The sequence below is a fragment of the Nesterenkonia aerolata genome, assembly GCF_031470965.1.
GTDB classification, from domain to species: Bacteria; Actinomycetota; Actinomycetes; order Actinomycetales; family Micrococcaceae; genus Nesterenkonia; species Nesterenkonia aerolata.
On record NZ_JAVKGR010000015.1, the window covers coordinates 1 to 56,598 of the forward strand.

Consider the following 56,598-nt stretch of genomic DNA (forward strand, 5'->3'; position numbering starts at 1 on the left):
ATTCTCAGTTGAGGCACCGAAGGCGTTTCGCGGGCATCTTCCGTGAGTCTCGTCGACCTCTTGAATTCTACGTGTGTAGAGAATACTGTGAGCGGCACCACAGATGGATCTCGGAGGACACCGCCATGCGCCCCACCCCTTATGCCCAGCAGAGACCAGAAGAGATCGACCGCGTCCGCGAACTGCTTGCTGAGGCCGGTCATTTCTCCACCACCACCCGCATGGCCTACCTCGGCCTGATAGACCCGCCCCGCGGCACCACACCTGAGGCCGAGATCCCCCGCCGTTTTCGCGTCTTCCTGCTCGACATCGCCGGAGCAGCACCGCAGGACGTCGTCGTCGACCTCACCGCAGAGGCGGTCGAATCGGTCATCGAGCTCGACACCACCGCCACCGGGGAGCTGCCGGTCATGGAGGAGGAGTTCGAAGCCGTCGAAGAGATCCTCTCCACTGACCCGGACTGGCTCGCCGCCCTGGACAGGCGCGGCCTCGACGTCGCCGCCGTGCGCGTCGCCCCGCTCTCCGCCGGAGTCTTCGAATACCCCGAGGAGAAGGGCCGCCGCATCCTGCGCGGACTCGCCTTCCTCCAGAAACACGAGGCAGACAGCGCCTGGGCCCACCCGATCGACGGGCTCGTCGCCTATGTGGACATCACCCATCGCGCCGTCGACCAGGTCCTGGACCTCGGCATCGTCCCGATCCCCGAAGAGCACGGCAACTACACCGATCCGGAGCTCACCGGACCGATCCGCACCACCCAGCGGCCCATTGAGATCACCCAGCCGCAGGGGCCCTCCTTCACCGTCACCGACGGCAACCACATCGAATGGGAGCGCTGGAGCCTCGACGTCGGCTTCGACATGCGCGAAGGCCTCGTCCTGCACAACATCTCCTTCGACGACGGCGAGCGCCGTCGCCGCATCCTCGACCGGGCCGCCATCGCCGAGATGGTGGTGCCCTATGGTGATCCCTCCCCGGTGCGGTCCTGGCAGAACTACTTCGACACCGGCGAATACCTCGTCGGTCAGTGGGCCAACTCCCTGGAACTGGGCTGTGACTGTCTCGGGGAGATCACCTACCTCTCTCCCTGGGTGGTCACCAACACCGGGCAACCCCGGCAGATCCGCAACGGCATCTGCATGCACGAGGAGGACTGGTCGGTGCTCTCCAAGCACACCGATCTCTGGTCCGGTGTGGCCTACACGCGCCGCAACCGTCGCCTGGTGATCAGCTTCTTCACCACTGTGGGCAACTACGACTACGGCTTCTACTGGTACCTCTACCTCGACGGCACCATCGAGTTCGAAGCCAAAGCCACCGGTATCGTCTTCACCTCCGCGATCCCGGACGGCCCCACCGACTTCGCCTCCGAAATGGCCCCAGGCCTCGGAGCCCCCTTCCATCAGCACCTGTTCTCCGCGCGGCTGGACTTCGCGCTCGACGGCGGCCCGGGCCGCGTCGAAGAGGAGGACGCAGTGCGGCTGCCCATCTCTGAGACCAACCCGCGGGGCAACGCCTTCACCCGGACACGGACCCTGCTGGCCACCGAACAGCAGGCAGTGCGTGATGCGGACCAGTCCGTCGGCCGTACCTGGGTGGTCTCCAACCCGGAGTCGACCAACCGGCTGGGTGAACCGGTCGGCTATAAGCTGCACCCGGTGGGGCTGCCCACGCTGCTCGCGGCTGAAGGCTCCTCCATCCACCGGCGGGCCACGTTCGCGTCCAAGGCGCTGTGGGTCACCCAGCACCGTGAGGACGAGCGCTACCCCACCGGTGACTTCCCGAACCAGCACTCCGGCGGCGCAGGGATCCCGGAGTGGATCCAGCAGGACCGCAGCGTCGACGGCGAGCAGCTGGTGCTGTGGCACACCTTCGGACTGACGCATTTCCCCCGGGTGGAGGACTGGCCGATCATGCCGGTGGACACTGTCGGGTTCAAGCTGCGGCCCGAAGGGTTCTTCGACCGCTCGCCGGTGCTCGATGTGCCCGCACCGGCCCGCCACGCCGGCGATGACTGCTGCGCCGGGGAGTCCACCGGATCCGGGGGATGCTGCTCCTGACCGTGGGATTCCCCCGCCGCCTCCGGCCGGGCCACGTCCAGGCCCTGCCGGAGTCCGACCTGCGGAGAACTTCCCGGATTCCGATCCCCCAGAGCTGTGCCTGCGGTAACTTGGACCCGTGAATGCTTACCTGGGAGTCATCGGAGAGTGCCTGGTCGACGTCGTCCACTCAGAGACCCAGGCGCCCAAGGCGCACGTCGGCGGCAGCCCGCTCAACGTCGCCGTCGGCCTGGCCCGGTTGGAGCATGACGTGCTGTTCACAGGACGCCGCGGCGACGACGAATACGGCCGGATGATCGCCCGCAGCCTGCGCGCCCAGGGCGTCACCTCGGTGCTGGAGCCTGATGAGACCCCCACTTCCGTGGCCAAAGCGATTCTCGATCCCACCGGTCAGGCCAGCTACGAATTCACCCTGGACTGGACGCTTCCCGCCGCCGATGACCTCGAAGAGCAGATCAGCGAACGCACCGAACAGCGCGGACTCGACCTGCTCCACGCCGGTTCCATCGGCGCGATGATGCACCCCGGGGCGCAGACGGTCCGCGACCTCATGACCCGGCGGCGCGAGGGCGCCACCATCAGCTACGACCCCAACTACCGGCCCTCCATCATCCCCAACCGGGAGGAGGCGCGCGGACAGGTGGAGGAGTGCGTGGCGCTCGCCGACGTCGTCCAGGCCTCCTCCGACGACATCGACCTGCTCTACCCCGAGCGCAGCCACGCGGAGACGATGCGTGCCTGGGCTGACCTGGGCCCCTCGCTGATTATCCTCACCCGCGGGGCCGCCGGGGCACTGGCCCTGGCCGACTCCGGGGCGGTGGAGGTCCCGGCGGTGGGCGTCGACGTCGCGGATACCGTCGGTGCGGGTGATTCCTTCATGGCCGCCGCGCTGTCCACGCTTCGCGGCCTGGGGCTGCTGGGGGCGGAGCGCCGGGCGGGGCTGCGCGCCATCTCCTCTGAGGACGTGCACACTGTGCTCACGACGGCGGCTCAGGCGGCAGCGATCACCTCCTCGCGGTTCGGTGCGCAGCCGCCCACGGCGGTGGAACTCCGGACGGCCCTGGGAGCGGGGGAGTCCGGAGCTGCTGGGGAGGCCGGCCCTGTCTGAGCAGCGCAGCCGAGAGCCGGGTGGGTCGATGCTCGGCGGTACGCGGCTGGTGGCCAGTGACATCGACGGCACGATCCTCAGCTATGCGCTGACCGAGTCCGGGCGGATCACCGAGCGGACCGTACGCGCGTTCTCGCGTGTCCGTGAGCTGGGGCTGGAGGTGGTGCTGGTCACCGGGCGGCCGGTGCGCTGGTTGGGTCCGGTGGCTGATGCGCTCGGCGAGATCGGTCCGGTGATCTGCTCCAACGGTGCGGTGGTCTACGATCTCGCGGAGCAACGGCTGCTGCGCCAGGATCCGATGGCCGCGGAGGCGCTCTTCGAAGCGGTGGAGCGGATCCGGCGCATCGACCCTGAGGTGACTTTCGCTGCTGAGACGTTGGAGCGGGTCCACGCCGATGTGACGTTCATGGAGGGCTCGCTGTTCTTCGAGGAGGAGCGTCGGCGTGCCGCCGGGATCACTGAGGACATGCTCCGGCTGGGGCCGGTGGAGCAGACCCTGTGCGACGAGGGAGTGGGGTTGGATGCCACCGCCGAGGGCGGTGACTCCCGGGCCGCTGATCACGTGGTGAAGCTGCTGGCTAAGACCACCGCCGCGGACCCTGACGCCTTCTTGGAGCGGGTGCACGGTTCCGTCGGTGACCTGCTCAAGGTGACCCATTCGGCCCCGGGGGTGAGTCTGTTGGAGCTCTCCGCCCGCGGGGTGGATAAGGCCGCTGCGCTGCGACGATTCGCCGATGACCGCGCCATCGCCCGGGATCAGGTCATTGCCTTCGGGGATATGCCCAATGACATCGAGATGCTGCAATGGGCGGGGCGCTCCTGGGCGGTGGGTTCGGCGCACCCGATGGCACGATCAGCCGCCGATCACCTCACCGGTTCCTGCGACGACGACGGCGTCGCTGCCGTGCTGGAGAACCTGCTCGCCGGAGGGGATGGGCTGATCGATGGGTGAGGCGGGCTATGGGTGAGGCGGGCTATGTCTGAGCGTTCGGCCGAGGTGCCGCGTCGGTTCCGTCCTCGTGTGCCGTACCTGGTCAACACCCATCCTGGGCCGCTGCACGGCCGACCCCTGGGGCTCGCGCATCGAGGTGGGGCGATCGAGGTCCAGAACACGATGGCGGCCTTCACCCGTGCCGTCGAACTGGGTTTCGGGTATCTGGAGATCGATGTGCGCGCCGCCGCCTGCGGGACGCTGGTGGTCTTCCATGATGAACGCCTTGAGCCCACCACTGATGCCGAAGGGCCGCTGGCCGAGTGGACCTGGGAGCAGCTGAGTCAGGTGCACCTCGGTGGCGAACCCCTGGTCCGCTTCGAAGACCTGCTCACGGCCTGGGGCGATGTGCGGCTCAATGTGGACCTCAAGGAGGAGGCCGCGGTGCGGCCTTTCGTGGAGCTGGTCGATGAGCACGGTGCGCATGAGCGTGTGCTGGTGACGAGCTTCTCGGATGCGCGCCGACGTCGTGCCCAGCGTCTGCTGAGCCGTCCGGTGGCGAGCTCGGCCGGGGTGCGCGGTACGGCCCTCTCGGTGCTGGCGGGCCCGGCGGCCGGTGTGCTGGGGCGGGTGAGTGCGGGTGCGTCCTCGCGTCTGCTGCGGCGGCTGGCCGGCGACGTCGACTGTCTGCAGGTGCCCCGCCGGCAGGGCCCGATCACCGTGGTGACCCCCGGGTTCCTGGCACGCTGCCATGCGGCGGGGCTGCAGGTGCATGTCTGGACCGTCAATGAGGCCGAGGAGATGCGCGAGCTGCTGGGGATGGGGGTCGACGGCATCGTCAGCGATGAGGCGGAGGTTCTGGCCGAAGTGCTCGCCGAGTACGATGCCTGGCCCCAGTGGTGACTCTCCCCGCGCCTCACCCCTTCTGTCTCCCCACCCCTCCCCTCCCTGCTTCGCAACCTCCCCTCCCGGTTGACTCTGGAGTTCGTGCCCTTTTCAGCCCGATTTCCCGCTCAAAAAGGCACCAACTCCAGAGTCACCGTGGTGGGGAGGGGCGTTGTCGAGCTTTCAGGGGCTGCGGGCATCGAGTGCCGAGGCGAGACGGTCGATGACGTGGCGGAAGTCTTCTCGCAGATCCTCAACATTGACCAGGATCACCAGCCAGCCGTCATGTGCAAAGGCATGATTCCGGCGTTGGTCTCTGGCCTGCTGCTGGGCGGTGAAATGTGTGCCGCCGTCGTACTGGAGCACGATCTTCGCGTCCTCGTACCCGAGATCACCGGTATAGACGCTCCGCGGTGACGGTCTGACCTGCAGCGTCGGCTCCGGGAGCCCGGCATCCTCGATGGCCAGGCGCAGCATGGTCTCCGGGTGGGAATCTGCACCGATCCGCACCCGAGCTGCGGCGCGTCGACCGGTGACGATGCCGCGTGTCTTGCGGTGTGAGCCGACCACTTCGGCCAGTGAGGCCGGAGTCTCCCACGGTGTGGTGTGCGCATCGAGCCCCGGTCGTGGGTGTCTGACAAGCTGATCACCGAGCGCGACGAGCTCCCGTTCGTTCAGCCGATCCATCAGATCGAAGAAGATGCGCGCTGGTCGACTGACGTGGAGGCCGAGATGCGTCACCACTTCGCCGTCGTTGACGACGACGGCGTGGCTGCGTAGCTCGGGTGCCCTAGTGACTGTCGTCGAGATGAGCAGCCGACTGATGTGGATGGTCTCGTCGTGCTGCCACCGTGAGGGGAGTCGAAGCCCGAAGAGCTGGGCGGCGGTGGTGTGACTGAACCAGCTGTCCTGATAGCCGTCCTGGAGCGCACGGAGGTGGCGCAGATCTGGCGTCGACGTCGTCCCGGGGCGCGTCGTTCCGGGATGCGTCGTGCCGGGGTGTGTCGATTCGGAATCCTCGGCATGTGCCCAGAGGTAGAGGCCGCGCGCGACGGGGATGATGTCGCGGGCGCGCAGACGCTTGGGTGGGACTCCGTACTCCTGGGCCTGGCGGCGGGAGAACACCCCTCGGCGCAGTGGAACGGGCAGCGGTCGGGGAGTCTTCATGACATCCACTCTGAGGGAACCGGAACCGGCCTCGCAGAATCTATCCACAGCCTGTGAATAAACCTGGAGGTTTCCACTTCCTGTCCACATCACCCCGCCTCGGTGTTGACTCTGGAGTTGGTGCCCTTTTCGGCGCGATTTCCGGCTCAAAAGGGCACCAACTCCAGAGTCAACGGGTGTGGGTGGTGCGGGGTGAGGGCCGGTAGAGTGTCGCTCGTGTCTGACGCGGCGGTGATCTGGTTCTGGGCGGTGAGCGCCCTCGCCCTCGTGTCCCTGGTGTGGTCACTCATCGTGCTGCTGCGCGATCGTGAGATGCCGCCGATCCGCGGCGCCGTCTGGACGGTGCTGATCTTCCTCATCCCGGTGTTCGTGCCGGTCGGATTCCTCGTCTGGACATATGCGGTGCGTGCGCAGAATAGGCGCCGGGCGAATGACAGGGCCTCCGTCCGCTGCAGACCTGCGGCTGATCCTCAGCATCGCAGGCATCGACCTGCTCTGTGATACTGCCCACGTTCGGCCATCCCGTTCAATCAGTTCTTCTACACGCTGTAGAATTCCAAGCGGAGGCCCCGCCACCGCGCGGAGTCCGACCGCCGCGCGCACCCCGCCGCGACTCCCACCACTGACCAGGAAGTGCCCGTGGAAGAGCTCTTCGATCCCCTATCCCTGGCCCGCTGGCAGTTCGGGCTGACCACGCTGTACCACTTCATCTTCGTCCCCCTGACCATCGGCATGGCCCTGATGGCCGCGATCATGCAGACCGCCTGGTACCGCACCGGCAAGGTCGAGTACCTCAAGCTGACCAAGCTGTTCGGCAAGATCTTCCTCATCAACTTCGCCATGGGTGTCGTCACCGGCATCGTCCAGGAGTTCCAGTTCGGCATGAACTGGTCGGAGTACTCGCGCTTCGTCGGTGATGTCTTCGGCGCCCCGCTGGCCATCGAAGGTCTCGCCGCCTTCTTCCTCGAGGCCACGTTCATCGGGCTATGGATCTTCGGCTGGAACCGGCTGCCCCGCCTGGCGCACCTGATCTGCATCTGGATGGTCTCCATCGCCTCGATGCTCTCGGCCTATTTCATCCTCGCCGCCAACGCATTCATGCAGAACCCGGTCGGCTTCGAGATGAACCTGGAACGCGGCCGCGCCGAGCTCACCAGCCTCTGGGAGGTCCTGGTCAACCCGGTCGTGCTCGCGGCCTTCCCGCACACCATCTTCGGGGCGATCATGTTCGCCGCGACGGTGATGATCGCCGTCTCCGCCTACCACCTGCGCCGCGGCCAGCACGTCACCACGATGCGCAAGGGTCTGCGCGCCGGGCTCTGGACCAACCTGCTGGCCTTCCTCGGCGTCGGGCTCTCCGGCGACCAGCTTTCGCTTGCGATGGTCGATGCCCAGCCCATGAAGATGGCCGCAGCAGAGGGGCTGTATCAGACCACCAGCGCGGCCAGCTTTTCCATCTTCACCCTCGGCACCCCCGACGGCGCCTCCGAGCTGTTCTCCATCCGCATCCCCTACCTGCTCTCGCTGCTCTCGACGCATACGCTCGACGGCGAGGTCGAGGGCATCGACAACCTGCAGGCCCAGTACGTGGAGCAGTTCGGCCCCGGCGACTATGCCCCGCTGATCTGGATCACCTACTGGTCCTTCCGCTGGATGATCGGCCTGGGCGCACTCTCGGCGCTGATCTCGGTGATCGCCCTGTGGTTCACCCGGGCGAAGTCCACGCGCGTCATCAGTGACCGTATGTGGCGGGTGCTGATCTGGACCGCTCCGCTGCCGCTGCTGGCCTCGCTGATCGGGTGGGTCTTCACCGAGATGGGCCGTCAGCCGTGGATCGTCTTCGGGCTGATGAAGACCGAGGCCGCCGTGTCCCCGAACGTCGCTGGGTGGCAGGTTGCACTCTCGCTGGCCGCATTCACCCTGATCTACGGCGCGTTGGCGGTCGTGGAGTTCAAGCTCATTGTGAAGGCGGCCAAGGAGGGCCCGCCGGAGATCGATGAGAACGAAGACATCGACGACGACGATCTCGCGATCGTCTACTGAGGCAGGACGCACATCATGGATCTCCCCCAGCTCTGGTTCATCCTCGTCGCCTTCTTCTTCGTCGGCTATTTCGTGCTCGACGGCTTCGACTTCGGTGTGGGCATGTCCCTGCCGCTGATCGGCCGCGATGACACGGATCGCCGCGTCATGATCAACACCATCGGCCCGATCTGGGATCTCAACGAGACCTGGGTGATCGTTGCCGGCGCGGTGCTCTTCGCCGCGTTCCCCGAGTGGTACGCCTCCCTGTTCTCGGGCTTCTACCTGCCGCTGCTGCTGATCCTGTTAGCCCTGATCCTGCGCGGTGTCAGCTTTGAGTACCGGCATCAGCGTGACGATGACACCTGGCGGCGCCGCTTCGACCTGATGATCATCATCGGCTCGGTGGCCCCGGCCTTCCTCTGGGGCGTGGCGTTCGCGAACATCGTCCGCGGGGTGCCGATGGATGAGGCGCATAACGTCACCTCCGGGCTGTTCCACCTGCTCAATCCCTACGGTCTGCTGGGCGGGGTCACCCTGACCCTGCTCTGCCTGATCCACGGCCTGGTGTTCATCGCGCTCAAGACCGACGGTGAGATCCGGTCCCGCGCCCGCCGTGCCGCCGGCATCGCCGCGATCCCCGGTGCGCTGTGTGCGGTGGGCTTCCTCGGCTGGACGATCCTGATGCACCTGGACATCGGCCACATCGGTGCGGTGGTGGCCTTGGCCATCGGCGCGGCGGTGATGATGGTCGCTGCGACCCTGGCCAACCAGTTCGGCCGTGAGGGGTGGGCTTTCGCCGCGATGGCGGTGACGATAGCGCTGGCCGTGGCCACGCTGTTCACGGCACTGTACCCGAATGTACTGCCCTCCACCTCGGGCGTCGGCGGTCTCGATATCCGCAACGCCAGCTCCACCGACTACACGCTGACGGTGATGGCCTGGGTGGCCGTGGTGATCACTCCGCTGGTGATCGGCTATCAGGGCTGGACGTATTGGGTGTTCCGTCGCCGCGTCTCCAGGAAGCACATTCCGAGCGCTGCGCACTGATGCGCCCCATCGATCCGCGTCTGCTGCGCCGAGCCACAGCTGCTCAGGGGTTTCTTGCCCTGACGGTGGTGCTGGGGTTGCTGCAGATCCTGCTCATCATCGCCTTCTGCGCGTTGGTGGCGATGGTGGTCGTCACAGCCGTGGAGGGGGTCGGTGTGCAGCCCGGGGAGTGGGTGCTCGATGACGTCGTCGTCGATCGTGTGGTTCCCGGGGCGGACCTCTTGGCCCGTGTGGCACCGTTGCTTGCCGGGCTGCTGGCTGTGGTCGGTGCCCGCGGGGTGGTGGCGTGGGCCATGGAGGCGGCTGCGGTGCGGGCGGCGGCGCGGGTGAAGTCCCAGCTGCGCCGGGCCACCGCGCAGGCGCTGGTCACGACGGCCCAGACGCAGGAGCCGGTGTCGCAGGCGCATGCGGTCACGGTGCTGGGGTCCGGTCTGGATGCGCTGGATGCCTGGTTCTCCCGTTATCTGCCGCAGCTGGTGCTCACAGTGCTGGCGATCCCGATCCTGCTCACTGTGCTCGCTGTGGCGGATCTGACGACGGCGGTAATCGTGGCGATCACGATGCCGCTGGTGCCGCTGTTCATGGTGCTGATCGGCTGGGCCACGCAGTCTGCCCAGCAGGCTCAGTGGAGGCGGTTGGACCGGCTGGGGGCGGCCTATCTGGACGTGGTCGAGGGGCTGTCCACGTTGAAGATCTTCAACCGGCAGCACCGCCAGCGGCAGAATCTTCGGCGGCTGACCGACCAGCATCGTGCCTCGACGATGAAGGTGCTGCGGGTCAGTTTCCTCTCCGGGTTCGCCCTGGAGCTGGCGGCCAGCTTGTCAGTGGCTCTGGTGGCGGTATCCATCGGGGTGCGTCTGATCGACGGTGAACTGGGCCTGTTCGTCGGGCTGTTCGTGCTGATGGTCGTTCCCGAGGCGTACAATCCGTTGCGGCAGGTGGGGGCGCAGTACCATGCCGCCGCGGATGGGGTGGCCGCGTCCGAGGATGTCTTCGAGATCGTGGAGCGGGCGGAGTCTGAAACGGAGTCTGGTGCGGAGCACTGGGCAGGATTCGGGGCTGACCCCGGAACGGAATCCAGAACAGAACCCAGAACAGAGCTGAGAGGCGACGACGGGCCGGGCTGTGCAGATCTGCAGATCCGCGGGATGACGGTCCACCGTGGCGGGCGAGCGGTGTTGGCTGACCTGGACCTCACCGCCGGCGCGGGGGAGCTGACCGTGCTCACCGGACCCTCCGGTGCCGGGAAGTCCACCGTGTTCGCCGCCTTGTTGGGGTTGCTGCCTCACGGCGGTGAAGCCCTTTGCGGAGAGCGGCGGGTCGGCCGCGAGGACATCGCCTGGACGGGGCAGCGGCACGGGCTGCGCCGAGGCAGTGTGGCAGAGAACATTACTCTCGGTGATGACACAGCTGATGGCCAACGCAGGGCAGAAGACGTCAGTGCGGTGCTCGCCGACGTCGGGCTGGAAGGACTTGATCCGCAGCGCAGCCTGGGCGTTCACGGTGCCGGGCTCTCCGGCGGTCAGGCCCATCGAGTGGCTGTGGCGCGCGCACTGTACCGGGCGCGACGTCGCCAGAGCCCGGTGCTGCTGTTGGACGAGCCCTCGGCGGCTCTGGATACGGCCGCTGAGAGACGGCTGCTGGAGACTCTCCGAGCCGAGGCCGAGCGGGGGCGGGTGGTACTGGTGATCAGTCACCGTCCTGCGGTGATGGATGCCGCCGATACGGTGATCGGCCTGGAGCCGGGGAGTGCGGACGGCGGTGGTGCTTCCGAGGCGCGACCCGGCTCATCGGCCAGCACTGTCCAGGGGGTGCAGAGATGAGCAGTACCCATGCGCCTGTAGGTCATGCACCGCAGCGGACGCCAGATGCCGAGGTCGCGGCCCTGCTGCGTCTGGCTCGTCCCGGTGCCCGCAGGATGCTGCCCGGAATCCTCTTCGGGATCCTCTCAGGCCTCAGCGCCGTGCTGCTTCTGGGTGTCTCGGCGTACCTGATCACCCGCGCCGCCGAACAGCCGCCCATCCTCTATCTCGGGCTGCTGGTGGTCGGGGTCCGCGCCTTCGCCTTGGCCCGGGCTTTCTTCCGTTACATGGAGCGGCTGAGTTCCCACGACGCCGCCTTCCGGACTCTTGCCACCCTGCGTGTCGGGCTGATCGAGCGGCTGATGCCGGTCGCGCCCGTGGGGCTGGCGGAGGTGCGCCGGGGCGATCTGCTCGCCCGCCTGGTCCGCGACGTCGACGAGCTGCTGGATTTACCGACTCGGGTTATCCAACCCCTGGTCAGTTCGGGTGTCGTCGTGATGGTCACACTCGGTGCGCTGGCGTGGTTCAGCCCGATGGCCGCCGTCGTGCTGGCCGTGGTCCTGGCTGGCGCGCTGGTGGTGGGTACGGCGGTGAATACGGCGATCAGCGGTCGTGCCGAACGGCGCACGGCGGCGCTGCGCGGTGAACTGGCTGATGAGGTCGCTGATCTGGTGACTGATCTGGATGTGCTGATCGCCTATTCTGCGGTGGAGCCGCAGCTGCGCCGGGTGGAACAGGCTGATGCCCGGCTGCGGGCGGCGGCGTTGCGCACTGTTTCCGGGGCCGGAGTTGTCGCTGGGCTGTTGACCTCGGCCGCAGGTGCGGCCACAGTGCTGATGCTCACGGTCGGGATTCCGCAGGTGAGTCCGTCGGTGCCTCTCGGGCCTGAGTTTGTCCTGACGCCGGGGGCCGTGGACGGCCCGGTGCTGGCTGTCCTGGCTCTGGTGCCGCTGGCGGTGTTCGAAGTGTTCGCCGCAGCCCCGGCGGCCTGGTCGGTCCGGCGTCGGGTGCTGGCCTCTGCCCGGCGCATCGCTGATTTGGCCCCGCAGTCGGTGCCGCCGGAGATCCCCGTGGACGACGGCGACGACGAGATCCCTGATCCTGACGGTCCTCGCGATGCGGCTCTTCGTCGGCACCCCGCAGCGCCGGCTGTCCTGCAGCTTGAGGCGATGACGGTGCGGCGTCCTGGGGCGTCGGCTCCGGTCTGCGCGCCAGTGAATCTGACCCTGCATCTCGGTCAGGTGGTGCTGGTGTCAGGGGCGTCCGGCTCGGGCAAGACGTCATTGGCTGAGGGGTTGGTCCGGTTCCTCGAGTATGCCGGTTCCTATCGGATCGATGGCGTGGAGGCGCGGGAGCTGTCGATCGCTGCGTTGCGGCGTCGGGTCTGCCTGATCGAGCAGCGGGCACACCTGTTCGATGCGACGCTGCGTGCGAACCTCTCCTTCGCCCACCCCGAGGGCCCTGAGGCGGCGACGGACGGGCAGCTGATGGCGGTGCTCGAGGCCGTGGGGCTGGGGGAGTGGGCGCGTTCGCGCGATGGTCTGGAGACGCGGGTCGGGCTGGGTGGGGCGTTGGTCTCGGGCGGGCAGGCGCAGCGTATCGCGGTGGCGCGGGGGTTGCTCTCCGGAGCTGATGTCCTGGTGCTCGATGAGCCGACGGCGCACGTGGAGCCGGAGCTTGCGGCCCGGCTCATGCGGGAGCTGCTCGGCGCCACCGCGGGGGAGGGCCGCAGCGTCGTCGTGATGTCGCATCTGCCAGTGCCGGAGCACCTGGTGGATGCGCACGTGGATCTTGATGTCCTTTCCGGTGATGACGGGGATGTCCTCAGTACTGCCGCGGACCCTGGAGGTATCCCAGAACAGCGTCCTGGCGCCTGAGTTCGGCCTCGTGATGTCTGCGCAGCTGCTGGGCGCGTTCACTGACTCGGTCGAGGGCGCGGGCACGCCGTGCAGCGGCTGTCCGTTGTGACCAGCGGATCAGGGCGTGTCCCAGGTGCTGGGCAAGACGTTCGACGACGGTGGGGTGGGGGTTGTGGCTGTGCAGGGGGAGAGAGGCACTCATGAAGGATTCCTCAGTGTAAAAAGGCATGACGAAATGAAGGGGAGAGGCACTGTATAAATGCGCCTGAATGTCACTCCGCCTGGTATTTGAGGGAATATGCGCCGCTGTAAATCGGTGAGCGGGTGGTCCGTATGGTGGCGGACGGGGTCCTCAGGAAACAGGCAGGTGCGCAGAAGCGACGGTTCGCAGAATCACGGTCAGAGACGCCGGGTGGGCCATGCACGGGGAGTCAATGGCGTCATCGCCGTCGTCCGTGTGATGTGGCCGTGCGGGAGAATATCCCGGGATGACCCGCCGTGGCGGGGATCCTGTCTCAGGCTCCGAAGGAGGAGGCGCTGCGGCCCGGACGGAGAGGGCGAATCGCCGCCACGTCAGTGCGCGTGGGGATATTCGGGTGCTGACCGGTGATCATCTTCAGCTTCTGATTCATGATGGTGCCCCCTCCTTTCAACAGGCTCGATATCGACAGTGACGATCTCGAAGTTATCACGCGAATTCTCAGCTGTGAACCCTCGAGAGCACTGAGGCCCCAAAAATTTCTCCCCCAATATCGAGAATCCCGCCTTTTGTGAGTTATCCCGTTGTACATACGGCGGGATAACTCACAAAAGGCGGGATTCTCGATCAGAGAGGGGGAGGGAGGGGGAGCGGGGCTCAGTCCTCTTCGATGATGAGCGGGTAGACCCCGTTCTCGTCGTGGACCTCGCGGCCGGTCACCGGCGGGTTGAAGACACACACCATGCGCATCTCCTCCTCGACGTCGACGTGGTGCTTCTCGTGACCGTCCAGCAGGTACAGGAAGCCGTCGGTGATCTGGTACTTCTCGCCGGTCTCCTTGTCCGTCAGCGTGCCCTTGCCGCCGACGCAGTACACCGCCTCGACGTGGTTGGCGTACCAGAAGTCGTTGGAGGTGCCGGCGCGCAGGGTGGTCTCGTGCAGGGAGAAGCCGACCTTCTCCTTGGCCAGAACCATCCGGCGGGACCGCCAGTTGGGGGTGTCGATATCGCGGTCAGTGCCGTTGAGGTCATCGATGTGCAGGGTGTACATGCCTACGCTCCTTTATCAGAACAGGGGTGAAACTGGCAGAGTGGGCCGCTGGACCAGCGCCACCGGGCTCAGTGCGGGGGCCGCAGCCGGCTCGGCTCACCAGCGTTGCCCGTGGCCGCCAGTGTGGACTCCTCGATGATCTGCAGACCCTTCTGCAGGTCCTCGGAGCTGATGGTCAGCGGCGGCATGACCTTGATGACCTCGTCCTGCGGCCCGGAGGTCTCCAGCAGCATATTGCGCTTATAGCACTCCGCGGCGACCTTCCCGGCGGTGTCCGGGTTCGGGTAGCAGATGCCGGTGAGGAAGCCGCGGCCGCGGATCGTTGCACCCTTCACGTGCCCGGCGATCTGCTCCAGGCCCGTCCGCAGCTGCTCGATCTTGTCCGCCAGCTCGTTCTGGAAGGTGTCATCGGACCAGAACAGCTCGAAGGCGCGCGCACCGGTCAGGAACGCCATGTTGTTGCCGCGGAAGGTGCCGTTGTGCTCGCCGCCCTCCCAGACATCGAGCTCCGGCTTGAACAGGGTCAGCGCCAGGGGCAGCCCGTAACCCGAGATCGACTTGGAGACACAGACGATGTCCGGGACGATGCCGGCCTCCTCGAAGGAGAAGAACCGGCCGGTGCGGCCGCAGCCGGCCTGGACGTCGTCGACGATGAGCAGAATGTTGTGGCGCTTGAGCAGGTCGGCCAGGCCCTTCAGCCATTCCATGCGTGCGGCGTTGAGTCCGCCTTCGCCCTGCACGGTCTCCACGATGACGGCGGCCGGCTTGTCCACACCGGAGCCGGAGTCCTCGAGCACCTTCTCCAGCCAGATGAAGTCGGGGATGTCGCCGTCGAAGTAGTCGTCGTAGGGGATCTTCGAGGAGTTCGTCAGCGGGATCCCGGCGCCGCGGCGCTTCATGGAGTTACCGGTGACTGAAAGCGCACCCAGGGTCATGCCGTGGAAGGCGTTGGTGAAGGAGAGGATGTGCTGACGGCCGGTGACCTTGCGGGCCAGCTTCAGTGCGGCCTCGACGGTGTTGGTGCCGGTGGGGCCGGGGAACATGACCTTGTAGTCCAGGTTCCGCGGCTTGAGGATGATGTCCTCGAAGGTCTGCAGGAACCGGCGCTTGGGCGGGGTGTTCATGTCCAGCGAGTGGGTGACCCCGTCATTGGCGACGTAGTCGACGATCAGGTCACGCAGCTCCGGGTGGTTGTGCCCGTAGTTCAGTGCGCCGGCACCGGAGAAGAAGTCCAGGTAGCGGGTGCCGTCCTCGGTGGTCTGGTAGGCGCCGGAGGCCTTCTCGAAGACGGCCGGCCAGTTCTTGGAATAGCTGCGGACCTGGGATTCGCGAGTCTCGAAGATCTCTGTGGACATGTGTCATACCTCCGTGCTGCGGTCTCGCCGCAGCGCTGTCGATGGTGATGGTCGGTTCAGGTCAGGGGTTCAGGCGGCGTCATCGCCGTCTCGGTACGGGATGCGGTGTGGCCCCGAGGTGGGCCGCGCCGGGATCAGGTGTCTGTGCGCAGCGGCTCCACCGTGTAGAGGTCCTCTGCGGCGTGCTCTTCCCCGGATGCGCTGGCCGGGGGGAAGAGGTCGGTGCCGAAGAGGTCGCGGCGGGTGATCTCGGTGCCGTGGTGGCGGGCGAGTGCGGTGAACAGGGCGATCGAGGCCTCGTTGTCGGCGGTGATCGTGGTCTCCAGGCGGGAGGCGCCGGAGCGGGCGATCACGTCGAAGAGCATCTTCTTCGCCAGCCCCCTCCCGCGGAAGGCGGAGTCGACGCCGACCTGCCAGATGAACAGCGTCTGTGGAGCATCCGGGCGGATGTAGCCGGAGATGAACCCGGCGAGCTGACCATCCACCAGAGAGACCACTGAGGTCGGGGCGAAGTCACGCGCCCAGAGGATGTAGGCGTAGGGGGTGTTGAGGTCCAGGACTCCGGTGCCCTTGGCCAGAGCCCACATCCCGGCACCGTCTTCGACGGTCGGAGTGCGGATCTCGATCGTCTCGCCAGAGCCGTTCTGGGTCGGATCCGTGGGTGCGTCGGCGTGGTCGGTGTGCGACATCGTTGTTCAGCCTAATCCGCGGTGCAGAGGAATCAACCCTTGTGCCCCGGTCAGAGGGTGGTGGAGGCTGCCTGAGGAGGTGTGGTGGCGGATACTCTGAGCAATTCGTGAGCGCTGTTCGCTCAATGCTGCCGGGGCATGCGCGGGGCGGACGGTGAATCCTCCAGGGAAAGGCATGACTGTAATTGTCCCGTGATGGGATTTATTCTGTGCTGATTGGTGAGGTGGCGATCGTCATCACAGAGAATCGGAGGCGACGATGTCGGCGGGCCGGTCGAACTCAGTGCCTGGCTAGACTTGCCTGCGGTCCTTGCGGACTGAACTCCGGTCCGCACATCACTCACCTGGGGGAGCTTCATGGCGACTGCGCGCAGGCGGATCCTGCCCGGCTTCGGCTGGGACATCTACGGCGACGGGCGGCGTATCCGCCCCGGCGACGTCGTCGCACCGGATCAGCGGCTGAGCTGGGGCAGGACCACCGGCATCGGGCTGCAACACGTGGTCGCCATGTTCGGCGCGACGTTCCTGGTGCCGCTGATCACCGATTTCCCGCCGTCGACGACGCTGTTCTTCTCCGGCATCGGCACGCTGCTGTTCCTGGTGATCACCGCCGGGCGGGTGCCGTCCTATCTGGGCTCCTCGTTCGCGTTCATCGCCCCGGTGACCGCGGCGACGGCGATGCACGGGATGTCCGGGGCCCTGGGCGGGATCATCATGGCCGGGGCGGGTCTGTTCCTGGTGGGACTCATCGCGCATCTGGCCGGGACCCGGTGGATCCAGGTGCTGATGCCCCCGGTGGTCACCGGGTCCATCGTCGCGCTGATCGGGCTGAACCTGGCCCCGGCGGCGTGGAACAACGTCGATGCCGCCCCGGTCACGGCCACGGTCACCATCGTGGCGATGCTGCTGGCCGGTGTGCTGTTCTGCGGCCTGCTCGGCCGGCTCTCCATCCTCGTCGGCGTGGTGGTCGGCTATGTGGTCGCTGTGTTCCTCGGTGAGGTGGACTTCTCCGCCGTCGGTGAGGCGGCTTGGTTCGGTCTGCCGGCGATGACGGCGCCGACGTTCCACCTCTCCGTGGTGGGCCTCTTCGTACCGGTGGTGCTGGTGCTGGTGGCCGAGAACGTCGGGCATGTGAAGTCGGTGGCGCTGATGACCCGCCGTGATCTGGATCCGGTGGCCGGCCGGGCGCTGATGGCCGACGGTGTGGCCACGATGCTCGCCGGCTCAGGTGGCGGGTCCGGGACCACCACCTACGCGGAGAACATCGGGGTGATGGCCTCGTCGCGGGTGTATTCCACGGCCGCGTATTGGGTGGCCGGGGTGTTCGCGATCCTGCTGGGTCTGATGCCGAAGGTCGGCGCCGTCGTCGCCACTGTGCCGGTGGGTGTGCTCGGCGGGGCGGGGACGGTGCTCTACGGGATGATCGGGGTGCTCGGCGTGCGGATCTGGGTGCAGAACCGCGTGGACTTCGCCAACCCCATCAACCTGGCGGTGGCGGGTGTACCGCTGATCATCGCCATCGCGAACTTCACCATGGTCTTCGGCGATGTGGTCTTCGAAGGCATCGCGCTGGGCAGCTTCGCCGCACTGGCGATCCACCATGGGATGAGCTGGGTGGCGCGGATGCGCGGCACCGACCCGGGGGCGGAGGTCGCTGAGGATCAGGACCCCCGTGAGGTCTATGCGAGCCCGGTCAATGCCGATGATCTCGCGCGCGAGGCGGACCGCCGCCCAGACCCGTCTGCCTGACCAGCCCCTGATCCGTTCCATACCAGCCCCTGCTCCATTCCATGAGTGTGAGAAAAAAGGGGTGCACGAGGCGGCCTGATCTGGTTAGGGTGAAGGTGTCCGACGGTGCAGCGGACCTCTGAGGAGGGACGAGGCACCGGCTGAACTGACGAAAGGAGTTCGTATGGGACTCGGAGATAAGTTCAATGACGCCAAGGACAAGGCTCAGGAGCACGCTGGCAACGCCAGCGACAAGCTGGGCGAGTTCGCGGGCAACGACGACAAGGGCGGCGACAAGAAGGACGACAAGAAGTGATCGTCCCTTCGTGACGTCGGCCGGTCGTTGACCGCCGAGACAGACGCCGGATCACAGACCCGTCAGGGGACTGGGGTCCGGCGTTCTGCTGTGCGGGGTCACGTCGCCGGGGTCATCGCGACGGATTCATAGCGCCGGGGTCATCGCGGCGTCGTCATCGTCGCCGCCAGGGCCAGAAGCTGCTCCTCAGCACCGTGCCGGCCGATCAGATGCACCGACCAGCTCAGCCCGGCCTCGTCCTGGAGCACCGGCACGTTGATCGCCGGCAGGCCGAGCACATTCACCACTGAGGAATACGGGGTGAACCGGCACTGGGCCTCATAGTTCTCCGCCGGGTCCAACCCGGCGAAGAATCCCACCTCAGGGGCCGCAGAGGCCAGCATCGGGGTCATCAGGACGTCGGCGTCGGCGAAGATGGACTCGGCCTCACGTGCCGCACGCTGCAGCTGACCCACTGCTGCAGCCGTCTCCTCCGGCGGCCGCGAGCGTGCCAGCTCCAGGAAGTACCGGGTCAGCGGCTCCAGCCTGCGCTCCTGCTCTGCAGAGAACGATGACGACGCCAACCCGGAGGTCCACAGCGCACGGAAGCGACGGTGGTAGTCCTCGGGCCAGATCCTGTTGCCCCGACGTCGGCGCGCACGGTCTTCATCGATGAGTCGATGCCCGAGTGCGCCCAGCAGCTCTGCGCCCCGGCTGTAGGCATTGACGGCCTGATCAGCCAGGGCAACGTCCAGATCAGGGGTGAAGGGGGAGTCGGTGGTCATCCGCACGGTCAGCGTGTCCAGCCCCCGGTCCAGCGCCTGCCGTACGGCCGCCATCGCCGGTCCTTCAGCAGGTGTCATGACTGCCTCAGCAGTGTGGGTGCTTCCAGCTGTGCGGGAACCGCCACGGCCCCCTGACGGGGCCGGACGGAACCGTGAACCGGCCATGACGTCGAAGAGCAGTGCCGCATCAGCCGCTGACCGGGCGATCGGCCCGGAGACTGCCAGGTTCCGCACGTCCTGCCGCTGCGGATCATCAGGCATCCGCCCGCGTCCCGGTTTCAGGCCCACCAGCCCGCAGGCGGCCGCCGGGATGCGGATGGAACCGCCGCCGTCGGAGCCTGGCGCGAAGGGCAGCAGCCCGGCGGCCACCGCCGTCGCCCCTCCGCCGGTGGACCCGCCGGAGGTCCGTGACGGGTCCAAGGGGTTGCGCGCGGCCGGACCGAGCTCGTTCTCCGAATAACAGGGCAGCCCGAACTCCGGCACCTGGGTCTTGCCCACACTGATCGCCCCGCTGCGGTGCACCCGCCGGGGGAGCCTGTCGTCACGGGCGGGGGTGGGGTGTTCCACGGCCGCGGAGCCGAAGGTCGTCGGCATGCCGGCCACGTTGACCAAGTCCTTGAGCGCCGTGGGCAGCCCCAGCAGCGGATGGGCGGCCGAGAGTTCGCGCAGGCCGCCGAGCTGGGCGAGCATCGCGCGGACCTCATCGGTCTGCCGCGCCTGGATCACCGCCGCTTCCGGCTCCAGGCTGAGGAAGGCGCCGAGCTGATCCGCCTCAGCTGCTTTCACGGCTGCGGAGACCATCTCCTCGGCCGAGATCTTCCCGCGGAGGAACGCTGAGCGGAGTGCGGTGGCCGAGCTGCTGAGCATAGTGGCCTCAGAACTGACCTCAGAAGCAGGATGACTCATGGCCCCACCCTATGCGCCCGCGGCGATACAGTGCTGTGCAGAGAGCAATCGCATCGGGCAGGTGTGCAGGGCCGGTGCGCGAGACCAGTTGTGCAGGAGGTTGTCATGTCCGATTACGAGACTGTCCGGGCCGCCGAGGTGCCGGAGGGCGCGGTGCTGCTCGATATCCGTGAGGACTACGAATACGAGGCCGGTCACGCTCCCGGCGCGGTTCACATTCCGATGGATCAGATCCCCGAGCGCTTCGCCGAGGAGCTTGATCCCGACGACGACGTCTACGTCACCTGCCGCACCGGCGGGCGCGCAGTGCGCATCACCCAGTGGCTCACCGGCCAGGGCTACACGGCGATCTTCGTCGCCGACGGGATGGGCGGATGGCTGGAGGCCGGCCGTGCGCTGGAGTCCTCCACCGGTGACGAGCCGGAGATCCGGTGACGGGCGACGCCACCGATCCCCGTCATCGCCCGGCGCATGCCGCACGGTACGCCTACCTCGGGCCGTCGGGCACGTTCACCGAGGCCGCCCTGCTGCAGGTGCCCGGAGCCGCCGAGGCTGAGCGCCTTCCCGCATCCTCTGTGCCCGCCGCCCTGAGCATGGTGGAGCGCGGTGAGGTCGATGCGGCAATGGTGCCGATCGAGAACTCAGTGGAAGGCGGGGTGACGGCGACTCTGGATGCGGTCTCGGTGGCCCACCGGCTGCACATCGTCGCCGAATCCCTGGTGCCGATCAGCTTCGTCCTCGCGGCCGCCGCCCCGATGCCCCTGGAGGGAGTGCGCGCGGTGACCACGCATACCCACGCCTGGGCGCAGGTCCGCGGCTGGGCCGAAGGCCACCTCGACGACGTCGAGTTTCTCCCCTCATCCTCGACGGCCGCCGCCGCCGGGGAGATTCTGCGGGGGGAGACCTCTGCGCAGGCGGCGGTCTGCTCGCCGCTGGTTGCTGAGCAGCTGGGCCTTCACGTCCTGGCCGAGGGTATTGAGGATGTCTCCGGGGCGGTCACCCGCTTCGTGCTGGTCTCCCGGCCGGGGCCGGTGCCGGAGATGACCGGGGCGGATAAGACCACGCTGATGATCCCGTTGCCCCAGGATCGTGCCGGTGCGCTGATGGAGCTGCTTGAGCAGTTCTCCACCCGCGGGGTGAACCTGTGCCGCATCGAGTCCCGTCCCACTGGTGGCGGGCTGGGCCAGTACTTCTTCTCGATCGATCTTGAGGGCCATGTGGCGGAGTCTCGGGTGGCTGAGGCGCTCGCCGGAGTCCACCGCAGTGCGCCGGGGATCCGCTTTCTGGGGTCTTACCCGCGGGCGGATCGCCGGTCTCAGCACGTCACCGATGACGTCAGCGACGCCGCCTTCGCCGCGGCGGAGCAGTGGATCGGTGGGATCGTGGGCGGAGCCTCAGAGCGCTGAGCAGCTTCAGAGCGTTGAGCAGAGCGCGGCCGCGTTGAGTGCCGGTGTGGATGCGCTGTGCCGGCTGGTCATAGCCAGCTGGTCACGCTGACCGGGCGGCGTACTGGGCGCGTACCGCGGCCTGCTGATCCCGCTGCGCAGGTTCCTCGCCGGCCCGTTCGAGGTCTTCCAGTGTGCGCCGCCGGGTGGGCAGCTGCAACACACCGTTGACTTTGACCGCACCGGGGCGGACCACTGCCTCGACACGTAGGACCTCGCCGAGGGCGTCGCCGTCGATCTGGAACGGCATCGGCTCAGCGCTCTCCAGCAGGGCCGTGCGGCCCTGACGGACCTGCATCACCGGTAGGTCCGCCTGGGAGCGGGTCACCGTCTTGGCGACGATCCGCATCCAATCCCAGAGGTGCCGCGGGGTGAACAGCACGGTGTCGAGCCGGCCGTCGTCGAATCGCGCGGAGGGGACCAGCACCATCCCGGCCTGCAGGGATCCGCAGTTGGCCAGCAGCACTGAGCGCACCTTATGGGTGCGTGGGCGCTCATGGTCCACAGTCAGTGTGACCGGGTGCCGGTGCCCGATGAGATGACGTGCACCGGCCTCTCCGTAGGCCAACCAGCCGGCGCGCTGTTTGAGGACATCGCGTGTGCCGCTCATGACCTCGGCGTCCATACCGGCTCCGGCAATGACCAGGGAGTGTTCGTGGACGGTGCCGCCGTCGTCGTCGGTGATCACCAGGTCCACCAGGTCCACCGGCGAGGAGGGTCCGTGCAGGGCTTCATCGATGCAGGCTTCGAGATCGTGGTAGGGCAGTCCGATATTGCGGGCGAAGAGATTGCCGGTGCCCATCGGCACCACTCCCAGGCTCACTGAGCCGTCCGCCTCATCGGCTAGGGCTCCGGCCACTTTGCGGACGGTGCCGTCCCCGCCGGCGGCAAGCACGACGTCGGCGCCGTCGCGGATGGCCTGCAGTGCCATCGAGCGCCCGGGGTCTGCAGCGGTGGTCCGGTAGATCATCGGTTCCGGGAGTCCCGCCCGGCTGCAGGCGCGGTAGACCTGACGGGCGATCTGCGCGGCCTCGGTCTTCGTTGGGTTGAGCACCAGGCCGATGCGCCGCTGGTCGTGGGCGGCTGAGGCGAATTCCTGGGCTTCCTGTTCACGCAGGGCCTGCAGCTGGCTCAAGGAACGGCGCAGGCGGTGGTTCGAGATCAGCGCACCGATCATCACCGCAGCGGTGACCACGGCGATCGCCACGGCGACGCCGAGCAGCAGCGGCAGATTCTCAGAGCCCATTCGGGTCAGTCTATCTCCACCTGGGTGGATGAGGCCGGGGCTGGATACGACGTAGGGGTGCTGAAGAAACGCAACCGTGGACGATGTCACTCCACGTACCGGGGCGTTCTCGAGGTGAGTCGAACGTCCGAGCGTTCAGTTCACTGCAGACCGTAGTGGGCAGCGAACGGGTCCCAGGTGGGATCGCTGTGGACCTCCAGCTCGATCACTCGGGCAGCATCGGCCGCGGCCTCGTGTCCGCTGAGATGTTCGATCAGGGCGGCAGTCATGTCCATGCCTGCCGCAACACCGGAGGAGGTCCACCGGTCTCGGTCCTGGACCCAACGCGCCTGTGGAACCCAGGTGACATCTTCGCCGTGCTGCGTGGACCAGGCGAAGGCTCTCTTATTGGAGGTGGCCCGGTAGCCTTCCAGGAGGCCAGCTGCTGCCAGCAGGGCTGATCCGGTGCAGACCGACGTGATGAGCTGAGCCCCAGTTGCCCAGCGGGTAAGGCCGCTCAAGAACTCCACATCCTCCACGAGTGATCTGGCACCTATACCGCCGGGCACTATGACGAGATCCGGCGTGCCCGCACTTCCGAAGGACTCCTCAGCGATCACTTCGATGCCCTGGCTGCTCCGCACACGTCCGGCCGTCGGTGTGACGTAGGTGATCCGATATTCGTCGGGGAGCTTACTGAGCAGTTCGACTGGCCCGAACACATCGAGCAGTTCGAAACCATCGAAGAGCACCATCCCGACATCACGCGCTGCCCGTGTCATGCCGTTATCCTCCCAGCTAGTCTCGTTCTCCCGCCAGAGAACGGGCCGCAACGGCTGTCACGGCCGTATGGATAACGGCGAAAGGCCGCCTCTCCAGATTCCAGAGGGTAGTTCCAGGCGGTAGCGTTGGAAGGCATGAACACTCCGGTTCCCCCGCACGCAGCGCCTGCTGCTGGGTGCTCTCAGATGTCTGGGGAGCCTCCGGGGCCGGGATCGTGGCTGCGGGAGCGGGTCTGGCTGCTCGACCTGCTCGTCGTGATCGGGGTGTTCCTCTACAACGTGCCAATCATCCCGACCTACGCTGACGATGCGATGACGGGGATCGGGCTGATCATTGTCTCGGCCGCGCTCTGCGCTCCGTATATGCTGCGCCGTCGGTATCCACTGGCCGTGTTCGGAATCATGCTGGTTGCGGCCTGTGTGCAGTTGCTGTTCAGTGCGCCGATTCTGGTGGCGGATGTGATGCTGCTGTTCGCGGTCTATAACGTCGCGACGGGCTATCGGTGGTGGGCCTCGCTCACCGTAGCACTGCTGGCGGTCGGGTGGCTGCTAGTAGCGGCGATCCCGCATCTCGGCGACGAGTTTCTCGAAATCGGTCAGCTCGGGGTGCTGGTCGTGGTGACGTTGTGGGTGTGGACCTGGGGCACGCTCGTGCGCATACGTCGTCAGTACATTGCTGGCTTGCGGGAGCGCGCGGAACAGGCGGAACGGGAGCGGGAGACGAACGCCCGGATCGCGGTCGCGGATGAGCGGGCGCGGATCGCGCGGGAGATCCATGACATCGTCTCGCACAGTCTGAGCGTCGTGGTGGTGATGTCCGACGGCGCGGCGGCGAAGGTCGAGTCGGAGCCAGAACGGGCGAAGTCGGCGATGCTCGGGGTGCTGGACACGGGCAGGACGGCGCTGGCGGAGATGCGGCGGATGCTGGGTGTATTGCGTGATGATGAGCCGGGGTCGCAGGCCCCGCAGCCGGGGATCACCCAGCTTGAGGACCTGATCGAGCAGTCCCGCGCGGCGGGTATGCCGGTCGCTCTCACCGTGAGCGGCGAACGGCCCCCTCTGTCGCAGGGTGTGGAGCTGACGGTGTACCGGGTGGTTCAGGAGGCTCTGACGAATGTACGTAAACATGCTGGGTCGCAGGTGACGGGCGTCGATATGGCGCTGACGTATCGGCCGGAAGAGGTTGAGGTGCGCGTCGCCGATGACGGCCGTGGCCCGACCGACGACGTGGGCGGGCACGGTCTGGTCGGGATGCGTGAGCGGACTGCCGCGCACGGCGGCACCTTCCAGGCAGGGGCGCGCGTGGGTGGCGGGTTCGAGCTCGTTGCGGTGCTGCCACGCGAGGGCGAGGGGGCGTGATGGTGCGGGTGGCGCTGGTTGATGACCAGGAGATGATCCGGATGGGGATGCGGATGGTGCTGGAGTCACAGCCTGGGATTGAGATCGTAGGTGAGGCCGATGACGGCGACACTGCCCTGGACCTGCTCAGCTATGTCGAGACCGATGTGGTGTTGATGGATGTGCGGATGCCCAGGATGAACGGTGTCGAGGCGACCCGGCGGTTACATGAACGAAAAGGCCCGCCGAGCGTGTTGATCCTGACGACGTTCGATCTGGACGAGTACGCCTACGACGCCCTCCAGGCTGGAGCGTCCGGATTCCTGCTCAAGGACACCCCCGTGGAGGACATCGCCGCGGCGATCCATCACGTACATACCGGGGATGCGGTGGTGGCGCCGAGTACGACACGACGGTTGCTGGACCATTTCATGCATGCCCGACAGAAGGTAGAGGAGCTGGATTCGACGCGGCCGGGTGACGCCGGGGCGCGGTTGGCGGAGCTGACGCCACGTGAGCACGAGGTGCTGCGGTTGATCGCGCGGGGTCTGTCGAACGCGGAGATCGCCGCCGAGCTCGTACTGGCCGAGGGCACTGTGAAGGTGCATGTGGGGCGTATTCTCACCAAGCTCGGGCTGCGTGACCGGGTGCAGGCGGTCGTGCTCGCTTATGAGACCGGCCTGGTCGAAGCTGGCGGGCACTGAACGATCGAACCACGTCTGTCTCCCAGGCCGTACTCGGCTGGTGGCGTATGCCTGAGGTGATATACGGAAGATATGCCTGCGGTGAGACGATCCGCAGGCATGTCTTCCACGATCGTCGAAACATCGAATCTGACCAAGCGCTACGGCGGGCGCACAGTCGTCGAGAACCTGGACCTGCGGATCCCGTCAGGGAGTGTGTACGGGTTCCTCGGCCCCAACGGGGCCGGGAAGTCCACGACGATGAAGATGCTGCTGAGCCTGATCCAGCCCACCAGCGGTGAGGTGCAGATCATGGGGCAGCCCATGACGCGGGCCACCAGGCGGAAGTTGCTTGGCGGCATCGGTTCGCTGATCGAGGCCCCTCCGGGGTACGCGCATCTGACCGGGGCGGAGAATATGCGCCTGGTGCAGCGGATGCTCGGCCTGAACCGGCAACAGGTCGACTTCGCCGTCCGCGCGGTGCGGCTGCAGGACCAGATGGGTAAGAAGGTGCGTGAGTTCTCCCTGGGCATGAAGCAGCGCCTGGGCATCGCGATGGCACTGGCCCGACAACCGAGGTTGCTCATTCTGGACGAGCCTACGAATGGCTTGGACCCGGCCGGGATCGAGGAGATGCGCACGCTGCTGCGCCGCCTGGCCGGAGATGGGGTGACGGTGATGGTGTCCTCGCATCTGCTCGGGGAGATCGACAAGACCGCGAACGTGCTCGGGATCCTTTCCGGTGGACGGATGATCTTCCAGGGCTCCCGCTCAGAGCTGATGGCTGCCTCCAACCCGGATGTGCTCATCACCTGCTCGGCCCCGGAAACTGCTGCCCTCACGCTGCACGCGTTCAGTGCCCGTGTCACCGAGTCAGGGGAGGTCGCTGTCCCCGGCCTGGACAACCGGCAGACCGCCGGGGTCGTCGCCGCCCTGGTGAGCGAGAAGGTCGGCGTCTACGGGGTGCGCCGTCAGGAGCAGACGCTCGAGGACGTGTTCATGAGCCTCACTGCGGGCGGTGGACTGTGAGCGGCCGGACGATGACTGGGCGCGTGATGTTCGGCAGCGCGTTGGTGAACGAGTTCGCCAAGATGCGGCACCTCAGTGTCGGTCTGGTTGCGACGGTCATGGTCCTGGGTGTGTTGGCGCTGTCGTTGTTCGCGGTTGTGTCCAGCCCGGATTTCAACCCGGATTCGCCTGGAGCGTGGAACGCGCTGCTGGCCGGGATGTCGCTCGGCATCCCACTCATCTCCCCGCTGCTGCTGGCCGTGCTCGCCTCCCGGCAGACCGACATCGAGCACCAGGGCCACGGGTGGCTCATGCAGTCCACTTCCGGGATCACCCCCGGCAGTCTTTGCCGCGTCAAGCTCGTCTCTCTCGGCATCGTCGTCACTGCGGTCACGATCGGTACCAGCCTGACCGTCCTTGCCTTCGGGAAGATCTTTGCGGGCATTCTGCCGCCGGTGCCGCTCGGTCACTGGACCGGGTTCTCACTGTGCGTGCTCGTGGTCAACCTCGCCGTGTTGGCGCTGCACATCCTGCTCTCGGCCAAGGTCGAGAACCAGCTCGTCGTCCTCGGAGTTGGCGTGCTTGGTTGCATCCTCGCCGTGTTCTCCCAGGGCCTCCCAGAAGCCGTCGCCCACCTCACCCCGTGGGGGTACTACGCCCTCGCCCAAGCGGCTGGTTACCAGGGTGATGCGATCCAAGCACTGCCGATCGCCTACCCGAGCATTGCCGTTCTCGCGGTGATCGTCACCGGGCTGTTCGCCGTCCTGACGTGCCGTTTCGACCGTCAGGAGGCCTGACATGAGCACCTTGTCCGCTGAACTCGTCAAGCTTAAGCGTTCCCTGGCCTGGCCGATCGTGGTGCTCCTGCCGATCGTCCTGGTACTCGCCGGTGCAGCTACCCGGCTCGCCAATGGACGCACCCCAGACAACGGGTGGCACACCGTCTGGCTGCAGTCGGTCGGCTTCTACGGCCTGTTCCCGCTCGCGATCGGGATCGCGATCCTTGGATCCCTGGTGTGGCGGGCCGAGCACCGTGGCAGCAACTGGAATGCGCTGATGAGTGGCCTTACCAGCTCGCTGCGTATCGTCACCGCGAAAGCCGTCGTGGTCGCCGGGCTCACTGCGATCATGCAGGTCATCCTCCTTGCCGCAGTGATCGTGATCGGCAAAGTCGTATTTGGGCTACCCGGCATGCTCCCCGGCGAATACTTCGGCGTCACCGGGCTGCTGATCGTCGCGACGATCCCGGCTGCCGCCACGCAGTCGGCGCTGTCGATGTTCCTGCGTTCGTTTGCCGTCCCCAGCGCCGTTGCCCTCGTTGCCTCCGGGAGCTCCACCGTGGCACTCATGGCTCTCGGCAACGCCGCGCTCGTCTCGCCTTACGGCCTCGCCACCAGGACGGCCCTGCTGGGTACCGGGTCGTTCGTCGACACCGGCGTCATCACCGGCAGTGACGTCACCGCGATTCTCGCTGCTGCCGTCGTGCTCTTCACCGTGGTCATTACTGTGAGTTCAGCAGCCCTCGAACACCTCGACACCCGCACGTAAGCCGAAGTGCTCATCGCTGCCCCTGACACGACTACGTGGCTCGACCGAAGAAAACGATTTCTGCCCCACCTGGGGATCCAGACTGGGGTGTACGTGAGCGCGCTGATCAGTCTGTGCATCGACAGCATCAAGCGCGGACCACCGGACTCGTCACCTCGCCAGAAGCGCCGCTGTTCTCAACCAGCCCCGGCACGCTGTTGACGAGTGATGCGATCGGAAGCTCGTCGTCCTGCACGCGGCGACCACGGCCGGGGGATGCCCGAGTCTGACGGATAAGTACATCCCCCGCATACTCTGCGCCGCACACTCGACCGGGTCCCCGCCATCGGGAACCGGCCGCCAATGCGCTATCAGGCAACTGACACTCGTGTCACCGAGCCGACTGAGGTCAGGACCGCCTTGAAGTACTGTTGGAGTGCGGCGCGTAATCGGTGTCGCACAGTTGAAGGAGGTGGTCGGCATGCCGACGCTTTCTCTGATTGGTGACGCCCTCGGTAGGCGGGAGTCATAAAACGCTCGTCGAGGTTCCGTAGGACCGTGGATGACCTCACGGCTGGAGACCGCAGAAGCGAGAAGCCCCGACCTGGGTAACCCCAGTCGGCGGCACCCCGAGTTGGTGACAACTCGGCGTCCAGCGCGGATGACCTAACCTCCGAGAGTGCGAAACCAGAATCAGGAGGTTGGCGGCCCAACGGGTTGCCGAGGTGGCGGTCAGGTTGTCTGGCCGCTACCTCATTATCGTCACAAGGGCGTTATCCGTTTCTACGTATTCATCCTCGCTACCTGTCACGACGTTGTTCCGAGCCTCTTTGGCTTCGGACTCCTCCTAAGGCGGAGAGTCCTTAGATGAGGAGAAGGGACGGAGGGGCACGATCGCGCAGAGCCATCCGAGACTCCGAGGCCGATTCAACTCGCGGAGGTGAACACGTTGACAGACCCTCGGCCGTCTCCCCGTCCATTCGACATCCGGACCTGGGCCCGGGTTCGGGCTAACCTGGTCTCATGATCGACATCAAGCACCTCATCGAGGAACCGGAGCTGTACAGGGCGAGCCAAAGGGCACGCGGAGCAGAGGAGGCGCTGGTTGACCGGGCGATCTCCGCGCATCAGACCCGCAGTGAGTCGATCACCCGGTTCGAGTCTCTGCGTGCTGAGCAGAAGGCCTTCGGCAAACGCGTGGCTCAGGCCGAGGGGGAGCAGAAGCAGGCGCTGCTGGCGGAGGTCAAGGATCTCGCCGATCAGGTCAAGGAGGCGGAGACTGCCTCCAAGGCTGCGGAGGTGGAGCTGGGGCAGCTGCAGCGCAGCATCCCGAACCTCGTTCACCAGGGGGTCCCTTCCGGAGGTGAAGAGGATTCCGTGGTGCTGCGCCATGAAGGTGCCCCCCGTGATTTCACCGCTGAAGGGGTTGAGGTCCGTGACCACCTCGCCCTGGCCGAAGCGCTCGATGCCGTGGACATGGAGCGCGGGGCGAAGGTCTCGGGTTCGCGGTTCTATTTTCTGAAGGGAATCGGTGCCCGCCTGGAGCTGGCCATGATGCAGATGGGCCTGGACCAGGCACTCGAGCACGGTTTCACTCCGATGATCACCCCGACTCTGGTGCGCCCGGAGACCATGCAGGGCACCGGTTTCGACGTCGAACACGACGACGAGATCTACCGTCTGGAACGTGACGGCCTCTACCTGGTGGGAACCTCGGAAGTCTCCCTGGCCGGGTACCACGCCGATGAGATCCTCGAGTTCGAGCAGGGGCCGGTCCGCTATGCGGGCTGGTCCACCTGCTACCGGCGAGAGGCCGGTTCGCACGGCAAGGACACCCGTGGGATCCTGCGGGTCCACCAGTTCAACAAGCTGGAGATGTTCGTCTACTGCGCGCAGGAGGATTCCACCGCCGAGCACGAGCGGATGCTCGCCTGGGAGGAGGCGATGCTGCAGAAGATGGAGCTGCCGTACCGGGTGGTCGACATCGCCGCCGGGGACTTGGGGATGTCCGCGGCACGGAAGTTCGACTGCGAGGCCTGGGTGCCATCCCAGGGCACCTACCGGGAACTGACCTCGACGTCGGACTGCACCACGTTCCAGGCACGACGCCTCAACATCCGTGAGCGCACAGTCAAGGAGGACGGTTCCAAGGGAGCGACCCGTCCGGTGGCGATGCTCAACGGCACATTGGCCACCACCCGCTGGCTGGTGGCGATTCTGGAGAACCACCAGCAGGCCGACGGCGCAGTACGCGTGCCCGAGGCGTTGCGGCCTTACCTGGGTGGGCTGGAGGTCCTGTCTCCGGTGAGGTGAGGCTCATCAGGCTATCGGCCGTTGTTTTGAATAGCTAAGATGTAGAGCGGAGGCAGGCAGCACCGCCTGTCGTACCGCCTCGACGAAGGAGAGCGATCATGGCTGACCGCAACGCCCATTACACCGTCCCGGGCCTGGCTCTGGAGAACGGTCACGAGATCGCGGGGCTGCTGCAGCAGCGGCTCCACGCCCTGAATGACCTCCACCTGGCCTTGAAGCACGTTCACTGGAACGTCACCGGCCCCAACTTCATCGCCGTCCACGAGATGCTCGACCCCGAGATCGAGAAGGTCCGCGGCTTCGCCGACGAGGTCGCCGAGCGCATCGCCACTCTCGGCGGCACTCCCTCCGGCCGCTCGGCTGAGATGGTCGCCGAGCGCACCTGGGAGGACTACCCCCTGGGCCGCGCCGGCACCCAGGAGCACCTGCAGGAGGTCGACAAGGTCTACGACGGCGTCGTCTCCGACCACCGTCAGGTCATCAGCAAGGTCGGTGACACCGACCCGATCACCGAGGACCTGCTGATCGGTCAGACCCGAGAGCTTGAGCTGTTCCAGTGGTTCGTCCGCGCACACCTCGAGCGCTCCTGAGAGTGTCGATGCGGCTCATCTGAGGAGCCGCTCCTCGTGATGAACACCCTGAGGGCCGTCGGAGCAGTGCTCCGGCGGCCCTCGTCTTTGTGGCCCCAAGATATTTCTGGCCCGCATCGTTCTGGTCGGTCGTCCAGTGTTCACCTGCTGTTCCGCTGTGCGCGGCATGATCCGGCATAATGTCCATTCCGGCGTTCTACGCTGACGCGACGGACCTCTACGGTACGTGGCAGACCAGCGAAGCACCGCGCAACGGCATCGGATACCAACGGCATCGGATACTAAGAGACACCGCACGAGATATAGCAGCAGACCCGCGACATCAGACCTGACACCTGAACGGACGGCCCCCGCAGATGACCACCACTGAGACGAACCACACCGGAGAGATCTCCTACCCCGCCGCGGGCGACGGCGGCAGCCATGACCACCGCAGCGGCCGGGCCATGGTGTGTCTGGATGTGGACGGCACCCTGGTGGATCACGATGGTCACATGTCGGAGGCTGTGCGACAGGTCGGCCGAGAGGTGGTCGCTGCCGGACACACGGTGGTGGTCTCCACGGGACGTTCCCTGCCCGCGGTACTGCCGGTGGTCGAGGCGCTGGGGGTCACCCAGGGCTATGCGGTCTGCTCCAACGGTGGAGTGACCGTGCGCATCGACACCTCGTTGCCAGCCCGATATGAGGTCATCGATCGGCAGGTCTTCGACCCCGCCCCGGCGCTGCACGCCCTGAGCGACCGGCTGCCCAATGCCCGCTACGCAGTGGAGACGGCGGAGGGGATCTTCCTCTCCACCGAGCGTTTCCAGGACATGTCCTTCGGCCTCGCCGCCGAAGGGGTGTCCTTCCAGGAGCTCACGGAGGTCTCGGCGGTACGGCTGGTCGTCAACTCGCATACGGCCACCAGCGAGGAGTTCGCTGAGGCGGTGGGCGGCATCGGCCTGCAGGGGGTCACCTACTCGGTGGGCTGGTCCGCGTGGTTGGACATCGCCGCCTCCGGGGTCACCAAAGGATCTTCGCTCGAAGTGCTGAGGGACCAGCTCGGTGTGCCGTTGTCTGACGTGGTCGCCGTCGGAGACGGGCGCAATGACATCGAGATGCTGCGATGGGCCGGCCGCGGTGTGGCCATGGGGCAGGCGCCGGAGGAAGTGGTGGAAGCCGCCGATGAGCGCACCGCCCACGTCAACGACGACGGCCTGGTCCCCGTGCTGCGCAGCGTGCTCGACGGCGACTCCGGCCGGTAGGGGACACCCGCGGCTGAGCTTGAGGGCCCGGTCATGGCACCGTCTCGTACGGTTCTGAGCTAGACTGTATGCAGGTCGTATGAGGCTTCGGGACACTGAGGTCCATCGATCTGAGACCAACGGGGCCAGGGCTTCGGCACTGGCTCCGTTGTTGTGTCATCTGGCTGATGGCCATGTGCTGCGATAGGTGTGAACGTGGGGCAGCACAAGATCCTCGATCATCTGCTCCAATGTTGCGTTACCGCGGCTGACTATTTCTCCATTGGCGCGTTGTTGTCTGTTGCGGCCTTGCTTCTGCAGACCATACGCAACGAGGTCGGCGAGCTGGACACCCCGGTTCGTGTCTGATTCCACAAAATGCACTGTGTCGACAATGTTGCGCAGTGTGAGGTTGAAGCCGACGCCGCCATCACCGTCCTGCATATCTCGCAGAAGGTCCAGCTGGAAGTGATTGTGCTCGTCGGTCTCATCAGCGATCAACAGTGCCCGTTGCCGCATGGGTTCCTTGTGTGTGGAGATGTACTGCTGGATTTTCTCGACGATGAATTGGAAGGCCAACAGGTGAGGGGCGTGACTTGTGGATGGTCTCAGCCGTGTCTTGTTGATGGACGCGTGGGCGACGACGCAGTCGTGCGTCGATAGAGTCGCCAAGGCTTCCTCGTAGACGGCGACTCGTGCTGCCGGTGACAGTGCCGACCATGCCCCTCGGCCGCTAAAGAGTTCGGCGCCATGGAGCTCTTCTGACACCAGATCTGGTAATGCTCGTGCAACTACTCCGTCCAGGGAGCGTCGGAGTGCAAGGACTTGCTCCTCCGGCACGAGTACTGCCGCGATCCAGTGGACGGGTTGATAGGGGTCATCCAGTCTGCTTCCGGTATTACCGCTCTCGTCGAGGTAGACCAACCACATGGAGTCAGACTAGCCCCAGGCTATGACATGCCAGGGAGGGTCCACTGACTGCCCCTTGGGTCACTGGAGCGGGCTCGGACAGCAGCTGCGTGAGGCCCCCTGAGGGGTACTGCTTCGTGCACCTGCACTCAGCCGTAGAGATCAGCCAATCGGCCCACGGCCTCTGCCCCGACCAGATCTCCCGGCAACAGTGGCACGGTCTGGACTTCCAGCTGCGGCAGCAGTTCGCGCAGTGAGTCCACATGCGCGAGCTCCTGGGCCCGGCGGTGAGCCAGATACTCTCCCGCATCGGCGGGGGAGAGCCGGTTGACCACCAGCCCGCCCACGCGCACCCCGCTGCTCTCAAGCTCCTTCACCAGCTCCGCAGACTCCAACACGGGCAGCCGCTCGGGGGTCAGCACGACGACGAACGCACACCGACGGTCATCACGCAGCACATCGCGCAGATGCTCGAACCGGATGCGCCGCCGGGTGAGCACTGCGCGGATCCGCCGATCCCGCTGAGTCACCGGATCGTCGTCGCGGTCCAGTGCACGCACCGCCGCGCCGAACCGCTCGGCCTTGTCCCGGCGGGCCAACAGCCCCTCTGTCCACACCGTCATCGTCTCGGGCAGCGCCATCAGCCGTGCGGTATGGCCGGACGGCGCGGTGTCGAAGACGATGAGGTCATAGTCCTCCAAGGAGTCCTCGACCAGCTCGGCGATGCGCTCCAACAGCGCGGACTCATGCGTGCCCGGGGATTCCTCGGCCATCCGCAGATGCTCATCCACCTGCCGGTGCAGGTGCTCGGGCATCATCGACCGCAGAGTCTCACCCACCTCCCGCACATGAGCGGCCACAGTCCGCTGCGGATCGACCTCCACCGCATCGAGCCGACCCTGCGATGCATCCGCGTCCACCGCACCTGCGCCCCCGGCATTGGAGGCAGCATCGAACAGCGTGACGATCTCATCGCCGATCTTCCGCTCCCACAGATGCCCGATGTTATGGGCGGGGTCCGTGGAGACCAGCAGCACCCGCCCACCGGTGCGCGCCCGGTGCAGCGCCACCGCCGAGGCCGTCGAGGTCTTCCCCACTCCGCCCTTGCCGCCCAGAAACAGCACCTTCACGGTCTGGCTGAGGTCATTCAGCAGCATGACAGCCCTTCGATCGGCAGATCCTTCATCCCCTGGCGCACATGCCAGTCGTGCATCCGGTCGAGCATCTCCGGCAGCAGCTCCAACGTGGCCCCGGAGGCCGGGTTCGGGATCCCCAACGCCTCGGAGAGGACCAGCATCATGAACAGATCCTCCTCATCACGCTGGGCACGGGCCATCGTCCGGCGGTACGGCGCCGTATAGAACTCCTCCAGTCCGCGGGAGAACCCCCGCAGCCCCTCCCGCACTCGGCTCAGCCGGCTCCCGGTCACAGTGCTCAGCGCTCCCGGCTCGGCAGCTTCTCCGCCTCGCTCAGCAGCTGCTCATCCTCGGGCTCCTTCGGCTCCTTAGACACACGCCTCATCGCGATCAGCGACTCCACCAGCACCCAGGCCGCGGCGATGATGATGACCACGTCGATGGCCAGCAGCAACCAGTCGCCGTCGGAATAGAAGGTACCGAGCTGGACGATCGCCGCATAGGCGCTCATCACCAGCACGAACAGCGCCGGGATGAGCACCGGCAGGAACGGACGGCCCTTACGCATCAGGATGATCGTGATGATCATCAGCGTCAGCGCGGCCAGCAGCTGGTTAGTGGTACCGAACAGCGGCCAGATCAGCATCCCGCCGGAGCCGTCGCCGCCCTGCGAGAAGGTCAGCGCCAGGGCGATGCCCACAGTGATGAGCGTGGCCACCACCGTATTCAGCCGCACTCCGGCCAGCTCACCGATCTCCTGGATGACGAACCGCTTCAGGCGCACCCCGGTGTCCATCGTGGTGGCTGCGAAGAGCACTGCCATCGTCGCCAGGATCGTCGCCGAGAGGGACTCGGGGATACCGAGTCCGGCATTCATGATGGCCCCGCCGCCTTCGACGAACACCGGCACACCGCCGGAGGAGAAGGACTCATAGACGTTTTCCCAGTCCTGCAATGACTGGAACCCGGCGGTGGTCGCGATGATCGCCCCCAGCGCCAGCAGACCCTCACCCACGGCACCGAAGTAGCCGATGAACCGGGCATCGGTCTCCCGATCCATCTGCTTCGACGAGGTCCCCGAAGCCACCGTGCCGTGGAACCCGGAGATTGCCCCGCAGGCGATGGTCACGAACAACAGCGGCACGATGGACGGGGTATCAGCCGGCACGTTCTCATTCCACGCCGGGGCGACGACCGTCGGCGTCGCGATCAACACCGAACCGTAGAGGATGCCCAGGCCGATGAAGAGCTGGATGCCGTTGATGTAGTCCCTGGGCTGCAGCAGCACCCACACCGGCAGGATCGAGGCGATGGCTGCGTAGACGAAGAGCAGCACGATCCAGAAGCCCTCCGGTGCCAGGCCCATGACGCGCTCAGGCAGCTCGATCGGATACCGGTCACCCAGCAGGATCAGCCCGTAGAGAGCCACGACGCCCACGACTGAGACCACTGCCAGGTTCATCTTGAACCGGTAGATCGCCTGACCCACCAGCAGAGCCACCAGCAGCGCACCCCACGTGGGAATCACCGCACCCGGCTGAGCCACCAGCAGCCCGGAGATCACCACGGCGAAGGCGGCGACGACCATGAGCAGCAGCAGGAAGATGACCACGAGGAACAGGTTCCGGCCTCGGGCGCCGATGTAGCGCCCGGACAGCGTGCCGATGGACTGACCCTTATTCCGGGCCGAGGCCCAGAGGGAGCCGAGATCGTGCATGCCGGCGAGGAACACGGTGCCGAAGACCACCCACAGGAAGGCCGGCAGCCACCCCCAGATCACCGCGACGGCCGGACCCACGATGGGTGCAGCGCCGGCCACGGAGGTGAAGTGATGCCCCCAGAGCACGTACTTATTGGTGGGCACGAAGTCCACGCCGTCGTCGAACTCGTGGCCCGGGGTCTTGAACTCAGCGTTGAGCTTATAGACCCTCTTGGCCAGGAACCTCGAATACAGGACGTAGCCCGCCAGCATCATCACGACGCCGACGACGGCGAGTACTAGTGAATTGACACCATCCATGATGTCTCCCTCTCCACGAATGGACGAGCCGCATCAGCAGAACCCCAACCCTTCCCACAGGGTCAGACAGGCGGCACGGTCCGGTACGATGTGTGATCGGACACATCGTACCGGACCGCGCTGGGTGTCTCATCCCGGACTGGGCGAGGCGCCGCAGAGCCTCAGCTGAGGTCAGCGACGTTCGCTCGGCAGCCGCTCCTCAGCGGTCAGCGCCTCCTCGTCCTCCGGCTCACGGGGCAGCTTCCGTGCCTGGGCCATCGCGACCACCGATTCCACCAGCACCCAGGCTGCGGCGATGATGATCGCGATGTCGATGGTCAGCAGCAGCCACTCGCCGTTGGCGTAGAAGGTGCCCAGCTGGACGATCGCTGCCCAGGTGCTCATCACCAGGACGAAGAGCCCCGGGATGAGCACCGGCAGGAACGGGCGGCCCTTGCGCATCAGCATGATCGTCAGGATCACCAGGGTCAGTGCGGCCATGAGCTGGTTGGTGGTGCCGAACAGCGGCCAGATCAGCAGTCCTCCGGAGCCGTCGCCGCCCTGCGAGAAGGTCAGCGCCAGGCCCAGGCCGGTGGCAAGCAGCGTGGCCACCACAGTGCCCAGACGGACCCCGGCGAGCTGACCGATCTCCTGGATGACGAACCGTTTCAGCCGCATGCACGTGTCCATGGTGGTGGCGGCGAAGAGCACTGCCATCGTCGCCAGGATCGTGGCCGAGAGCCCGGCGGGGATGCCCAGCCCGGCGTTCATGATCGCCCCGCCGCCTTCGACGAACACCGGCACACCGCCGGAGGAGAAGGACTCGTAGACACCTTCCCATTCCTGCAATGACTGGAATCCGGCAGTGGTGGCGATGATCGCTCCGACGGCCAGCAGCCCCTCGCCCACGGCGCCGAAGTAGCCGATGAACCTGGCGTCGGTCTCCCGATCCAGCTGTTTGGAGGTGGTGCCGGAGGCGATGATCCCGTGCGCCCCCGAGATGGCCCCGCAGGCGATGGTCACGAAGAGCAGCGGCACGATGGAGGGTGTGTCAGCAGGGACGTTGTCATTCCATACGGGAGCCACCACAGTGGGGGTGGCGAGCATGACGGAGCCGTAGAGGATGCCCAAGCCGATGAAGAGCTGGATGCCGTTGATGTAGTCGCGCGGCTGCAGCAGCACCCACACCGGCAGGATGGAGGCGATCGCCGCGTAGATGAACAGCAGCACGATCCAGAAGCCCTGCGGATTCATGCCCATCATCGGATCCGGCAGTTCGATGGGATAGCTGTCACCGAGCAGGATGAGCCCGTAGAGCGCGGCAACGCCGACGATCGAGACCACTGCCAGGTTCATCTTGAACCGGTAGATCGCCTGGCCCACGCCGAGTGCGACGATCAGTGCACCCCAGGTGGGGATCACCGCGCCCGGTTGGGCCACTAGCAGCCCGGAAATGACGACGGCGAAGGCGGCGACGACCATGAGCAGCAGCAGGAAGATCACGGCGAGGAAGAGGTTGCGGCCGCGGGCGCCGATGTAGCGGCCGGAGAGTGTGCCGATGGACTGGCCCTTGTTGCGGGCCGAGGCCCAGAGGGAGCCGAGATCGTGCATGCCGGCGAGGAACACGGTGCCGAAGACCACCCAGAGGAAGGCCGGCAGCCAGCCCCAGATCACCGCGACGGCGGGGCCGATGATCGGCGCGGCGCCGGCCACGGAGGTGAAGTGGTGGCCCCAGAGCACGTATTTATTGGTGGGGACGAAGTCGACGCCGTCGTGGAATTCATGGCTGGGAGTCTTGAACTCGGCGTTGAGCTTATAGACCCGTTTCGAGAGGAACTTCGAGTAGAGGAAGTATCCCGCCGCCATCATCGCGACGCCGATGACGGCGAGCACGAGAGAGTTGATGCCATCCATAGGGAGCCCCTTCAGCAGTGGATGCAGACGGCTGAGCGCGAGGCTGGTCGATTCTGTGGTGTTCCGGGTGGTGCCCCGCGCTCTGCGTACTGATGCGTAGTGTGATGCGGATCATAGTACCGTGTTCTTCGGGGAGTCCAGCGCAGGCGGCTGACCAGCAGTGATGAGCAGTGACGAGGAGTGACACGGGATGAACGGGCAGGGCGACCGTGACAGGGTGACCAGCGGAAATGGTGCCATCGGGGAGGATGTGGCCGGGGCTGGACGCCATCGGTACAGCATCCGGGTGGGGGACTCGCAGCAGAGCCTGGAGGAGATCTGGCCGCCGTTCGGGCTGCGGATCGAGTCTCCGCGGCTGGTGCTGCGCGTGGTCCGAGAGGCTGATTTCCCGGACTACGTGGCCGCGGCGACCTCCGGCATCGTGCGGGCGGACCGGAACCCGTTCGTCTCGCCGTGGAACGAGAAGACCTCGGAAGAGCTGGTCCGCAGCTCCCTGCCGTGGCTGTGGTCCACCCGCGGGCGGATCGGTCCGGATGACTGGTATCTCATGTTCGCAGTGTTCCTGAAAGACAGCCCCGGGGAAGAGGGTCAGGGGAAAGAGGCCTCCGGGAATGAGGCTCCAGGGGAGCGATTGATCGGGATGCAGGACTGCTCGGCCTCGCAGTGGCAGACACTGCGGCAGATCAGCTCGGGCAGCTGGCTGCGCGCTGATGAACAGGGCAAAGGCTACGGCCGGGAGATGCGCGCGGCCATGCTGCTGTGGGCCATCGATCATTTCGGTGCCCAGGTGGCCGTCTCCGGGGCGTATCAGTGGAATGACGCCTCACAGCGGGTCTCGCGTGCGCTCGGGTATAGGATCACAGGCAGTCGGCGCGTGGTCGATGCCCACGGATCGGTGGAGCGCGAGGACCGCTTCGAGCTGCAGGCGGAGGATTTCGCCCGGCCGGAGTGGTCCGTGCAGGTCAGCGGGTCTGCACGGTTGGCCAGCTTCTTCGACGGGGACTTCGCACCGAGCTATGAGCCCTACGATGAGCACCACGCCGAGCCCTCGTAGTCTGTTGCCGTCAACCCTGCGATGGTGCCCAGGTCAGCAGAGCGGCCCAGGTCGGGAAGAGCAGGAGAGCAGGGGGAGCCGATGCTGTCAGTCAGTGCTGCGGCGGTGCGCGACGTCGTCGTCGCCGGTCAGATGATCCCAGCACCGGGGGTGTCCCTTGCGGAGGCGCCGCAGCAGGATGCCGCGCAGGTGCTCCGGCAGGTGGGGCTGCTGCAGCTGGATCCGCTGATGCGTGTGTCCACCGCCCAGCGGCTGACCTCCCTGACACGGTTGCCGCGGCGCGCACGGGCGGAGCGGGTGGACGCTGCGCTGTGGCCGGCGGGGCCGTTCGGCGGTGAGCGGGTCGGGTTCGAAGCGTTCACCAAGGTCGCCTGTCTGTTCCCCGTGGAGGACTGGCCACTGTTGCGGTACTCCCGCGCCCGGCACCGCGATCACGTGGAGAGGGTGCTCTCAGCGCGTGTGCGGCAGCAGATCCTCACCGTGGTCGCTGATCATCCGGGTGGGGCGCCGATCGGCGCGATTGAGACCGGCGCGGGCGCAGGCGAGCGGACTACGGGGTGGAACTGGTCGGAGATCAAGAAGGCCGCTGAGCTGATGGTCCGTGCCGGTGAGCTGGTGATCACCGCGCGGGAGGGAACCACGAGGCTGTTCGATCTGCCCGAGCGCGGACTGCCCGCTGAGGTGTTCGACGGCGACGCCGCCGGTCCGAGGGCTGCGGAGCCGGAGGATGAGGTGCTGGCGAGGCTGTCTCGCCGCGCAGTGGGGAGTCTGGTGGTGGCGACGGAGGCCGACATCGCGCATCACTATCACCTGTCTCCGGGGCAGGCGGAGGCGGGGGTGCGCGCGGCTGGTCTGGTGCCGCTGGCCGTCGACGGTTGGCGTACCCCGGGGTGGTGTACCTCGGAGGTCGCTGAGCAGCTGGAGCAGGCGGAGCCGACCGGCGAGGCGCTGAGTTCGGCAGGTCAGCTGGGTCCGGTGAATCAGGCACGGCTCATCGGGCCGTTCGATCCGCTGCTGCGGGACCGGCGTCGGGCCTCACGGATCTTGGGGTTCGACTACCTGTTCGAAGCCTATGTTCCGGCGGCGAAGCGGGTGTACGGGCACTATGTGATGGGTGTGCTCTCCGGGTCACAGATGGTGGCCCGGGCGGATGTGCAGCGGTCGGGGGACACGCTGCGGATCAACGGCGTCTTCCCCGAGAAGGGTGTGTCCCGCCGAGCGGCGACGGCGCGCACCCGTGCGGCGGCGAAGACCCTCGCCACCCAGCTCGGTGCCGCCGACGTCGCCCTCCCAGGCTGACTGTCTTGCGTCACCCGGCGCACCCGGCCATCGAGGGAGCAAAGGTGGTGGCGACTCGCCGATGACGAGCACAACTTTCTCTCCCTCGATGAGGGATGCAGGGCCAGTGCCGCATCGAAGGAGAGATCATCGTGGCCGCAGCCGCTCGGTGACCAGACCATCGGTGACCAGACCATCCATGCTGTGAGGCTGACACCCCGCGCCTGTGGGCCTTCCGAGCCGCGTGAGCAGCCGGTGCGGCAGGACACCGGGGTTCTGTAGTCTGTGAGCGCACATCGAACCAACGGTGCTCCGACACCCGTTCCCGCAAGGAGGATCCGTGGCCCTGATCCGCGACGTCACCATCGAAATCCCCACCGGCTCTCGTGTGAAGTACGAGATCGACCACGAGACCCACCGCATCCGCCTGGACCGGGTCCTGTTCACGCCGATGCAGTACCCCACCAACTACGGATACTTCGACGACACCCTCGGTGAGGACGGTGACCCGCTCGACGCGCTGGTCTGGATCCCCGGCGTGGAGCTGCTGCCGGGCGTCGTCGTCGAGGCGCGGCCGATCGCCATGCTGAACATGACCGACGACGGCGGTGGCGACGCCAAGCTCGTGTGCGTCCCCGACGACAAGCGCTTCGACCACATCACTGAGCTCGAGCACCTCGACGAATGGACCCGTAAGGAGATCGAGCACTTCTTCACCCGGTACAAGGACCTCGAGCCGGGCAAGTGGGTCAAGATCGAGGGGTGGGCCGGCCGCGAGGAGGCTGAGGCGGAGCTGCAGCGCTCCATCGAGCGCTTCCAGGGCTGAGCTGCCCCCACTCCGCTCATCGAGTCCCCGGTTCCCGACGCACTTTCGGTCATTTTCGGCCCGACACGCGGCGGGAACCGGGGACTCGATGCCTCGGGGGCAGCGCCCGGGCCTCCGGGCAATGCACAGACTCCTGTGATGAGATGGCACACATGATGCGCACGGCGGAGCGGACCAACCAGGACACCGACGAAGACATCGGCAAGGACACCGATCAGGCCATCGCACAGGCGAAGGAGCAGCCCCCCGGGCCTACTGAGGACGAGGCTGCGGACCTGCTCATCAACTGGGAGGTCGTCGAACACGCCTCCCGCACGCTGGTCCCGCCCGGCCCGAAGCTCTCCGCCCGGGAGGCCGCCGTCGAGGTCTCCGCACTGCGTGCCGCCGCGCTCGCCGCCGTCGACCACGTCCACCGCATCTCACGTATCCCCGCCGCCGAGGGGCTCGGCGCGGACCCTGAGGACACCCTCATCGTGGACCGTCCCACGTGGTCCCGCGCCAACGCCCGCACCTTCCGCCGCATTCTCGCTCCCTCGCTGAAGGCCGCCCTGGAGAGCAAACCGGATATGCTCCGCGAGGGTTCCAGCTCCCAGGTCTTCGGTTCGGCGCTGACCGGCACGGAGATGGGAGGGATCCTCGCGTTCCTCTCCGCCAACGTGCTGGGTCAGTTCGATCCGTTCGCCCCCGGCCCGCGGCAGGGCACACAGGGTCAGCTGATGCTCGTCGCCCCGAATATGGTCGAGGTCCGCCGTCAGCTCAACCTCGAACCCGAGGATTTCCGGCTCTGGGTGTGCCTGCACGAGCAGACCCACCGGGTGCAGTTCGCCGCCGCGCCGTGGCTGCCGGAGCACCTGATGAGCCTGATGGAGACGATGTCCACCACCACGCTCGGTGCCGGCGATGTGCTCAGCGAACGCCTTCGTGAGGCCTTCGCCCAGGTCAAGGACGAGATGCGCGAAGCCCGGGGATCCTCCCGCGCGGAACGCCGCGCCCGCCGCCGTGCTGAGCGGGGTCAGCAGCGTGACGCCGACGGCGACGTCGTCCCCCCGCGCAACCGGGTGCTCGAGGTGATCGCCACTGAAGAGGGCCGTGAGGCGTTCTCTCAGGCCACGGCGGTGATGAGCCTGCTGGAGGGCCACGCGAACCACATCATGGACCACGTGGACTCCTCCATCGTCTCCTCGGTGAAGACCATCCGCCGCCGCTTCGATGCCCGGGCGCAGAACCGCGGCGTCCTGGAACGCCTCATCCGCCGGATGCTCCAGCTCGACGTCAAAGCCCGCCAGTACGTGGACGGGCAGCGGTTCGTGGGCCACGTGGTGGAGCGCGTCGGGATGGAGGACTTCAATCGCATCTGGGAATCCCCCGAGACTCTGCCCAGCGAGCATGAGCTGCACAATCCGGACCGGTGGATCGCCCGGATGGGCCTGTCCCCGACGGCGGCGTGAGCCCTGCTCTGCCGCAGCCGGTGGCTGCTGCGCGCCGCGCCGTCGCCGAGGTGCTGCCCGAGGACGGACTGGCGTTGGTGGCCTGCTCCGGTGGCGCGGATTCCCTGGCCTTGGCGGCCGCGGCGGCGTACCACGTGCGCCGCGGGCAGGCGCGGGTGGGCGGGGTCGTCGTCGATCACGGGCTGCATCCGCACAGCGCCGCGGTGACGGCGACGGCGGCGCAGCAGCTGCGCGAGCTCGGCCTGGCCCCGGTGGTGATTGAGTGTGTGCAGGTGGATGACCGCTCACCGGACGGCCCCGAAGCGGCCGCCCGGACAGCCCGGTACAGTGCCTTCACCCGTGCGATGGAATCCACTGCGGCTCAGCGGATCCTGCTGGCCCATACCCGCGATGACCAGGCCGAACAAGTGCTGCTCGGCCTCGCCCGCGGCTCCGGAACCCGATCCGTGGCCGGCATCCCGCGCCGCCGCGGTCCCTTCCACAGGCCGCTGCTGGAGCTGTCCCGCCAGGACACTGAGACCATCTGCGCCCACGCCCAGCTGACCGCCTGGGATGATCCCGCCAACAGTGACCCCGCGCTGCTGCGCTCGCGGATCCGGACGGAGATCCTCCCGCTGCTGGAGGAGCGCCTGTCCCCGGCGATCCGGCAGGCCCTGTCCCGCACGGCGCGCATCGCCGCCGATGATGCCGACCACCTCGATGCCGAAGCCCAGCGCCGCTTCGCGGACCTCCTCGAAGACCCGGACACCCATGGTCGCATCCGCTTCGATCTGGCCCGACTGGAGGCGCTGTCCCCGGCGATCCGGCGTCGTGTGCTGGCCTTGGCGGTGATCGCCGTCGGCGGGACGCGGCCGTCGATGGAGCGGCTGGAGGCCGCGGAAGGGCTGCGCGCGCGGAGGGGCTCGGCCGGGCCGGTGCAGATGGAGGGCGGGGTCCAGGTGTATCGGGGCACCACGGGGTCCCCTGAGTATGGAAAACTGGTGCTCGTTCCACCGGGCGCGCCCGGCCCCGCCGACGACGTCGGAGTCGGCGGCCCTGCGTGAACCCCGACGAATCCTCAGCGAACTCGCACCGACCGCGCCGAACCCCGGCAGGAGATGGAGAACATGGACGCCAAGGACGTCTCCGCAGACCTGAAGGAAGTCCTCTACACCAAGGAGGAGATCGACCAGCGGGTCCGCGAGATGGCGGCCCAGATCGACCGCGACTACGAGGGCCGCGAGGTGCTGCTGGTCGGCGTGCTCAAAGGTGCCTGCATGATCATGGCGGACCTTTCCCGGGCGATGCACTCGCATCTGACCATGGACTGGATGGCAGTGTCCTCGTATGGCTCGGGCACGAAGTCCTCCGGTGTGGTGCGAATCCTCAAGGACCTCGATGCTGACCTGCTCAACCGGCATGTGCTCATCGCCGAGGACATCATCGATTCCGGGCTGACCCTGTCCTGGCTGAAGGCCAACCTGGAGTCGCGCGGCCCGGCCTCGGTGGAGATCTGCACGCTGTTCCGTAAGCCGGAGGCCGTGAAGGTGGACATCGACGTCAAGTATGTGGGGATGGACATCCCCAATGAGTTCGTCGTCGGCTACGGGCTGGACTTCGCGGAGAAGTACCGCAATCTGGATTCGGTCGGGATCCTCGCCCCGCACGTCTACGAGTGAGTGCCCAGAGGCCTCCGTTCAGAGCTCGAGCGCCTCACATTCCTCACGCAGACCGTCGATCCCGGCGTTGATCTTCTCGACGTCGAACCGTTGGACTCCAGTCCTGATGTCGACGGCGTGGGCGGCCAGCTCGTCGTAGGCAGAGTCCTGCAGCGCCGCGGCCTCGGTCAGCGGGGCCAAAGATGTCAGCGCTGCGGTGCGGGCCTCTTGGAGTCCCAGATCGCCGGCGTCGATCTGCTCGGGCATATCCTCGAGGACCGCGCATGCCATCGAGGCGTAGGAGCCCGCGTCACCGTCCGCCTCGGCGTCTTCGCCGTTCTGGCCGAAGAGCGCCCAGCCGCTGAACAGTCCGAGCCCGCATCCCACGACCACCGCCACTGCGGCGGTCACGATCAGCGGCAGCAGTCCCGCTCCTGAGCGCTCATGACCAGCCTGCGCCTGATATGTGTTCTGCTCCATGGTCCTGAGTATCCCACCGTTCTTGTATGACACCGGCACCCGGATTCAGCGCGAGAAGACCTCATCGGCCTCAGCCGGTCGCGAACGTCGGCCCTGCGGATCAGGGCACGCGCGCACGGCAGGTACCGTATGGGGAGGCTGTATGTCCTGGGACCACGCGCTGCGCACCGTCCCCGGGCGTGTCCACTTACCCCACGGAGCTGGTTGACTTTGAAGAAGTTCTTCGCCGGACCCCTGTTCTGGATCCTGCTGGCGGTCGCCGCCCTGCTGCTCGTCGTACCCATGCTCTTCAGCTCGGGCGCAGGCAACCGGGTGGACACCAACGTCGGCATGGGCATGCTCCAGGACGGCGGGGTGACCGAAGCGCAGATCGACGACGCCGACAACCGTGTGGACCTCCAGCTCGAGGAAGCCTACGAGCAGGACGGCGAGGACCTGGGCCGCAGCATCTACTTCTACTTCTCCGAGGCGCGGGCGGAGAACGTCGTCGCCGCCGTCGACGACGGCGACCTCGAGGGCTACACCGATGAGCCCGAGCAGTCGAACTGGTTCCTCTCCATGCTCGGCTTCATGATCCCGTTCCTGCTGATCGCGCTGTTGTTCATCTGGCTGATCACCCGCATGTCCGGCGGGAACTCCCGGGTGATGCAGTTCGGCAAGTCCAAGGCCAAGATGTTCGACAAGGACACTCCGCAGGTGACCTTCACCGACGTCGCCGGCGCGGAGGAGGCCGTCGAGGAGCTCGATGAGATCAAGGAGTTCCTCTCCGAGCCCGAGAAGTTCCAGCGCCTGGGTGCGAAGATCCCCAAGGGCGTGCTGCTCTACGGCCCGCCCGGCACCGGTAAGACGCTGCTGGCGAAGGCGGTGGCTGGCGAGGCCGGCGGCTCCTTCTACTCCATCTCCGGCTCCGATTTCGTGGAGATGTTCGTCGGCGTCGGCGCCTCCCGTGTCCGTGACCTGTTCAAGCAGGCCAAGGAGAACGCCCCGGCGATCATCTTTGTCGATGAGATCGACGCGGTCGGCCGTCAGCGCGGCGCCGGCGTCGGCGGCGGCAACGACGAGCGCGAACAGACGTTGAACCAGCTGCTGGTGGAGATGGATGGGTTCGAAGCCAACGCGAACATCATCGTCATCGCCGCCACGAACCGCCCCGATGTGCTCGACCCGGCCCTGCTGCGCCCGGGCCGCTTCGACCGGCAGATCCCGGTGGAGGCCCCCGACTTCGCCGGACGGCGGGCGATCCTGGGCGTCCACGCCAAGGGCAAACCGATGGTGGAGGGCCTGGACCTCGACGCCATCGCCCGCAAGACCCCCGGCTACACCGGTGCTGATCTGGCCAACGTGCTCAACGAGGCCGCGCTGCTCACCGCTCGCTCCAACGCAGACCTCATCGACGACCGCGCCGTCGACGAGGCCATCGACCGTGTCATGGCCGGCCCGCAGAAGCGCACCCGGCTGATGAAGGACCATGAGCGCCGGGTCACCGCCTATCACGAGGGTGGCCACGCGCTCGTCGCCGCGGCGTTGAACTACTCGGCCCCGGTCACCAAGATCACTATCCTGCCGCGCGGACGGGCGCTGGGTTACACGATGGTCGTCCCGGAGGAGGATAAGTACTCCACCACCCGCAATGAGCTGCTCGATCAGATCGCCTACGCGATGGGCGGCCGAGTGGCCGAGGAGATCATCTTCCACGATCCCTCCACCGGTGCGGCCAATGACATCCAGAAGGCGACCGAGACCGCGCGGCGGATGGTCACTGAGTACGGGATGAGCTCCAAAGTGGGTTCGGTGAAGCTGGGCTCCGGGGACTCCAATCCGTTCCTCGGCAAGGAGATGGCCACCGGCCGCGACTACTCCGAGCAGATGGCCTCCGTGGTCGACACCGAGGTCCGCGCCATCATCGAGGAGGCGCACGATGAGGCGTATCAGGCGCTGATCGAGAACCGCCACGTGCTTGACCGGCTGGCCGAGGAGCTGCTGCGCGTCGAGACGCTCAACGCCCACGAGGTCGCGCAGATCTTCCACGATGTGCGCAAGCGCCCGCGCCGGCGGGTCTGGGAGTCCTCCCCGGAGCGGCCCATCCTGATCAGCGGGGAGACCGTTGAACAGGAGGACTCGTGATGGCAGCGCAGGGGCAGACACCGGGGCATGAGACCGCCGGGGTGGACCTGCCGCGGATCGAGGCCGCGGTCCGTGAGATCCTCTTGGCGGTCGGCGAGGACCCGGACCGTGAGGGTCTGCGGGAGACGCCGACGCGGGTGGCCGGAGCCTACGCTGACGCCTTCTCGGGCCTGCACGAAGATCCGGCGGAGCTGCTGGCGACCACGTTCGACATCGGCCACGAGGAGCTGGTGCTCGTGCGCGACATCTCCCTGTATTCGATGTGCGAGCACCACCTGGTCCCGTTCTACGGGGTCGCCCACGTCGGCTACATCCCCTCGGCGGAGGGCCACGTCACCGGGCTGTCCAAACTGGCCCGGCTGGTGGACATCTACGCCAAGCGTCCGCAGGTCCAGGAGCAGCTGACCAGTCAGATCGTCGATGCGCTGATGGAGCACCTGGCACCGCAGGGGGCGATCGTCGTCGTCGAATGTGAGCATCTGTGCATGTCGATGCGCGGTGTGGCGAAGCCGGGGGCGAAGACCATCACCTCGGCAGTGCGAGGGCAGCTGCGGGATCCGGCGACCCGCTCGGAGGCGATGAGCCTCATCATGCGCGGCTGATCATCAACGGGATCACCAACGGGACCACGGCCGAGGCAATCACAACAGAGGCAATCACGGCAGAGGGAGCGAGCAGATGGACACATTGGGTGCGATGCCCGGAACCGGCCCCAACACCGGTGTGCTCAGAGTGGTGCGGAAGGCTGCTCCGGCACATTTTGACCAGCTGCCCACTGATCGCACACTCATCATGGGTGTCCTGAACATTACCCCTGACTCATTCTCCGACGGCGGGCGCTTCGTCACCGACGGGAAGGTCGATCACGAGCTTGCCGTCAAGGCCGGGCTGGCGCTGCACCAGGCCGGAGCTGACATCGTCGACGTCGGCGGCGAATCCACCCGCCCCGGCGCGACGCCGACCAAGGCCCGTGAGGAGCGTGAGCGGATCATCACCGCGGTGCAGGCGCTGTTCACCGCTGGTGCCCTGGTCTCAGTGGACACCCGGCATCCGGAGACGGCGGAGGCGGCCATCGCCGCGGCACCGCACCGGGATGCGGTGCTCATCAACGATGTCTCCGGGCTGGTGACCGACCCGGCGATGCCTGAGCTGGTGGCGCGCACCGGTGTGCGGGTGATCATCACCCACAACCGGGACGTCCCGGAGACCATGCAGGACCACGCGGTGTACGACGACGTCGTCGCCGAGGTGCTCGCCGAGCTGGACCAGATCCGCCGCCGGTACTTGGACGCGGGTGTCGCGCAGGAGCGGATCATCGTCGACCCGGGGATCGGATTCGCGAAGACGGCTGAGCAGTCCTGGACGCTGCTGCGGCATCTGGACCGCTTCACCGCTGATGGCACCCGGGTGCTGCTCGGGGTCTCCCGGAAGGGTTTCCTGGGGGAGCTGCTCGCTGACTCCTCGGGCAGGCGCCCGGCGGAGGGCCGGGATGCGGCGACGCTGGCGCTGACCGCGCTCGCCGCTGACGCCGGTGTGTGGGCGGTGCGGGTCCACGACGTCGAGGCGAACCTCGATGCGGTGCGAGTCATCGCCCAGCTCCGCACCTAACCCCCGATCGAGAATCCCTGGGTTTGTGAGGTATCCCGTGGAACATACAGCGGGATACCTCACAAAGCCAGGGATTCTCGATACCCGGGTGGGAGAGGTGCTGCCGCGCCGTTGCTGCCCTGAAGATGCGAGACTGTCACCGTCAGGGGGCTGTGCGCCACGGACTGCCCAGGTAAGGGGAGGAGCACCGAGGATGGACCGGATCCGGCTCACCGGCGTCACCGCTGTCGGCCGCCACGGCGTGTTCGACCACGAGCGGCGCGAGGGGCAGCAGTTCCGCGTCGACGTCGAGCTGAGCGTGGATCTGCGCCGCGCCGGCGCCTCCGACGAGCTCCGCGAGACGGTGAACTACGCGGAGATCGCCGACGTCGTCGAATCCGCGATCACCGGCGCCCCCTACGACCTCATCGAAGCCCTGGCCGAGCGTATCGCCGTAGACGTGTTGCGCGGTGATGCGCGCATCGAAGCAGCACAGGTCACCGTCCACAAGCCCGAGGCCCCGCTGAGCCAGCGTGTCGACGACGTGGCCGTGACCATCACCCGGAACCGCGACGACGTCGGCGCCCAGCAGCGCCCCGCCCCGGGTGAGATCGCCGCACCCGGCGGACGGACCCTCCGCGACCCGGACCTCGCCGCCGACTTCCCCGTCCGCTCAGTGCTCGCGCTGGGATCGAACCTCGGAGATTCCGCGACCACGTTGCAGCAGGCGGTCGCCGCGCTCGCCGAGGCTGAAGGGGTGCGGCTGCTGCGGCGCTCACCGCTGGCGGTCACCGCACCGGTCGGCGGGCCCGAGGGCCAGCCGGAGTTTCTGAACCAGGTTCTCGAAGTGGAGACCACGCTCTCGCCGCACGCCCTGCTGGATGTGGCACAGCGGATCGAAGCGGCACACCAGCGCACTCGCGAGGTCCGATGGGGGCCGCGCACGCTCGACGTCGACGTCATCACCTACGCCGGCGCGCAGATCGACTCCGACCGGCTGCGCATCCCGCATCCGCGCGCGGCTGAGCGGGCCTTCGTGCTGGCTCCGTGGTCTTGGATGGACCCGATCGCCCTGCTTGAGGGCGCCCCGGTGCGTGAGCTGGCCGCCCGCGCCGCTGACGCCGCCGGAGTGCGCCGGTTCGACGACGCCAGCGAAGGCGGCCTGTGATGAGTCGCCTGCGTCCGCTGTGGCTGCTGGCGATCTGCGCCGGCGCGGTGATCCTCGGCCTCCTGGCCGCCTCGGCCATGGCAGGCGCCGGGTACGGGGCCCCGGTGCTGCCGTACTCTGCACTGATCACGCTCATCGGCGTGGCGCTGATCATCCTCACCTTAGGGATCGTCGTCCGGCGGGATATGGCACGTCTGGAGGCCGCCGCACGTCGGGAACGGGAGCGCAGAGCGCGGAAAGAGGCCGGCGGGGAACAGGAGCCGCGCCAACCGACACCGGTGCGGCGTATCTCACCGCTGTTCGCCGTGCGCGTGGTCGCCGCCGCGCAGGCCGCCGCCTATGCCGGGGCGATCATCCTCGGCTGGCACGCTGGGATCCTGCTGCACCTGGCCCCGCAGGTGGGTATCACCACGGCCAATGCCCAGTCAGCGGTCGTCATGGCGCTCGGGGGACTAGGGTGGGTGATCGTGGGCTTCATCGTCGAGCATCTCTGCCGTCTGCCGCCTGACGAGGGAGCCTCCGCACACAGCGCAGCTGAGCACAGGGACGAGGAATACCGCCGGGGGCACAGGGGTCCCGGGCGCCGAGGCGAGGAGGGTTATGCCCGCGGAACCGATTGACCCGGCCGGGATCACCTGGACCCGGGTCGATCCCCGGTACATCACCGTACGGATGATCGGGGCGGTGACCAGCTGGTTCGTCACTCTGGCCATCGTCGCCGCCCCGCTGGTGCTGACCCTGCTGGACATCATCGGCCTGCCGCTGTGGCTGTGCCTGACGGCGCTGGGCATCACGGCAGTCTGGGCGGCGATCTCTCTGTTCCTGATCCCGCGGCGGGTCCGCGCCATCGGCTATCACGAGCGCGACGACGACCTGCTCATCCGCACCGGCCTGCTGTTCCAGCGCGTCGTCGCCGTGCCCTACGGGCGCCTGCAGTACGTGGATATCGAGGCCGGGCCCATCATGCGTAAGTTCCAGCTCTGCAGCGTGGAGCTGAAGACTGCCTCTGCCGCCACCGATGCCGCCATCCCCGGGGTGGTGCGTGATGAGGGTGCGCGGCTGCGTGATGAGCTCTCCGCCCGCGGTCAGGCCCGTCTGGCCGGTCTGTGAGGGGTGAGCCGATGAGCACGCAGGATTCCCCGGAGCCCACTTCGGATTCCCAGGACGGCCGCACCTCGGAGGATGCGGCCCCGCAGGAACCAGCCCCGGAGGAACGAGCCCTGCAGGAGCCAGCCTCGGAGTCGTGGTTCGACGAGACCTGGACGAAGGTCCACCCGCTGAGCCCTCTGGTGCGTGGCTGGGTGACGCTCATCGCGATCCCGGCGGTCTTCCTCAGCTATAACTGGGAGAACTGGGTGACCCTCTGGGAGGTCATCACCACCGGCCAGGCCATCGACGAGTTCGAACGCGACCCCACGCCGTTCCTGATCGGTGGGGGAGTGTTCCTCCTGGTGGTGGCCCTCATCTTCGGCGGATTCCTGCTCAGCTGGTGGTTCACCCGGTACAAGATCACCGACGAGCACGTGATGGTGAAGTCCGGGGTCTTCGTCCGCCAGCACCGGCAGGCCCGGATCGACCGGGTGCAGGCCGTGGACCTGCGGCAGCCGTTGTTGGCACGGCTGACCGGGCTGGCGGAGCTGAAGTTCGAAGTCGCCGACGGTGAGGGCACTGCCGCCTCGCTGCAGTTCCTCAAGCGCGGCGACGCCGAGGACCTGCGTCGGGACATCATGGACCGCGCTGCGGGGCGGGGCGCACCTGTGGCCCCGGATGCTGGTGCGCATCAGACCGCCGGGCTGGGGGGCGCTGAAGACAGCATCAGAGGCAACAGAGACGACGCTGTCGCCGGCACTGTCGACGGCACGATGGACAGCGGCAGCGATGACGGCGCCGTGGATGATGCCGTGCGCAGCGCGGCCCACCACGGCAACGATGGGACGACTGCACCGGCGTTGGGCTCAGGCGTCACCGGCGAGCAGCTCATCGCCCGGGTGCCCGTCGCCCGGCTCATCGGCTCAGTGGTGCTGGGCTGGGGCACACTGGTGGTGGCCGTGCTGGCCGTGCTGTGGCTCATCTCGATGGGGGTCATCGCGCTGGGGACCGTCCTCTTCACGCAGGACCAGGATCTCGGTGCGCTGGTCGCAGGCGTGGGGGCCGTGGGCTGGGGGTCGTTCCTGACCTCGTTGATCCCGGCGCTGATCGTCGTCGTCATGGGCTACTACCAGCAGATCAATAAGGGTTTCCGCTTCACCGCGAGCATGACCCAGGCGGGGCTGCGGATGCGGTACGGACTGCTGGAGACCACCACGCAGACTGTGCCTCCGGGCCGGGTGCAGGCGCTGCAGATCTCTCAGTCCCCGCTCTGGCGGCCCTGCGGCTGGTACACGGTGAAGGTCGTGGTGGCCGGGTACGGTGCCGGTGAGTCGCGCTCAGTGCTGCTGCCGGTGGGCAAGATCGACGACGTCATGGCCGTCACCGCCGCGATGTTCCCTGACCTGCGCGTGGAGAACCCGCAGGAGCTCTTCCTCGAGGGACTGCGGGGGCGCGGGGATGAGGGGAGCTTCACCTGCGGCCCGAAGCGCGCCTGGCTCTTCGACCCGTGGGTGCGCCGTCGTCGTGGGTTCGCCACGACGCCGTCCACGGCCATGTTCCGCGATGGGCGCCTGGTGCCGCGGCTGACGATGATGGCCCATGAGCGGATCCAGTCGCTGAGCATCGAGGGCGGCCCGCTGGCCCGCCGCCGCCGTCTGGCACGCATCCACCTGCACGTCCCCGCCGGGCCGTTCCAGGTGATGGTGCAGAACCAGGACATCGAGGCGGTGCGTGAGCTGTTCCAGCGGGAGTCCGAGCACGCGGCGGTGGCCCGGCGGTTCAGCGACCGTAACCAGTGGATGCTGCCCGAGGAGCAGCAGCAGTTCGAGAAGCTGGTCAACACGGAGACGGCCGACGCCGAGGGCCCGGTGGTTGCCGGATCAGGCCGTGTTGAGGCTTCTCAGGAGCGCCGATGATCGCTGACCCGTACCCTTCCCCGCATGATCCGGCGGCGCGCGAGGGCCGGCTCGGCGTCGGTGTGATCTCGGCCGGCCGGGTCGGTGCCGTCCTGGGTGCCGCACTGCGCTCGGCCGGGCACCAGGTGGTGGGTGTCCACGCGGTCTCGGAAGCGTCGCGGACCCGTGCCGAGGCGCTGCTGGACGGGGTGCCGATGCTGGAGGTCCCCGAGATCTTCCGCCGCTCCGAGCTGGTGCTGCTGGCCGTGCCTGATGACGTGCTGGCCGAGGTGGTCTCCGGAGCGGCGGAGGCCGGATGCATCCAACCGGGGCAGCTGATCATCCACACCTCCGGCCGGTTCGGCACTGAGGTGCTGCAGGCGGCACAGCAGCAGGGGGCGATCCCCTTGGCGATCCACCCGGCGATGACCTTCACCGGGCTGAGCATGGACATCCAGCGGCTCTCTGCCTGTTCCTTCGCGGTGACTGCGGCGGCTCCCGTGCTGCCCATCGCCCAGGCGCTGGTGGTGGAGATGGGCAGGGAGCCCGTCGTCGTCGCGGAGGCTGACCGGGGTGTCTACCACGCCGCGTTGGCCCATGCCTCGAACCACCTGAACACGGTGGCGGGGCAGTCGGCGGAGCTGTTGCAGTCCATCGGCATCGAGCAGGCTGACCGAGTGCTGGCTCCGCTGATGCAGGCCTCGTTGGATAATGCGCTCGCCTCCGGTGCCGGTGCGCTGACCGGGCCGGTGGCCCGCGGCGACGTCGGCACGGTGGCCCACCATGTGCGTGTGTTGTCCGAGGCGGAGAGTGCGGGTCAGCTGCCCGCTGATCTGCGGGCCGCGTACACCGCGATGGCGCGGGCCACGGCTCAGCGGGCTGTGGAACGTGGCCTGATCAGTGAGGCGACGGCCGCCGAGCTTCTCGACGTCCTCTCCCCGTGAGGTGCGAGCCTCCGCGTTCATACTTTCTCCCGGATGATGCGCGGCCTCAGCGCGCCTGTTGTCACCGGTCATAGCCTCCTGCCGACACCGGCCTGCATAGGCCTATGAACCGGGCAGGCAGCTATGACACGTGAGTGCCGGTGCCCGGCACTCGGTACCGCACAGTTCAGGGTTCCTCTGTCCCGGGCAGAGGCGGCCGGTCAAGGTGGAGCCCGTCAGCATCCAGCGTGATCCAGGTGCTGAGCTTCAGGCGGGCGAGGAAGGCCTCGTCATGGCTGACGACGAGGATCCCTCCCCGGTAGCTGGTCAGGGCGCTGATGAGCTGGTCGATGCTGGCCAGATCCAGGTTGTTGGTGGGCTCATCCAGGACCAGCAGCTGATTCGGCGGATCGGCTAGCATCAGCTGGGCCAGCGCGATCCGGAATCGCTCGCCGCCGGAGACATCACCCACCCGGCGGTGGATGGTGTCGCCCCGGAAGAGGAATCGCGCGAGACCTGCCCGGATCTCGCCGGGCGGGGTCCGCGGTGCGGCACAGCGTATCGTCTCCAGGATCGTGGCGTCGTCGTCGAGGTGGTCCATCCGCTGGGGCAGGTAGCCGACCCGCTCGGTATGCCGCCTCGCATGAACTGACTGGTGCCGGGCGCGCCGGTCGTGAACGAGCCTCTGGAGCAGGCGGGTCTTGCCGATGCCGTTGGGGCCGGTGAGCGCGACCCGGTCAGCCCCCTGGATGAGGATCCTGGTCCCTCGGTCATCGCTGAGTTCGGCCAGCCGCCGTCGGGCGGGGACATCCGTGCCAGGCAGCTCGATGCGGATGTGGGCGTCGTCTCGCACACGGCCGGACAGTTCCTCGACGGCACGGCGGGCGTCGGCGACGTCGGCGTCGTGTGTGCTGCGCAGTCTTGAGGCGGAGACCTGGGCGTCGGCTACGCGCTGATTCATCACCATCTTCGGCTTGCGCTTCTTGGCATGGTCGCTGCGTGCGTACCTCTGGCGCCGGGAGATCCTGGTCTGTGCCTCGATGCGCTGCTTCTGCTCTGTCTGAAGCCTCTGCTGCGCAGTGCGCAGGGCCTGCTCGGCGGCTGCCTGCTCCTGTCCCAGCTGCTGCCGGTAGGAGGTGTAGCCGCCGCCGAACAGCCGCAGCGAGGCTGAGTGCAGTTCGGCCGTCTCCTCCATGAGGTCCAGCAGCGTGACGTCATGGCTGACCACGATCAGGGCTCCCTGCCAGGCCGTGATCGCCTCGTAGAGCTGGTGCCGTGCGGCGCGGTCGAGATTATTGGTGGGCTCGTCCAGCAGCACGATGTCATCGCCGCAGAGGCGCAGCCCCGCTAGTGCTGTCAGTATCGTTTCACCGCCGGAGAGTGTGGCGATCCTCCTGTCCAGGCTGATGGCGGTCAACCCGATGTTCTCCAGGGCAGTGCGTGCCCGGGTGTCGATGTCCCACTGGTCGCCGAGTGTGTCGAAATGCCGTGGGGCCGCGTCTCCTGACTCGATCGCTCGCAGTGCATCGAGCTGCTCCCGGATTCCGAGCAGATCGGCCACTGTGGTGGCGGTGTTCAGGGTGAGTTGCTGAGGGAGATACCCGACATGCCCTGAGGTGTGGATCGTGCCGGATGAGGGTGTCAGCTCGCCGTACAGGAGCCGGAGCAGCGTGGTCTTGCCGGAGCCGTTGTCACCGATCAGACCGGTGCGTCCGGGGTTGAAGGCGGCGTCGACATCCTTCAGGACAACAGTGCCGTCCGGCCAGGTGAAGGTGACGTCGGTGAGAACGATCGAGGGGTTCTGGGTGAGTGACATGGGGCTCCACGACGGTCAGCGGGGCGCTGACGGAGGAGCTGAGGAGGCAGCTGCGCAGGCGTCAGCGCGTATTACGCGGTGAGATGGCCGTGACGCAGCATGATGAGCACTCTCCTGAGGTTGCCGGTGACGATCAGGTTACCGGTCCTCATGTGGGGAGACAATGCATCGGCAAGACTCAGAGAAAGTCCCCGCGTAGCAAAGGGTCGTGCCTCACGTAGAAGTCCCCTTTTGGGGTTAGGGGGCGCTGACGAGACGTTCCCCCTGTCCCAGCCGGGCGTGGAAGCATGATGCGTTATGAAGGGTGGGAACATGTCGCACCCGAATGAGAGCCATGAAGCTGGTGGCCGTCAGGCTCGATGCTGCGTTGAGCTGAGTTCGTCAAAGGCTCATGGCAGGCTTGCGACGCTCCTGCGGCACTGTAGATCATTCAAGTCATACGGCCCTGACGGGCTGAGCATCGAAACCTTGGGGCAGCTGTTGAATACTGCCTTCGGTGTCGCCCCCGGCCACCAGCGGCCTTACGGCTCGGCATATGCCAGATACGACGTCACCGTCACGGTGATCGCCTGTGGCGTGGATGGGCTTGCCCCTGCCGCTTACCGTTACCTCGCTGAAGATCATGTGCTGACCGTTGGTCAAGAGGGGGATCACCGTGCGCTTCTTGCTGAAGGAACGCTTGACGCGGTATGAATCGCGGAGTGTCCTGTGACATTGCTGCTTTCGGCTGACCTGGCCGCCGCGAACGATGCATTCAAAGCCCAGGGGCCAAGCAAGGGTGAGCGGTTCTGTTGGTTCGAAGCGGGGTTGCTGATGCAGAACATTTACCTATGGGCTGCGGAGAACGCGTTGGGCACGGTCTTTCTCGGCAGCCTTGACTCACAGAAAAGGCAAACAGCGGCAAAAGACCTGGTGCCGCCTTCACACACAGTGCCGGGTCTGCTGCCGATCGGCTACCCCGCTGACTGACCCGCAGCATAGTCAACGGCCCGGCGACCCGTGGGTTGTGGATAACCCCACCACCGAGAGCTGCCGCGCGGTAGAATCATAGAGGGTGTGGGCAACACCTGGTGGAAGGAGCCCCGTGATGGCAACCCGAGTCCGTTCTCAGGCAGAGATTGACCGTATCCAGATCGCCTCGAACACCGCTCAGCAGATGGCCGGAGCCGATGAAGCACCTGAGGATATTGCTCTGCGTGAGCGAGTCCTGCGCAGTGAACTCAGCGCTGGTGAGGCCATCGAATTGCGTCTGGCTGAGCTGCAAGAACAGTACGGCACCCCTGGCCGATG

Annotated in this window: 53 protein-coding genes (1 of these 53 only partly in view); 38 read left to right on the forward strand and 15 right to left on the reverse strand. The window is 66.9% G+C overall.

Going from position 1 to position 56,598, the window contains the following annotated elements; all coding sequences use genetic code 11:
• Positions 1-125: 125 nt before the first annotated feature.
• The 4 genes from RIL96_RS10670 (at position 126) to RIL96_RS10685 (ending at position 5,002) form a co-directional block, all read left to right on the forward strand.
• Entirely contained in the window at positions 126-2,060 is a 1,935-nt protein-coding gene (locus RIL96_RS10670) for a primary-amine oxidase (protein WP_310549005.1), read from the forward strand.
• A 118-nt stretch (positions 2,061-2,178) separates the two neighbouring features.
• The gene (locus RIL96_RS10675; protein ID WP_310549006.1) at positions 2,179-3,168 is read left to right on the forward strand and encodes a carbohydrate kinase family protein; all 990 of its coding nucleotides are present in this window, start codon (positions 2,179-2,181) and stop codon (positions 3,166-3,168) included.
• Positions 3,083-4,120: an HAD family hydrolase gene (locus RIL96_RS10680; RefSeq protein WP_310549007.1), complete on the forward strand. Its 1,038-nt coding sequence runs from the start codon at positions 3,083-3,085 to the stop codon at positions 4,118-4,120. Before RIL96_RS10675 ends, RIL96_RS10680 begins: the two co-directional genes overlap by 86 nt.
• A gap of 24 nt (positions 4,121-4,144) precedes the next feature.
• Positions 4,145-5,002, forward strand: a complete 858-nt coding sequence (locus tag RIL96_RS10685) for a glycerophosphodiester phosphodiesterase family protein (RefSeq protein ID WP_310549008.1) — start codon at positions 4,145-4,147, stop codon at positions 5,000-5,002.
• A 165-nt stretch (positions 5,003-5,167) separates the two neighbouring features.
• On the opposite strand, the gene RIL96_RS10690 is transcribed toward RIL96_RS10685, so the two are convergent.
• Positions 5,168-6,151: a DUF559 domain-containing protein gene (locus RIL96_RS10690; RefSeq protein WP_310549009.1), complete on the reverse strand. Its 984-nt coding sequence runs from the start codon at positions 6,149-6,151 to the stop codon at positions 5,168-5,170.
• A 216-nt stretch (positions 6,152-6,367) separates the two neighbouring features.
• Here RIL96_RS10690 and RIL96_RS10695 point away from each other — a divergent pair, with 216 nt between their 5' ends.
• The 5 genes from RIL96_RS10695 to cydC all read left to right on the forward strand — a co-directional run bounded on the left by RIL96_RS10695 (position 6,368) and on the right by cydC (position 12,902).
• On the forward strand, positions 6,368-6,652 hold the full coding sequence (locus RIL96_RS10695; RefSeq protein ID WP_310549010.1) for a hypothetical protein: 285 nt from the start codon (positions 6,368-6,370) through the stop codon (positions 6,650-6,652).
• 138 nt (positions 6,653-6,790) lie between these two features.
• On the forward strand, positions 6,791-8,194 hold the full coding sequence (locus tag RIL96_RS10700) for a cytochrome ubiquinol oxidase subunit I (protein ID WP_310549011.1): 1,404 nt from the start codon (positions 6,791-6,793) through the stop codon (positions 8,192-8,194).
• A gap of 15 nt (positions 8,195-8,209) precedes the next feature.
• Entirely contained in the window at positions 8,210-9,223 is a 1,014-nt protein-coding gene (gene cydB, locus RIL96_RS10705; RefSeq protein WP_310549012.1) for a cytochrome d ubiquinol oxidase subunit II, read from the forward strand.
• Positions 9,223-11,046 carry a thiol reductant ABC exporter subunit CydD gene (gene cydD, locus RIL96_RS10710; protein ID WP_310549013.1) on the forward strand — a complete coding sequence of 608 codons (1,824 nt, stop codon included), beginning with the start codon at positions 9,223-9,225 and terminating at the stop codon, positions 11,044-11,046. Before cydB ends, cydD begins: the two co-directional genes overlap by 1 nt.
• Positions 11,043-12,902, forward strand: coding sequence for a thiol reductant ABC exporter subunit CydC (gene cydC, locus RIL96_RS10715; RefSeq protein ID WP_310549014.1), 1,860 nt, complete (start codon positions 11,043-11,045; stop codon positions 12,900-12,902). Before cydD ends, cydC begins: the two co-directional genes overlap by 4 nt.
• Here cydC and RIL96_RS10720 read toward each other — a convergent pair.
• The 4 genes from RIL96_RS10720 to ectA all read right to left on the reverse strand — a co-directional run bounded on the left by RIL96_RS10720 (position 12,850) and on the right by ectA (position 16,177).
• Positions 12,850-13,086 carry a hypothetical protein gene (locus RIL96_RS10720; RefSeq protein WP_310549015.1) on the reverse strand — a complete coding sequence of 79 codons (237 nt, stop codon included), beginning with the start codon at positions 13,084-13,086 and terminating at the stop codon, positions 12,850-12,852. The genes cydC and RIL96_RS10720 overlap by 53 nt on opposite strands.
• Positions 13,087-13,740: 654 nt before the next feature.
• The gene (locus RIL96_RS10725) at positions 13,741-14,133 is read right to left on the reverse strand and encodes an ectoine synthase (RefSeq protein ID WP_310549016.1); all 393 of its coding nucleotides are present in this window, start codon (positions 14,131-14,133) and stop codon (positions 13,741-13,743) included.
• A gap of 68 nt (positions 14,134-14,201) precedes the next feature.
• Positions 14,202-15,488 (reverse strand): diaminobutyrate--2-oxoglutarate transaminase, encoded by a 1,287-nt coding sequence (gene ectB / locus RIL96_RS10730; RefSeq protein ID WP_310549017.1) that lies wholly within the window; start codon positions 15,486-15,488, stop codon positions 14,202-14,204.
• Positions 15,489-15,622: 134 nt separating this feature from the next.
• A complete protein-coding gene (ectA, locus tag RIL96_RS10735; protein WP_310549018.1) occupies positions 15,623-16,177 on the reverse strand; it encodes a diaminobutyrate acetyltransferase in 555 nt (184 codons plus the stop codon).
• A gap of 357 nt (positions 16,178-16,534) precedes the next feature.
• Between ectA and RIL96_RS10740 the strand changes: the two genes are divergently transcribed.
• Together RIL96_RS10740 and RIL96_RS10745 are read left to right on the forward strand one after the other, a co-directional pair.
• Positions 16,535-17,926: a uracil-xanthine permease family protein gene (locus tag RIL96_RS10740; RefSeq protein WP_310549019.1), complete on the forward strand. Its 1,392-nt coding sequence runs from the start codon at positions 16,535-16,537 to the stop codon at positions 17,924-17,926.
• Positions 17,927-18,089: 163 nt separating this feature from the next.
• A complete protein-coding gene (locus RIL96_RS10745; RefSeq protein WP_310549020.1) occupies positions 18,090-18,221 on the forward strand; it encodes a hypothetical protein in 132 nt (43 codons plus the stop codon).
• A 140-nt stretch (positions 18,222-18,361) separates the two neighbouring features.
• Here the strand turns inward: RIL96_RS10745 and RIL96_RS10750 are convergent, their stop codons facing one another.
• Positions 18,362-19,891 (reverse strand): amidase, encoded by a 1,530-nt coding sequence (locus tag RIL96_RS10750; protein ID WP_310549021.1) that lies wholly within the window; start codon positions 19,889-19,891, stop codon positions 18,362-18,364.
• Between the two features lie 105 nt (positions 19,892-19,996).
• Between RIL96_RS10750 and RIL96_RS10755 the strand changes: the two genes are divergently transcribed.
• Positions 19,997-20,326, forward strand: coding sequence for a rhodanese-like domain-containing protein (locus tag RIL96_RS10755; protein WP_310549022.1), 330 nt, complete (start codon positions 19,997-19,999; stop codon positions 20,324-20,326).
• Complete coding sequence (gene pheA, locus RIL96_RS10760) at positions 20,323-21,297, forward strand: prephenate dehydratase (protein ID WP_310549023.1); 975 nt, start codon at positions 20,323-20,325, stop codon at positions 21,295-21,297. Before RIL96_RS10755 ends, pheA begins: the two co-directional genes overlap by 4 nt.
• A gap of 82 nt (positions 21,298-21,379) precedes the next feature.
• On the opposite strand, the gene RIL96_RS10765 is transcribed toward pheA, so the two are convergent.
• Both RIL96_RS10765 and RIL96_RS10770 read right to left on the reverse strand, forming a co-directional pair.
• Complete coding sequence (locus tag RIL96_RS10765) at positions 21,380-22,582, reverse strand: diacylglycerol/lipid kinase family protein (RefSeq protein WP_310549024.1); 1,203 nt, start codon at positions 22,580-22,582, stop codon at positions 21,380-21,382.
• 140 nt (positions 22,583-22,722) lie between these two features.
• A complete protein-coding gene (locus tag RIL96_RS10770) occupies positions 22,723-23,343 on the reverse strand; it encodes a DJ-1/PfpI family protein (protein ID WP_310549025.1) in 621 nt (206 codons plus the stop codon).
• Positions 23,344-23,529: 186 nt separating this feature from the next.
• Between RIL96_RS10770 and RIL96_RS10775 the strand changes: the two genes are divergently transcribed.
• From RIL96_RS10775 to RIL96_RS10810, 8 genes are all read left to right on the forward strand, one after another.
• Positions 23,530-24,702: a sensor histidine kinase gene (locus RIL96_RS10775; RefSeq protein ID WP_310549026.1), complete on the forward strand. Its 1,173-nt coding sequence runs from the start codon at positions 23,530-23,532 to the stop codon at positions 24,700-24,702.
• On the forward strand, positions 24,702-25,385 hold the full coding sequence (locus RIL96_RS10780) for a response regulator (RefSeq protein WP_310549027.1): 684 nt from the start codon (positions 24,702-24,704) through the stop codon (positions 25,383-25,385). Before RIL96_RS10775 ends, RIL96_RS10780 begins: the two co-directional genes overlap by 1 nt.
• A gap of 99 nt (positions 25,386-25,484) precedes the next feature.
• Positions 25,485-26,393, forward strand: a complete 909-nt coding sequence (locus tag RIL96_RS10785; RefSeq protein ID WP_310549028.1) for an ABC transporter ATP-binding protein — start codon at positions 25,485-25,487, stop codon at positions 26,391-26,393.
• A 26-nt stretch (positions 26,394-26,419) separates the two neighbouring features.
• Positions 26,420-27,169 carry an ABC transporter permease gene (locus RIL96_RS10790; protein ID WP_310549058.1) on the forward strand — a complete coding sequence of 250 codons (750 nt, stop codon included), beginning with the start codon at positions 26,420-26,422 and terminating at the stop codon, positions 27,167-27,169.
• A gap of 1 nt (position 27,170) precedes the next feature.
• A complete protein-coding gene (locus tag RIL96_RS10795) occupies positions 27,171-27,920 on the forward strand; it encodes an ABC transporter permease (RefSeq protein WP_310549029.1) in 750 nt (249 codons plus the stop codon).
• A gap of 1,002 nt (positions 27,921-28,922) precedes the next feature.
• Positions 28,923-30,212 carry a serine--tRNA ligase gene (gene serS / locus RIL96_RS10800; protein ID WP_310549030.1) on the forward strand — a complete coding sequence of 430 codons (1,290 nt, stop codon included), beginning with the start codon at positions 28,923-28,925 and terminating at the stop codon, positions 30,210-30,212.
• Between the two features lie 98 nt (positions 30,213-30,310).
• Positions 30,311-30,802 (forward strand): Dps family protein, encoded by a 492-nt coding sequence (locus tag RIL96_RS10805; RefSeq protein WP_310549031.1) that lies wholly within the window; start codon positions 30,311-30,313, stop codon positions 30,800-30,802.
• 356 nt (positions 30,803-31,158) lie between these two features.
• Positions 31,159-32,046 (forward strand): HAD family hydrolase, encoded by an 888-nt coding sequence (locus RIL96_RS10810; RefSeq protein WP_374761883.1) that lies wholly within the window; start codon positions 31,159-31,161, stop codon positions 32,044-32,046.
• Positions 32,047-32,202: 156 nt separating this feature from the next.
• On the opposite strand, the gene RIL96_RS10815 is transcribed toward RIL96_RS10810, so the two are convergent.
• From RIL96_RS10815 to RIL96_RS10835, 5 genes are all read right to left on the reverse strand, one after another.
• The gene (locus RIL96_RS10815) at positions 32,203-32,955 is read right to left on the reverse strand and encodes a DUF3800 domain-containing protein (RefSeq protein ID WP_310549032.1); all 753 of its coding nucleotides are present in this window, start codon (positions 32,953-32,955) and stop codon (positions 32,203-32,205) included.
• 128 nt (positions 32,956-33,083) lie between these two features.
• Positions 33,084-34,091: an ArsA family ATPase gene (locus RIL96_RS10820; RefSeq protein ID WP_310549033.1), complete on the reverse strand. Its 1,008-nt coding sequence runs from the start codon at positions 34,089-34,091 to the stop codon at positions 33,084-33,086.
• Entirely contained in the window at positions 34,082-34,363 is a 282-nt protein-coding gene (locus tag RIL96_RS10825; protein ID WP_310549034.1) for a cory-CC-star protein, read from the reverse strand. The genes RIL96_RS10820 and RIL96_RS10825 overlap by 10 nt, the downstream gene beginning before the upstream one ends.
• A gap of 5 nt (positions 34,364-34,368) precedes the next feature.
• Positions 34,369-36,090, reverse strand: coding sequence for a carbon starvation CstA family protein (locus RIL96_RS10830; RefSeq protein ID WP_310549035.1), 1,722 nt, complete (start codon positions 36,088-36,090; stop codon positions 34,369-34,371).
• Positions 36,091-36,261: 171 nt separating this feature from the next.
• Positions 36,262-37,974, reverse strand: a complete 1,713-nt coding sequence (locus RIL96_RS10835) for a carbon starvation CstA family protein (protein WP_310549060.1) — start codon at positions 37,972-37,974, stop codon at positions 36,262-36,264.
• A gap of 199 nt (positions 37,975-38,173) precedes the next feature.
• Here RIL96_RS10835 and RIL96_RS10840 point away from each other — a divergent pair, with 199 nt between their 5' ends.
• The 6 genes from RIL96_RS10840 to hpt all read left to right on the forward strand — a co-directional run bounded on the left by RIL96_RS10840 (position 38,174) and on the right by hpt (position 44,247).
• Entirely contained in the window at positions 38,174-39,037 is an 864-nt protein-coding gene (locus RIL96_RS10840; RefSeq protein WP_310549036.1) for a GNAT family N-acetyltransferase, read from the forward strand.
• A gap of 81 nt (positions 39,038-39,118) precedes the next feature.
• On the forward strand, positions 39,119-40,336 hold the full coding sequence (locus RIL96_RS10845; protein ID WP_310549037.1) for a DNA glycosylase AlkZ-like family protein: 1,218 nt from the start codon (positions 39,119-39,121) through the stop codon (positions 40,334-40,336).
• A gap of 325 nt (positions 40,337-40,661) precedes the next feature.
• Complete coding sequence (locus tag RIL96_RS10850; protein WP_310549061.1) at positions 40,662-41,141, forward strand: inorganic diphosphatase; 480 nt, start codon at positions 40,662-40,664, stop codon at positions 41,139-41,141.
• A gap of 143 nt (positions 41,142-41,284) precedes the next feature.
• Positions 41,285-42,589, forward strand: coding sequence for an Rv3626c family coenzyme F420 biosynthesis-associated protein (locus RIL96_RS10855; RefSeq protein WP_310549038.1), 1,305 nt, complete (start codon positions 41,285-41,287; stop codon positions 42,587-42,589).
• Entirely contained in the window at positions 42,550-43,632 is a 1,083-nt protein-coding gene (gene tilS / locus RIL96_RS10860; RefSeq protein WP_310549039.1) for a tRNA lysidine(34) synthetase TilS, read from the forward strand. The genes RIL96_RS10855 and tilS overlap by 40 nt, the downstream gene beginning before the upstream one ends.
• A 63-nt stretch (positions 43,633-43,695) precedes the next feature.
• A complete protein-coding gene (hpt, locus tag RIL96_RS10865) occupies positions 43,696-44,247 on the forward strand; it encodes a hypoxanthine phosphoribosyltransferase (protein ID WP_310549062.1) in 552 nt (183 codons plus the stop codon).
• Between the two features lie 18 nt (positions 44,248-44,265).
• Here hpt and RIL96_RS10870 read toward each other — a convergent pair whose 3' ends face one another.
• Complete coding sequence (locus RIL96_RS10870; protein ID WP_310549040.1) at positions 44,266-44,706, reverse strand: hypothetical protein; 441 nt, start codon at positions 44,704-44,706, stop codon at positions 44,266-44,268.
• Positions 44,707-44,910: 204 nt separating this feature from the next.
• On the opposite strand from RIL96_RS10870, the gene ftsH reads away from it, so the two are divergent.
• The 8 genes from ftsH (at position 44,911) to RIL96_RS10910 (ending at position 53,513) form a co-directional block, all read left to right on the forward strand.
• Complete coding sequence (gene ftsH / locus RIL96_RS10875; RefSeq protein WP_310549041.1) at positions 44,911-46,830, forward strand: ATP-dependent zinc metalloprotease FtsH; 1,920 nt, start codon at positions 44,911-44,913, stop codon at positions 46,828-46,830.
• The gene (folE, locus tag RIL96_RS10880; protein ID WP_310549042.1) at positions 46,830-47,432 is read left to right on the forward strand and encodes a GTP cyclohydrolase I FolE; all 603 of its coding nucleotides are present in this window, start codon (positions 46,830-46,832) and stop codon (positions 47,430-47,432) included. Before ftsH ends, folE begins: the two co-directional genes overlap by 1 nt.
• A 76-nt stretch (positions 47,433-47,508) precedes the next feature.
• Positions 47,509-48,438 (forward strand): dihydropteroate synthase, encoded by a 930-nt coding sequence (gene folP / locus RIL96_RS10885; RefSeq protein WP_310549043.1) that lies wholly within the window; start codon positions 47,509-47,511, stop codon positions 48,436-48,438.
• A gap of 193 nt (positions 48,439-48,631) precedes the next feature.
• Positions 48,632-49,585, forward strand: coding sequence for a 2-amino-4-hydroxy-6-hydroxymethyldihydropteridine diphosphokinase (folK, locus tag RIL96_RS10890; RefSeq protein ID WP_310549044.1), 954 nt, complete (start codon positions 48,632-48,634; stop codon positions 49,583-49,585).
• Positions 49,585-50,205, forward strand: a complete 621-nt coding sequence (locus RIL96_RS10895) for a DUF3180 domain-containing protein (RefSeq protein WP_310549045.1) — start codon at positions 49,585-49,587, stop codon at positions 50,203-50,205. The genes folK and RIL96_RS10895 overlap by 1 nt, the downstream gene beginning before the upstream one ends.
• Complete coding sequence (locus tag RIL96_RS10900) at positions 50,186-50,695, forward strand: PH domain-containing protein (RefSeq protein ID WP_310549046.1); 510 nt, start codon at positions 50,186-50,188, stop codon at positions 50,693-50,695. The genes RIL96_RS10895 and RIL96_RS10900 overlap by 20 nt, the downstream gene beginning before the upstream one ends.
• Before the next feature lie 11 nt (positions 50,696-50,706).
• Positions 50,707-52,590, forward strand: a complete 1,884-nt coding sequence (locus tag RIL96_RS10905; RefSeq protein ID WP_310549047.1) for a PH domain-containing protein — start codon at positions 50,707-50,709, stop codon at positions 52,588-52,590.
• Complete coding sequence (locus RIL96_RS10910; RefSeq protein WP_310549048.1) at positions 52,587-53,513, forward strand: Rossmann-like and DUF2520 domain-containing protein; 927 nt, start codon at positions 52,587-52,589, stop codon at positions 53,511-53,513. Before RIL96_RS10905 ends, RIL96_RS10910 begins: the two co-directional genes overlap by 4 nt.
• A 166-nt stretch (positions 53,514-53,679) precedes the next feature.
• On the opposite strand, the gene RIL96_RS10915 is transcribed toward RIL96_RS10910, so the two are convergent.
• The gene (locus RIL96_RS10915) at positions 53,680-55,308 is read right to left on the reverse strand and encodes an ABC-F family ATP-binding cassette domain-containing protein (protein ID WP_310549049.1); all 1,629 of its coding nucleotides are present in this window, start codon (positions 55,306-55,308) and stop codon (positions 53,680-53,682) included.
• A gap of 312 nt (positions 55,309-55,620) precedes the next feature.
• On the opposite strand from RIL96_RS10915, the gene RIL96_RS10920 reads away from it, so the two are divergent.
• The 3 genes from RIL96_RS10920 to RIL96_RS10930 form a co-directional block, all read left to right on the forward strand.
• Positions 55,621-56,001: a nitroreductase family protein gene (locus RIL96_RS10920; RefSeq protein ID WP_310549050.1), complete on the forward strand. Its 381-nt coding sequence runs from the start codon at positions 55,621-55,623 to the stop codon at positions 55,999-56,001.
• 15 nt (positions 56,002-56,016) lie between these two features.
• Positions 56,017-56,277, forward strand: a complete 261-nt coding sequence (locus RIL96_RS10925) for a nitroreductase family protein (RefSeq protein ID WP_310549051.1) — start codon at positions 56,017-56,019, stop codon at positions 56,275-56,277.
• 118 nt (positions 56,278-56,395) lie between these two features.
• On the forward strand, positions 56,396-56,598 hold the 5' portion of the coding sequence (locus RIL96_RS10930) for a hypothetical protein (RefSeq protein WP_310549052.1). The gene runs 1 nt beyond the window's last position; 203 of the gene's 204 nt are visible here — the first part of the coding sequence; the start codon lies at positions 56,396-56,398; its stop codon straddles the right edge of the window (only 2 of its three bases are visible, at positions 56,597-56,598).

Coding starts and splice junctions, on each gene's coding strand:
- RIL96_RS10670 (WP_310549005.1), top strand. CDS start 126: ATGCGCCCCACCCCTTATGCCCAGCAGAGACCAGAAGAGATCGACCGC.
- RIL96_RS10685 (WP_310549008.1), top strand. CDS start 4,145: ATGTCTGAGCGTTCGGCCGAGGTGCCGCGTCGGTTCCGTCCTCGTGTG.
- RIL96_RS10690 (WP_310549009.1), bottom strand. CDS start 6,151: ATGAAGACTCCCCGACCGCTGCCCGTTCCACTGCGCCGAGGGGTGTTC.
- cydB (WP_310549012.1), top strand. CDS start 8,210: ATGGATCTCCCCCAGCTCTGGTTCATCCTCGTCGCCTTCTTCTTCGTC.
- cydD (WP_310549013.1), top strand. CDS start 9,223: ATGCGCCCCATCGATCCGCGTCTGCTGCGCCGAGCCACAGCTGCTCAG.
- cydC (WP_310549014.1), top strand. CDS start 11,043: ATGAGCAGTACCCATGCGCCTGTAGGTCATGCACCGCAGCGGACGCCA.
- RIL96_RS10720 (WP_310549015.1), bottom strand. CDS start 13,086: ATGAGTGCCTCTCTCCCCCTGCACAGCCACAACCCCCACCCCACCGTC.
- RIL96_RS10725 (WP_310549016.1), bottom strand. CDS start 14,133: ATGTACACCCTGCACATCGATGACCTCAACGGCACTGACCGCGATATC.
- ectB (WP_310549017.1), bottom strand. CDS start 15,488: ATGTCCACAGAGATCTTCGAGACTCGCGAATCCCAGGTCCGCAGCTAT.
- ectA (WP_310549018.1), bottom strand. CDS start 16,177: ATGTCGCACACCGACCACGCCGACGCACCCACGGATCCGACCCAGAAC.
- RIL96_RS10740 (WP_310549019.1), top strand. CDS start 16,535: ATGGCGACTGCGCGCAGGCGGATCCTGCCCGGCTTCGGCTGGGACATC.
- RIL96_RS10745 (WP_310549020.1), top strand. CDS start 18,090: ATGGGACTCGGAGATAAGTTCAATGACGCCAAGGACAAGGCTCAGGAG.
- RIL96_RS10750 (WP_310549021.1), bottom strand. CDS start 19,891: ATGAGTCATCCTGCTTCTGAGGTCAGTTCTGAGGCCACTATGCTCAGC.
- RIL96_RS10755 (WP_310549022.1), top strand. CDS start 19,997: ATGTCCGATTACGAGACTGTCCGGGCCGCCGAGGTGCCGGAGGGCGCG.
- RIL96_RS10765 (WP_310549024.1), bottom strand. CDS start 22,582: ATGGGCTCTGAGAATCTGCCGCTGCTGCTCGGCGTCGCCGTGGCGATC.
- RIL96_RS10770 (WP_310549025.1), bottom strand. CDS start 23,343: ATGACACGGGCAGCGCGTGATGTCGGGATGGTGCTCTTCGATGGTTTC.
- RIL96_RS10775 (WP_310549026.1), top strand. CDS start 23,530: ATGTCTGGGGAGCCTCCGGGGCCGGGATCGTGGCTGCGGGAGCGGGTC.
- RIL96_RS10780 (WP_310549027.1), top strand. CDS start 24,702: ATGGTGCGGGTGGCGCTGGTTGATGACCAGGAGATGATCCGGATGGGG.
- RIL96_RS10785 (WP_310549028.1), top strand. CDS start 25,485: ATGTCTTCCACGATCGTCGAAACATCGAATCTGACCAAGCGCTACGGC.
- RIL96_RS10790 (WP_310549058.1), top strand. CDS start 26,420: ATGTTCGGCAGCGCGTTGGTGAACGAGTTCGCCAAGATGCGGCACCTC.
- RIL96_RS10795 (WP_310549029.1), top strand. CDS start 27,171: ATGAGCACCTTGTCCGCTGAACTCGTCAAGCTTAAGCGTTCCCTGGCC.
- serS (WP_310549030.1), top strand. CDS start 28,923: ATGATCGACATCAAGCACCTCATCGAGGAACCGGAGCTGTACAGGGCG.
- RIL96_RS10805 (WP_310549031.1), top strand. CDS start 30,311: ATGGCTGACCGCAACGCCCATTACACCGTCCCGGGCCTGGCTCTGGAG.
- RIL96_RS10810 (WP_374761883.1), top strand. CDS start 31,159: ATGACCACCACTGAGACGAACCACACCGGAGAGATCTCCTACCCCGCC.
- RIL96_RS10815 (WP_310549032.1), bottom strand. CDS start 32,955: ATGTGGTTGGTCTACCTCGACGAGAGCGGTAATACCGGAAGCAGACTG.
- RIL96_RS10820 (WP_310549033.1), bottom strand. CDS start 34,091: ATGCTGCTGAATGACCTCAGCCAGACCGTGAAGGTGCTGTTTCTGGGC.
- RIL96_RS10830 (WP_310549035.1), bottom strand. CDS start 36,090: ATGGATGGTGTCAATTCACTAGTACTCGCCGTCGTCGGCGTCGTGATG.
- RIL96_RS10840 (WP_310549036.1), top strand. CDS start 38,174: ATGAACGGGCAGGGCGACCGTGACAGGGTGACCAGCGGAAATGGTGCC.
- RIL96_RS10845 (WP_310549037.1), top strand. CDS start 39,119: ATGCTGTCAGTCAGTGCTGCGGCGGTGCGCGACGTCGTCGTCGCCGGT.
- RIL96_RS10855 (WP_310549038.1), top strand. CDS start 41,285: ATGGCACACATGATGCGCACGGCGGAGCGGACCAACCAGGACACCGAC.
- hpt (WP_310549062.1), top strand. CDS start 43,696: ATGGACGCCAAGGACGTCTCCGCAGACCTGAAGGAAGTCCTCTACACC.
- RIL96_RS10870 (WP_310549040.1), bottom strand. CDS start 44,706: ATGGAGCAGAACACATATCAGGCGCAGGCTGGTCATGAGCGCTCAGGA.
- folE (WP_310549042.1), top strand. CDS start 46,830: ATGGCAGCGCAGGGGCAGACACCGGGGCATGAGACCGCCGGGGTGGAC.
- folP (WP_310549043.1), top strand. CDS start 47,509: ATGGACACATTGGGTGCGATGCCCGGAACCGGCCCCAACACCGGTGTG.
- folK (WP_310549044.1), top strand. CDS start 48,632: ATGGACCGGATCCGGCTCACCGGCGTCACCGCTGTCGGCCGCCACGGC.
- RIL96_RS10895 (WP_310549045.1), top strand. CDS start 49,585: ATGAGTCGCCTGCGTCCGCTGTGGCTGCTGGCGATCTGCGCCGGCGCG.
- RIL96_RS10900 (WP_310549046.1), top strand. CDS start 50,186: ATGCCCGCGGAACCGATTGACCCGGCCGGGATCACCTGGACCCGGGTC.
- RIL96_RS10905 (WP_310549047.1), top strand. CDS start 50,707: ATGAGCACGCAGGATTCCCCGGAGCCCACTTCGGATTCCCAGGACGGC.
- RIL96_RS10910 (WP_310549048.1), top strand. CDS start 52,587: ATGATCGCTGACCCGTACCCTTCCCCGCATGATCCGGCGGCGCGCGAG.
- RIL96_RS10915 (WP_310549049.1), bottom strand. CDS start 55,308: ATGTCACTCACCCAGAACCCCTCGATCGTTCTCACCGACGTCACCTTC.
- RIL96_RS10920 (WP_310549050.1), top strand. CDS start 55,621: ATGTCGCACCCGAATGAGAGCCATGAAGCTGGTGGCCGTCAGGCTCGA.